Source organism: Flavobacterium ammoniigenes, from assembly GCF_020886055.1.
Classification (GTDB): domain Bacteria; phylum Bacteroidota; class Bacteroidia; order Flavobacteriales; family Flavobacteriaceae; genus Flavobacterium; species Flavobacterium ammoniigenes.
In genome coordinates, this window is record NZ_AP025184.1 from 2,076,169 (window position 1) to 2,133,839 (window position 57,671).

The following is a 57,671-nucleotide window of genomic DNA, read 5'->3' on the forward strand; positions in this document are numbered from 1 at the left end:
CGGCCCTATCTATACTCGTCCAGCCGATTATAAAGGATGGAAAGTACCTGAAGTCTTAACTAGTGGCAATTTTGCCAAAATTGATCAATGGCGAGAAGACAAAGCCTATGAGCATACAAAAAATCGCCGACCTGACTTATTAGAAGAGTAATTGAATATTTTTTGTGTTTTTTCTTTAATATTCAAAATTTATATTTAATTTCGCAGCCGCATTAGACCAACCTCTGGCGAGAACCGTGAATGTTGCTCTATATTAAACCATAATTAAAATTATCATGGCAGATTTAATGAAATTCGTTAAAGACGAATTCGTAACAAGAAAAGATTTCCCAGATTTCGGAGCTGGAGACACAATTACTGTTTTCTACGAAATTAAAGAGGGTGAAAAAACTAGAACTCAGTTTTTTAAAGGAGTAGTGATTCAAAGAAGAGGTTCTGGAAATACAGAAACTTTTACTATTCGTAAAATGTCTGGAGCAATTGGAGTAGAGCGTATCTTCCCAGTTAATTTACCAGCTTTGCAAAAAATTGAAATCAATAAGAAAGGTGCTGTACGTAGAGCTAGAATTTTCTACTTCAGAGAACTTACTGGTAAAAAAGCAAAAATTAAAGATAAAAGAAGATTCTAATATCCTCTTGAATTTATTAAAGTCCCACAATGTGGGACTTTTTTTTGACATAAAATGAGCTTAAAATTCTCAATTTAGGAATTTTATCACCCTAAAAATAACAATTTGCAAATAAGGTGTTTAATCCCTTTAAATATTCGTTTTTATCAACCAATGCGACTTATTTTTACATCTGATTTTCCTATATTTGCCCCGCTAAAAAAAACAACGCAAACGTTTTAGTAGCAAAACATTAAAAACATTCGATTTTAAATACAAAATAATGGCACAGAAATCCAAAATTTTTTACACGCTTACAGACGAAGCCCCTTTGTTAGCAACTTATTCTTTTTTACCTATCGTTCAAGCCTTCACAGGAACCTCCGATATTGAAATTGAAACAAGAGACATTTCCCTAGCAGGAAGAATTTTAGCTAATTTTCCAGAATATCTTTCAGATAATCAAAAAACTGGAGATGCTTTAGCTGAATTGGGTCAGCTAGCTACCACACCTGAAGCGAACATTATTAAATTACCTAACGTTTCTGCCTCAGTTCCTCAATTAAAAGCAGCCATTGCTGAATTACAATCGCATGGTTATGCTTTACCTGATTTCCCAGAAGATCCTCAAACAGAAGAAGAGAAAAGTGTCAAAGCAAAATACGCTAAAATATTAGGTTCGGCTGTAAATCCAGTTTTACGTGAAGGAAACTCTGATCGTAGAGCGCCAAAAGCAGTAAAAAATTACGCCAAAGCAAATCCGCATTCTATGGGAGCTTGGTCGTCAACCTCAAAAACTCATGTGGCTTCAATGGAAACTGGTGATTTTTACGGAAGTGAAAAATCAGTTACTGTTGCAGAGGCTACAGATGTAAAAATTGAATTCGTAGGAAAAGATGGAAGCACGTCTGTTTTAAAAGCGAGTACGCCATTAAAAGCAGGAGAAATTATTGATAGTTCTGTAATGAACTTAAATGCTTTAAAATCATTCGTTGCCAAAACCATCCAAGAAGCTAAAGAACAAGGTCTATTGCTTTCTGTTCACTTAAAAGCTACCATGATGAAAGTTTCTGATCCAATTATTTTTGGCGCTATCGTGGAAGTATACTTCAAAGACGTTTTTGAAAAATATGCTGCTTTATTTGCTGAATTGAATATCGATACCCGAAACGGTTTAGGTGATGTTTATGCAAAAATTGCAGGACACGCACAACAAGCCGAAGTAGAAGCTGCCATCAATCAAGCTATTGCAAACGGACCGGCTATTGCTATGGTAAACTCTGAAAAAGGGATTACCAACCTTCAAGTACCTTCGGATGTAATTGTAGATGCTTCAATGCCTGCTATGATTCGTACTTCAGGACAAATGTGGAACAAAGACGGAAAACAACAAGATACAGTGGCAATAATTCCAGACCGTTGTTATGCGGGAGTGTATACTGCTACTATCGATTTTTGTAAAGAAAATGGTGCTTTTGATCCAACTACAATGGGAAGTGTCCCTAACGTAGGTTTGATGGCTCAAAAAGCGGAAGAATATGGTTCTCATGATAAAACGTTTCAAATTGCCGCAGACGGACTTGTTCGCGTAGTGGATACCAATGGAACTGTTTTAATGGAACAAGCGGTGGAAGCAAAAGACATTTTTAGAATGTGTCAAGCCAAAGACGCTCCAATTCAAGACTGGGTTAAACTAGCGGTAAACAGAGCTCGTTTGTCTAATACTCCAGCTATTTTTTGGTTAGACGAAAATAGAGCTCACGACAGAGAATTAATTGTAAAAGTTCAAAAATACTTAAAAGACCACGATACTACAGGTTTGGATATTCAAATCTTATCTCCTATAGCTGCAACAAAAGCAACTTTAGAAAGAATCATTAAAGGATTAGACACTATTTCGGTAACCGGAAACGTATTGCGTGATTACCTAACCGATTTATTCCCAATTTTAGAAGTGGGTACTTCTGCTAAAATGTTATCTATCGTTCCATTAATGAATGGTGGCGGTTTGTTTGAAACCGGTGCAGGTGGATCTGCTCCAAAACACGTAGAACAGTTTACTGACGAAAGTTATTTACGTTGGGATTCACTTGGAGAGTTTTTAGCATTAGGTGCTTCTTTAGAACACTTAAGCCAAACTCTTAACAACCCAAAAGCATTAGTATTAGCAGAGACTTTAGATGTAGCCACAGAAAAATTCTTAGCTAACGATAAATCACCAGCACGTAAAGTTGGACAAATTGACAACCGTGGTTCTCATTTCTACCTAACAATGTACTGGGCTGAAGCTTTGGCTGCACAAGACAAAGATGCTGAACTAAAAGCAACTTTTACTCCAATTGCTAAAGCGTTGATTGAAAATGAAACTACCATCAATTCAGAATTAATTGGTTCACAAGGAAAACCACAAAATATTGGTGGTTACTACCAACCTAATCCAGAATTGACTACTAAAGCCATGAGACCAAGCGAAACATTCAATGCTATTTTAGCAAAAATCGCTTAATCAACTTTATTATATACACTTATAAAGGCAACTAATTTAGTTGCCTTTTTTTTAACGTTTAATTTCATTAAATGTTATTACTTTTAATGAAATTTGTATCGGATTCAAATGAAAAATCAAATGATGATTTCAAAAAAAATTAGCCTACTCTTTTTACTGCTATTATGCAGCTTTTCGCTGACTGCTCAGGAACGATTTACTTTAAGTGGAACTGTTAGCGATAGCAATAGTAATGAAACCTTAATTGGGGTCAACTTATACATCCCTGAATTAAAAACCGGAATAACTACAAATGAATATGGTTTTTACTCTATAACTGTTCCAAAAGGCTCCTACACTATTCGAATAAGTTACATGGGCTACAACTCGCTGGAAGAGAAAATTCAATTGCAACAGAATACTAAAACAAATTTCAAACTCTACTCAGCAGAGAATACATTGAAGGAAGTAATTGTTACCGACACTAAATCCAAAATAGACATTCGAAAACCAGAAATGAGTGTCAACAAACTCTCGATATCGGCAATCAAAAGAATGCCAGTAGTACTAGGAGAAGTCGATGTTTTAAAATCTATTTTATTACTTCCTGGTGTAACTAATGCGGGCGAAGGCGCTTCGGGATTCAATGTTCGCGGTGGTGGTGCAGATCAAAATTTAATCTTATTGGACGAGGCAACTATTTTTAATTCGTCGCACGTTTTTGGTTTTTTCTCTGTCTTTAATCCCGATGCAATCAAAGATTTAAAATTGTACAAAGGTGGCATTCCAGCACGTTTTGGAGGAAGAGCATCTTCAGTATTAGATATTTATCAAAAAGATGGGAACAGTAAAAAATTCAGTGCTAATGGAGGAATTGGATTAATATCAAGTCGTTTGTTACTTGAAGGTCCTTTGGTAAAAGACAAAGGTTCTTTCTTAATTGGCGGCCGAAGTTCGTATGCTCATTTATTCCTAAAACTCTCTGAAGATCAAAAAGATAACGCTGCTTATTTTTACGATTTAAACACAAAACTGAGTTACAAAATCAACCCCAATAATAATTTGTTTTTATCCGGGTACTTTGGTCGAGATGTTTTCAGCTTAGCCAATAGTTTTACCAATATTTACGGAAATTCAACATTAAACCTTAGATGGAACCACTTGTTTTCTAACAAACTTTTTTCAAATCTTTCGTTAATTTATTCCGATTATTATTACGGACTTGATTTGGATTTTGTAGGATTCAAATGGGATTCGGGAATTAAAAATTACAATATTAAATACGATTTCAAAAATTACATTTCAGATCGTTTTAAACTCAATTATGGTATTAATGCCATTTATTATGATTTCAATCCTGGAATCATTAAACCTTCCGACAGTAATTCAGGAATTAACTTTTCACAGCTGGACAAAAAATATGCTTTTGAACCCGCAATGTATATTAATGCCGATCAAGAAATTAGTTCAAGTCTTTCTATTTCATACGGATTGCGTTATAGTTTATTTTACCGTTTAGGCCAATCTGACCTAAATGTGTACGCCAATAACAACCCTGTTATATTCAATCCTGAGCTTCAGATTTATGAGAAAGCAAGTCCAATTGGCAAAACCACTTTCGATAAAAATAAGGTAATGAAAAGCTTCAATTACCTCGAACCCCGTTTTTCTGCGGCCTATCAATTGAACGACAATCAATCAGTCAAAGCGAGTTATAATCGTATGGTACAATACCTTCAATTGGTATCCAATACTTCTTCTCCAACACCACTAGATGTTTGGACGCCAAGCGATGCATTCATCAAACCCCAAATAGCGGATCAGGTGGCATTAGGCTATTTTACAAATTTCAACAATGATCTGTATTCATTGGAAGTAGAAACCTATTATAAAAAAGTACAAAACCGAATTGATTATATTGACGGTGCCGATTTGATCGCCAATAATGCGTTGGAACAAGTTATTTTAAATGGACAAATGAGATCCTATGGATTAGAAATAATGCTAAAGAAAAATGAAGGTCGCCTTAACGGTTGGATTTCCTACACACTCTCGCGTTCAGAACAACAAACTCCAGGAAGAACTAGTTCAGAAAGCGGAATAAATGATGGGCAGTGGTACAAATCGGCCTATGATAAATTACACAATTTAGCGGTAACCAGTTCGTATTTACTGAATGAAAAATGGTCCTTTGGAGCCAACTTTACCTTACAATCGGGTCAGCCCGTTACCTATCCAAATGGACAATATCAATATCTTGGAATAACAATTCCTAGTTATGGATTGCGAAATGAAAATCGATTACCCACCTACCATCATTTAGACATTTCTGCTACCTTAACCCCAAGAAAAAATGACAACAGAAACTGGAAAGGAGAATGGGTATTTAGTATTTATAATCTATATAATCGAAAGAATGCTGCGGCAATTAACTTTAGACAAAATAGTGAGACTGGAAATAATGAAGCGGTAAAAACCTCAATTTTCGGAATGGTACCAGCTGTAAGCTATAATTTTAAATTTTAAACGTCATGAGAAAATTATATTCATTACTAACTATAATTACTTGTTTATCGCTTTTAGGTTGTGAAGAAGTGATTCCATTAGATCTTCAATCAGGAACGCCGAAACTGGTAGTGGAAGCTGCTTTAACATGGAAAAAAGGAACTACCGGTAATATCCAAAAAATAAAATTAAGCACCACAACAGATTATTACAGTGATTCTCCAAATTATGTGAAAGGAGCGACAGTATTTGTTCAAAATAGTGCGAATCAAAGTTTTACTTTTGTTGAAGTACCCAACACAGGTGAATATAAGTGTTCGAATTTTATTCCCGTAATTGGCGACACCTACCGTTTGTCAATTCGATACAATGGAAACACCTATACCGCGCAAGAAGTACTGCAACCCGTTGCTACTATAATGAAAGTGGAACAAAATAATAATGGTGGTTTTGGTGGAAAAAACATTGAATTGAAAGCACATTATATCGACCCTTCGGATGTGAAAAATTACTACCTATACCGTTATACCTATTCTAGTCAAGTAATCTCCAATTTTTATACTGATGAAGATGTATTCTACAATGGAAATGAATTTTTCAGCATCTCTCAAAACGATAAAATTAAATCCGGTGATAAAGTAGAAATCAATCATTATGGTATTTCTAGAACCTATTTTAACTATATGTCAGTATTAGTGAGTATTGCCGGTAATGGTGGTGGCGGACCTTTTCAATCGCCTCCAGCAACTGTAAGAGGGAATATAATCAACACTACACAAGAAGAAAATTTTCCGTTGGGATACTTTTCATTAAGTGAATACGACTCAGTAAACTATACCGTTAAATAAAATCCGCTATTTGTAAAATTAAAACTAGTACACAATGTCTTCACATCACATCGTTCGAGACGACCAAGAGCCTGCTTTAATTATAGCCAATGGTGCCGCCTGCCAACCAGAATTATTGGGGCAGTTATTAGAATGGTCCCCCTTGGTTGTTGTATTGGATGCTGCCATGGAACGCGTGATGGAATTGGACATCAAAGTAGATGTTTTATTGGGTGATTTTGATGCTGATTTTGACCCCGAAAAATACCAAACAGAACAATACCCAATTGACATTATACATGCTCCAGATCAAAACAAAACCGACTTGGAAAAAGCATTTGACTATCTAATCGAACGCAATATTCCAGCCGTGAATGTGGTTTGGGCAACTGGAAAACGAGCCGATCATACTATTACCAACCTTACTACAATTACCAGCTATCGTGATCGTTTAAAAATTGTTCTCTTGGACGACCATTCCAAAGTATTTTTATTGCCCAAAAAATTCGAAAAATGGTATACTGCAAATACATCCATTTCTTTAATTCCTATCGGACAGGTAACTGGAATTCATTCTTCGAATTTATTTTATCCTTTACAAAACGACTCATTAAAATTAGGTTATCGAACGGGAAGCAGTAATCATGTAACGCATGACGGTATCGTAACCATCGAACATGCAGAAGGCGATTTACTTTTGATGGAATGTTTTGATTAAAGCATTCCAAAACAGTTTGCCTATCTTTGCAACGAAATGAAAAAAGAACAATCCGAAAATAGTCCTCAAAAACCTAATTTACATTCAAGAAATCTTGACAATTCGGGTTATCATTTTGACCAATTAATTCAATCTTGTCCGGAACTCAATGACTTTGTGTTTACAAATGAGTATCATACTCAGACAATTGATTTTGCAAATCCAGAAGCCGTAAAAACCTTGAACAAGGCCTTATTAACGAAGCATTTTGGAATAAAAAATTGGGACATTCCTAAAAACTACCTCTGTCCTCCTATTCCAGGTCGTGCTGATTACATTCACTATATCGCCGACTTGTTAGCTTCATGCAACAACGGAATCATACCGCATAGCGAAACTGTGCAAGGTTTGGATATTGGCATTGGTGCCAATTGCATTTATCCAATAATTGGAAATAGCTCCTACGACTGGAGTTTTGTTGGAACTGATATTGATGAATATGCGATTCAAAATTGCAAAAAAATCATTCAAAATAATCCCCAACTAATAGACGCCATTAGTTTGCAATTACAAACTGAAGCGCGTTTTATATTCAAAAATATCATTACATCCGAAGATCGATTTGCGTTTACCATTTGTAATCCGCCTTTCCATAAATCGGAAGAGGAAGACAACAAAGGAACTCTTCGAAAAATATCCAATTTAAACCAACAAAAAACTACAAAAGCGGTACTTAATTTTGGTGGTCAAAATGGCGAATTATGGTGCGATGGCGGCGAACTTAAATTCATAACTCAAATGATATATGAAAGTTCAAAATACCCATTAAATTGCCTTTGGTTTACTACATTGGTTTCCAAAAAAGAAAATCTTGCCTCTATATATAAAACCTTAAATAAAGTAAATGCTGCCGAAATAAAAACAGTCGATATGGCTCAAGGCCAAAAAACAAGTCGATTCGTAGCTTGGACCTTTATGACTGCTGACCAACAAAAAGCCTGGCAATTCTAGATAGAACAACTTTCCTTTCAATTACAATTTTGACTCATTTGTCCATTGGTGTCTTGATGTGAATTAAGTATCTTTACCAAATGAATTTCCAAGTAGTATCAGATTACCAACCCAAAGGCGACCAACCGCAAGCTATTGAAAAATTAGCGCGTGGAATTACTGATGGCGAACAATTCCAAACCTTATTAGGAGTTACGGGATCTGGTAAAACATTTACGGTGGCCAATGTTATTCAAGAAGTGCAACGACCTACTTTGGTTTTGGCACACAATAAAACTTTGGCGGCGCAATTGTATTCGGAATTCAAGCAATTTTTCCCCAACAATGCGGTAGAATATTTTGTTTCCTACTACGATTATTACCAACCTGAAGCATTTATGCCCGTAACAGGCGTCTTTATTGAAAAGGATTTATCCATCAATGAAGAGCTAGAAAAAATGCGTTTAAGCACGACCTCTTCCCTACTTTCTGGTCGAAGAGATATTTTGGTAGTAGCTTCGGTTTCCTGTTTGTACGGTATTGGAAATCCCGTAGAATTTCAAAAAAACGTGATAGCTTTAGAACGCGATCAAGCGATATCCAGAACCAAATTACTACACAGTTTAGTTCAGAGTTTATATTCCCGAACCGAAGCCGATTTCACTCCAGGAACCTTCCGAATTAAAGGCGACACGGTGGAAGTTTATCCAAGTTATGCGGATGACGCTTTTCGTATTCATTTCTTTGGGGACGAAATCGAAGAAATCGAGAGCTTTGATGTTAAAAATGCCCAAGTGTTAGAGAAGTTTGAAAAACTTACTATATATCCCGCAAACATGTTTGTGACTTCACCCGATGTGCTACAAAATGCCATTTGGGAAATCCAACAAGATTTGGTCAAACAAGTCGATTATTTTAAAGAAATTGGCAAGCATTTGGAAGCGAAACGCCTTGAAGAACGCACCAATTTTGATTTGGAAATGATCCGAGAATTGGGGTATTGCTCCGGCATCGAAAATTATTCTCGTTACCTTGACGGCCGAGCAGCTGGTACACGACCGTTTTGTTTACTGGACTATTTCCCAAAAGACTTTTTAATGGTGGTAGACGAAAGTCACGTTACCTTATCGCAAGTGCATGCTATGTATGGCGGTGACCGAAGTCGAAAAGAAAACTTAGTTGAATACGGTTTCCGTTTGCCTGCCGCTATGGACAACCGACCGTTGAAATTTGAAGAATTTGAAGCCATGCAAAATCAAGTGATTTATGTATCGGCGACTCCAGCTGACTATGAATTGCAAAAAACAGATGGCGTTGTTGTAGAACAAGTCATTCGACCAACGGGACTATTGGATCCCATTATTGAAGTGCGACCAAGTTTGAATCAGATCGATGATTTGATCGAAGAAATTCAACAACGCTGCGAATTAGACGAGCGTGTTTTAGTCACCACTTTGACGAAAAGAATGGCTGAAGAATTAGCCAAATATTTGACTAAAGTGTCTATTCGTTGTCGTTATATTCATTCGGATGTGGATACTTTGGAACGCATCGAAATCATGCAGGATTTACGAAAAGGATTGTTTGATGTATTGATTGGTGTCAACTTATTGCGGGAAGGTTTGGACTTACCTGAAGTGTCTTTGGTAACCATTTTAGATGCCGACAAAGAAGGTTTTTTGCGAAGTCATCGCTCGTTAACCCAAACCATTGGACGTGCCGCACGTAACCTAAATGGAAAAGCCATTATGTATGCGGATAAAATTACCGATAGCATGCAAAAAACTATTGATGAAACCAATTACCGAAGAACCAAACAGATTAATTTCAATATTGAAAATAATCAGGTTCCACAGGCTTTGAATAAAAAAATTGATTCGGCATTTACCAAAAACCCATTGGTGGAATACGAATTGGGACATACTTTAAATGTAGCTGCTGAGCCTGAAACCGCTTATTTAACCAAAGCAGAAATTGATAAATTAATTCGCGAAAAGCGCAAATCAATGGAAAAAGCAGCCAAAGATTTGGACTTTATGCAGGCAGCCAAATTACGTGACGAAATCAAAAAATTACAAGAACAAGCGTCTTAATTCTTTAGTTTATGGAACTGATTTTAAAAGCCTACGACCTTAAATTAAAACACACTTTTACCATTTCCAGAAAGTCCATTGATGTGCAACCCTGCGTGATTGTGACTTTAATTGATGGAGAATTCTCTGGTTTTGGTGAAGCCTCTTCGAATCCCTATTACAATATTACGGTACCCATGATGATCGCAGATTTGGAAAAAATCAGACCTATCATTGAAACTTCAGGAACTGAAACTCCCGAAGGGTTTTGGGCCAAAATTTATCCTTATTTAAAAGACAACTTGTTTGCTTTATGCGCTTTGGACAATGCATATAATGATTTATATGCACGCAAAAAAGGAAAGAAGTTGTATGAATTATGGAATTACACCACCGAAAATAATCCATTAACTGATTATACCATTGGCATTGCTCCTATTGAAAAAATGGTAGCTAAAATGGAAGAATTACCTTGGCCTATTTATAAAATTAAATTGGGAACCGAAGAAGATATTGCCATTGTCAAAACTCTTCGTCAACACAGTAATGCTATTTTTAGAATTGATGCCAATTGTGGTTGGGGAGTCGATGAAACGATTCAGAATTCGATCGCATTAAAAAAACTGGGGGTCGAATTTTTAGAACAACCTCTAAAGGCAGACGACTGGGAAGGACATAAAGAAGTTTATAAACATTCTGCTTTACCAATAATTGCAGATGAAAGTTGTATCAAAGAAGAAGATGTGGCAAAATGTTACCATCATTTTCACGGAGTTAATATCAAATTAGCAAAATGTGGTGGGCTCACACCTGGGAGACGCATGATTCAAGAAGCCAAACGCTTGGGGTTACGCACCATGGCAGGCTGCATGACCGAATCTACTGTGGGTATTTCTGCCATTGCACAACTACTACCTGAATTGGATTATGTCGATATGGATGGTCCCTTGTTACTGAGCGAAGATATTGCGCGAGGTGTCACTATGGAATTCGGTAAAATCAATTATGCGAATGGTAGCGGAACCGGAGTGGAATTATTATAAATTAATTATACAGGCTTAAAATATGATTCAACGTCTAGCTCTATTCTTTCTAGTATGTTTTGCATTTAGTACAACATTTGCACAACAAGCTATATTAAGTACCGCATCAAAACAAGTGGCAACTTTCACCATAAAAGCACCGCAACTTAACACCGATAAGAAGATCTGGATTTATTTACCAAAAAAATACGATTCGTCTAAAAAGAAATATCCTGTAATCTATATGCACGACGCACAAAATCTTTTCGATGCCAAAACTTCATATGTTGGCGAATGGAATATTGACGAAAAATTGGACAGTCTTAATGCTCAAGTAATTATTGTGGGAATTGAGCATGGGAACGAAAAACGTATTGATGAATTAACGCCATTTAAAAATGCAAAATATAGTGGCGGAAATGCCGACAATTACCTCCGATTTATTGTGGAAACACTAAAGCCGGAAATAGACACTAAATACAGAACAAAATCAGACACCGAAAATACAGGTATTATTGGAAGTTCTCTTGGCGGATTAGTTTCTTATTATGCGGTTTTAAAATACCCTGAAATTTTCGGAAAAGCAGGTGTTTTTTCACCTTCTTTTTGGTTCAACCGAAAAGAAATCAACGAATTGACACAAAAAAATCCTCCGCTAAAAGCTAAAATTTATTTTCTGTGCGGAGACTATGAAGGCGATGCAGATGTCATTCCTGACCTAAATACAATTCACAATTTGATAACAGCAAAAAGAGATGCCAATTTGAATTTATCCAAAATAAGAATTGTCAAAGGAGGACAACATAACGAAAAATTATGGAGAGATGGTTTTGTAAAAGCGTATCTTTGGCTTTTTTAATTGTGGATGCTTTTTAATTTACTGTATTTTAAACTAAAAGGCACCAATCAAAATATATTCAAAAATAGTACAATATGACCAATAACGATATCTTTAAAAAATTACGTGTCGCCTTGATGCTTCGTGATGACCAAATAGTGGAGATTTTAGAATTAGTAGATTTTAGAATTTCAAAATCAGAATTAGGGGCTTTCTTCCGTGATGAAAAACACGAAAACTATATGGAATGTGGTGACCAAGTGTTGCGTAATTTTTTAAACGGATTAGTCATTCATTTGAGAGGTACTAAAGAAAATCCAAAAAATCCAAATGATGTATTAGCTAAACACAAAGCTGAAATTCCGAAGAAAGATAACACTAAAGAAAGACCTGAATTTAAGGCCAGTCCGAGAGATCCTGAAAAAGCAAGAGGAGATCAAAAACCAAAATCGTATCCTGGAGCTAAGAAGCCGTTTAAGAAAGGTAATGCTAAAGCAACTCCAAAAGTACAAGTGGTAGAAAAAGTACAATTCAAAAACGGGAAGAATAAATAATGAAAAAGTTAATTTTTAGTATTGCTATTATTTCTTCTCTAAGTAGTTATAGCCAAAGTACAACCGACAAAAAGAAAGACAGTCTCCCTGAAGATGTTGCCGTATTCATAGATGCCCAACTTACCAATTCAGAAGTATTAAAATCGATTCAACCGAATGATATTGAATCGATGAATGTTATCAAAAAAGACACTGTTGTTAACTCTAGAAAATATAGAGGGCAAATTTTCATCAAAATGAAAAAGAAACAATAAATACACACTATATAAAACAAAAAATCCTGAGCTTTCACTCAGGATTTTTTATATCAAATAGTTTTCTAATTAAGAAAGTGCCGCTTGAACTTGGTCCGCTGCTTCTTGGAATTCAACAGCAGATAAAATTGGCATTCCTGAATTATCAATTAATTCTTTTGCAATAGCTGCGTTTGTACCTTGTAAACGAACAATGATTGGCACTTTAATCGCATCACCCATATTTTTGTAGGCATCAACAACTCCTTGCGCCACACGGTCACAACGAACAATTCCACCAAAAATATTGATTAGGATAGCTTTTACGTTTGGATCTTTTAAGATAATACGGAAAGCAGTCTCAACACGTTTTGCATCAGCAGTTCCTCCTACGTCAAGAAAGTTAGCTGGTTCAAAACCTGCATATTTAATTAAATCCATAGTCGCCATCGCTAATCCAGCTCCGTTTACCATACATCCAACAGTTCCGTCAAGGTCAACATAATTTAAGCCTACTTCTTTTGCTTCTACTTCGATTGGATTTTCCTCACGGATATCACGCATGTCAGCATACGTTTTTTGTCTGTATAAAGCGTTATCGTCAATATTTACTTTAGCATCCACTGCTAAAATTTTATCATCTGAAGTTTTTAAAACTGGATTAATTTCAAACATAGAGGCATCTGAACCGATATACGCATTGTATAACGAATCAATGAATTTTACCATTTCTTTGAAAGCATTTCCAGAAAGTCCTAAATTAAAAGCAATTCGTCTTGCTTGAAATCCTTGCAATCCAACAGCAGGATCAATTTCTTCTGTAAAAATTAAATGTGGTGTATGTTCAGCTACTTCTTCGATATCCATTCCACCTTCTGTAGAATACATAATCATATTACGACCTGTGGCTCTGTTCAATAAAACAGAAACATAAAATTCAGAGGTTTCGCTTTCACCTGGATAGTATACATCCTCAGCAATTAAAACTTTGTGTACTTTTTTACCTTCTGCAGAAGTTTGAGGAGTTACTAATTGCATTCCGATGATTTGCTCAGAAATCTCTTCTACTTGTTGTAAGTTTTTAGCCAACTTTACTCCACCACCTTTTCCACGTCCACCTGCGTGAACTTGTGCTTTAACAACGTACCAACCGGTTCCGGTTTCGGCAGTTAATTGTTTCGCTGCAGCAACAGCTTCTACTGGACTATTAGCTACAATTCCGCGTTGAATGCGAACTCCATAGCTAGATAGAATCTCTTTTCCTTGATATTCGTGTATGTTCATAATAAAGAATTTGTCTGCTTCTCTGAAATTATTTCAGAATAAAAGTGGTACAAAAATAGCAAAATAATATACATACAATATATTTTTTTCATTAAAAAAGTAGTTCTTCCTAATTATATTTGATGCTTTGTCGAAAAGAGTGATTTTTTAATAAAATTTAAATAATACCAACTAATTTGTTACAAAAAATAACATTCTGTTATATTTCTGTTTTTAGCTTTAAAATCAGCATTTTTACAGCAATATTACAGCGCCTTATTGTCAATACTTCAATCCAATCACTATTTAATAACAATATCTTCATTTAAAGAACCGTTTTCTACTATTTTGGTAAAAATCAACCCAAAAGAGGTTTTGAATTCGGTAAATAGTACGAAATATTTAATTTTGTAAAAAAATTATCAAGCATGAAAGTTAAAGAACAAGGCCTTTATTTACCAGAATTTGAGCACGACAATTGTGGTGCAGGATTTATCTGTAATTTGAATGGAATCAAGTCGAATGATATTATACACAAAGCACTTGACATCCTAATTAAATTAGAGCACCGTGGTGCGGTAAGTGCCGATGGAAGAACGGGAGATGGAGCTGGAATTTTATTTGATATTCCAGATGCGTTCTTTAAAAAAGTATGCCATTTCGAGCTACCAGAAGTTCGCGAATATGCAGTAGGTATGCTTTTTTTACCGAAAAGTCAGAATCAAGTTGATTTTTGTATCAAAACATTTGAAAAATGTGTACAAGATCAAAATTTACAAATATTAGGTTGGAGAGATGTTCCTGTTGATGTATCTAATTTAGGACAAGTAGCAGCAGAAAAAGAACCAACAATCAAACAAGTTTTTGTTGGTAAAAATGGATTGAAAATTACTGAACAAGAATTCAATGCTAAATTATTTGCTGCAAGAAAAATTTCGGAGCATGCGATCCGCAACTCTAAAACTTCGGAAAGCCACCGATACTATTTCACAAGTTTATCTACTACAACTATTATATACAAAGGTTTATTGATGCCGGAAGACATCAGTAGATACTATACTGATTTAACTGATACCGATTTAGTTACGAGATTGGCTTTGGTTCACCAACGTTTCTCAACTAACACTTTTCCATCTTGGGATTTGGCGCAACCATTTAGATACATGTGTCATAATGGGGAGATCAATACCTTGAGAGGAAATGTAAGCCGCATGCGTTCTCGTGAAGAATTGATGGAAAGTCCAATCTTCGGAGACGATATCAAAAAATTATTCCCTATTATCTTAGAAGGAAAATCTGATTCCGCCTCTATGGATATGGTAGTTGAATTGTTATTGATGACAGGACGTTCTTTACCCGAAGCGATGATGATGGTGGTTCCAGAAGCTTGGGAAAAACACCAAACCATGTCGAAAGAGAAAAAAGCATTCTACGAATACAATGCTTGTATCATGGAACCTTGGGATGGTCCTGCTTCTATTCCGTTTACTGACGGAAATGTAATTGGAGCTTTATTGGATAGAAATGGACTACGTCCTTCTCGTTATACGTTGACAAAAAGTGGATTCGTAATCATGTCATCTGAAATTGGTGTATTGGATATCGATCCAGAAGATGTAATTCAACACGGACGTTTAGAGCCAGGAAAAATGTTCTTGGTTGACATGAACGAAGGTCGAATCATTGAAGATGAAGAAGTTAAAAATGCAGTGGTGACCAAACGTCCTTACCAAAAATGGTTGGATGGTAATTTGGTTCAATTGGCACAAATACCTTACACAAACAACCCTATCCCAACCGAAACTATCGATTTCCATACGAGACAGCGTTTGTTTGGCTATACTATTGAAGATTTAAAAACCATCATTAACCCTATGGGAGCCAAAGGTGCTGAAGCGATCAGTTCTATGGGTAATGATACTCCACTAGCTGTTTTATCAGAACAACCGCAATTATTATACAACTATTTCAAACAATTATTTGCTCAGGTAACCAACCCTCCTTTGGATGGTATTCGTGAGGAAATCATTACTGATATTAGTTTGGCTGTAGGTGGTGATTTCAATATTTTTGATATTGACGAAAAACACAGTAAAAAAATCAAAATTCAAAATCCAGTTATCTCAAACGAGGATTTGGATAAAATAAGAAACATTGATCACGCCGATTTCAAATCGGTTACTATTTCTACTTTATACAAAATAGAAAAAGGAGTGAACGGTTTAGAGCGTTCATTAGAAAAATGTATTCAAGCTACTTTCAAAGCAGTTTCAGAAGGATGCAACATTGTAATCCTTTCAGATAGAGGCGTTACTGAAAAATTAGCGCCAATCCCAATGTTATTGGCTTGTTCTTATATTCACCATACTTTAAACAAATTAGGGGTTCGTTCTAAATTTGGTATCATCATCGAATCGGCTGAACCACGTGAACCACACCACTTTGCTTTATTATTTGGATACGGTGCTAGTGCGATCAATCCGTATATGGTGAATGAAATCATTCATGACCAAGTAAACGAAGGACATATTACAGGAGTAAAAGCAGATTACGCTATTACAAACTACAATAAAGCCATTGCCAAAGGAATCGTTAAGATTATGAATAAAATCGGTATCTCTACCTTGCATTCCTACAAAGCGGCTCAAATTTTTGAAATTCTAGGTCTAAACAAATCGTTTAGCACTAAATATTTCCCTTTCACTCCTTCTCGAATTGAAGGAATTGGATTGATGGAAGTGGAAAAAGAAATCAAGAAAAGACACCAAAAAGCGTTTCCTAATTCTAAAATTGCCAACTTATTACCTTTAGAAATCGGTGGTATTTACAGATGGAGACGATCAGGGGAGAAACATATGTTCAACCCAACTACAATTGCTAAATTGCAACAAGCAGTTCGTTTGAACAGTCCAGAAGCCTACCAACAATATTCTGATATGGTGAATAATCAAAGTAAAAACTTGATGACCATTAGAGGTTTATTCGAATTCAACAATTTAGATCCAATTTCTATTGACGAAGTAGAACCATGGACCGAAATCGTTAAGAAATTCAAAACAGGTGCGATGTCTTATGGATCGATCAGTTCTGAAGCACACGAGAATTTAGCGATTGCGATGAACCGTATTGGTGGTAAGAGTAACTCTGGTGAAGGGGGTGAAAACCCAAAACGTTTCCAAAAAGAATTAAATGGTGACTCTAAAAATAGTGCTATCAAACAAGTAGCATCAGGACGTTTTGGTGTGTCGATTAACTATTTGACCAATGCCAAAGAAATCCAAATTAAAATGGCTCAAGGAGCAAAACCTGGTGAAGGTGGACAGCTTCCTGGAGAAAAAGTAGTGCCTTGGATTGCAGAAACAAGAAATTCAACTCCTTATGTAGGATTAATTTCTCCTCCTCCACACCACGATATTTATTCTATTGAAGATTTATCACAATTAATCTTTGACTTGAAAAATGCCAACCGTGAGGCACGTGTGAACGTAAAATTAGTATCTGAAGTGGGTGTTGGAACTATTGCTGCTGGTGTTGCCAAAGCAAAAGCCGACGTGATCTTGATTTCAGGATACGATGGAGGAACGGGTGCTGCACCATTGACTTCATTACAACATACTGGTATTCCATGGGAATTGGGATTGGCAGAAGCACAACAAACTTTAATTCTAAATGACTTAAGAAGTCGTGTCGTTTTAGAGTGTGACGGACAATTAAAAACAGGTCGTGACGTAGCCGTGGCTGCTTTATTAGGAGCAGAAGAATTCGGATTTGCAACCGCTCCATTAGTAGCGTCAGGTTGTATCATGATGAGAGCATGTCACTTGAACACTTGTCCAGTAGGTATTGCTACACAAGATCCTGAATTGAGAAAAAATTTCAAAGGAACTCCAGAACATGTGATCAACTTCATGTATTTTATTGCAGAAGAATTAAGACAAATCATGGCTCAATTAGGTTTCAGAACTTTGAAAGAAATGGTAGGTCAATCACAAAAATTAAATGTGAACAAAGCAATCGATCACTACAAAGCAAATGGTTTGGATTTATCAGCGATTTTATATAAACCAGAAAAAGCAAACGTAGTTCCAAATCACAATACAACATCGCAAGATCACGCCTTAGAAAACGTATTGGATTTTGATATTATCAAAGCAGCTATTCCTTCTATTTATAGAAAAGAGAAAACTAGAGTTACTTTCAATATCAAAAATACAGACCGTTCAGTAGGTGCTATATTAAGTAACGAAATTTCTAAAATATACGGAGCACAAGGTTTACCAGACGATACGATCTTGGTGGACTTTACAGGTTCGGCTGGACAAAGTTTTGGAGCATTTGCTACGAATGGATTGTCTTTCAAAATCCACGGTAACTGTAATGATTACTTAGGTAAAGGACTTTCTGGTGGTAAATTAATCATCAAAGTGCCACCAACGGCTACCTTCAAACCAGAAGAGAACATTATCATTGGTAACGTTGCGCTTTACGGAGCGATAACTGGTGAAGCCTATATCAATGGTATGGCTGGAGAACGTTTTGCCGTTCGTAATTCGGGTGCAACAGCAGTTGTAGAAGGAATTGGGGATCATGGTTGTGAATACATGACTGGTGGAAATGTAGTAATTCTAGGTAAAACTGGAAGAAACTTCGCTGCAGGTATGAGTGGTGGTATTGCTTATGTATACGATCCGGAGAAGAAATTCGACGCCACAGTTTGTAATATGGAAATGGTTGCATTCGAAGAAAACGATGCAGAAGATATTACTAAATTGAGACGATTGATTAAAAATCATTCTATGTATACGAATAGTCCATTGGCTAAACGAATTTTAGCCGATTGGGAAAATCAACAAAAACACTTTATCAAAGTGATGCCAACCGATTACAAAAAAGCATTACAAAGATTGGCAGAAGAAAATAAAGTGGAAGAATTAATAGCACAATAGTCATGGGAAAGATAGGTGGATTTAAAGAATATAGTAGAGCAGACGAAAGTAATATCGCTGTAGCAGAACGTGTTTCTAATTACAATGAATTTACTGTTCCGTTATCGAAAGAAAAAATAAAAGAACAAGGTTCAAGATGTATGGATTGTGGTATTCCGTTCTGTCATAGTTCCTGTCCGTTAGGAAATTTAATTCCTGATTTTAACGACATGGTACACCAAGAAGAATGGGAAAGCGCATTGGCCATCTTACAATCAACCAATAACTTCCCAGAATTTACTGGAAGATTATGCCCAGCACCTTGCGAAAAATCATGTGTGTTAGGTATAATCAAAGAACCGGTTGCTATTGAAAATATTGAAAAAAATATTGTCGAAAGAGGATTTGCAGAAGGTTGGATCAAACCACAAATTCCTACTCAAAGAACTGGTAAAACCGTAGCTGTTGTAGGTTCTGGACCTGCTGGATTAGCGGCAGCACAACAATTAAATCGTGCCGGCCATACGGTAACGGTTTTTGAAAGAGACAATGCTATTGGAGGTTTATTACGTTACGGAATTCCAAACTTCAAATTAGAAAAAGGAATCATCGACAGACGTGTGGCTATCCTAGAAGCAGAAGGAATCACTTTCAAAACAAACGTTCACGTTGGAGTAAACTTCAGCATTGATGAATTGAAAGCTTTTGACTCGGTTGTACTTTGTGGTGGTGCTACTGAAAGAAGAGGATTACCAACCAAAGGTGCAGATGCTAAAGGTGTTGTTCAAGCCATGACATTCTTAACACAACAAACTAAAGTGGTTTGGGGAGAATCAGTTGCTGACCAAATTGTTGCTACCGGAAAAGATGTCATCGTTATTGGTGGTGGAGATACCGGTTCTGACTGTGTGGGTACGTCTAATCGACAAGGTGCCAAATCAGTAACTAACTTTGAGATTATGCCAAAACCACCAGTGGGAAGAAGCGAATCGACTCCTTGGCCTTACTGGCCGTTACAATTAAAAACATCGTCTTCACATGAAGAAGGTTGTAACAGAAACTGGCTAATCAATACCAAAGAATTCATTACTAACGATAAAGGCGAATTAACTGCTTTAAAAACAGTGGAAGTAGAATGGAAAATTGTTCCAGGTCAACGCCCAGAATTAATTGAAAAAGAAGGTTCTGAAAAAATCTGGCCTTGTGACTTAGCATTGTTAGCCCTAGGATTTACAGGCCCTGAAAAAACATTAAGCGAACAATTAGGTATTGAAACTGATGTTAGAACCAATTATAAAGCAAACAACTACCAAACCAATGTGCCTCATATTTTCACAGCCGGTGATATGAGAAGAGGACAATCATTAATAGTTTGGGCTATCTCTGAAGGCCGTGAGGCTGCCAGAGAAGTAGATTTGTTCTTAATGGGTTCAACAAACCTACCTACAAAAGGTAACGGAGATTTACCTACACTATAACTAAACAACAACACAACTCTCCAAAAATCCCTTGATTGATTTCAAGGGATTTTTTTTATATTTTTTCAATAAAATTGACTTAATGTTTTAAATTAAACATTTTGTTATATTTTGTTAAACTATCTTATTTAATTTGTTTGTACGATATAAGAACTATAAATTTGCCCAAAATTAGAATCCCATGCACGGAAAAGACTTATTACATTTAGCTGAACAATTTGGTAGCCCCTTATATGTTTATGATGCCGAAAAAATACAATCGCAATACAACAGATTGACTAAAGCGTTTTCTAAAGTTGAAACACTTCGAATCAATTATGCAATGAAAGCATTATCCAATGTAGCCATTTTGCAATTATTGAGAGATATGGGTTCTGGTTTGGATACAGTTTCCATTCAGGAAGTTTTATTAGGATTACACGCCGGTTATGAGCCTGAAAAAATATTTTTTACGCCTAACGGTGTTTCTTTAGAAGAAATAGAAGAAGTGGCTGCAATGGGTGTTCAAATCAACATTGACAACTTGTCTATCCTAGAACAATTTGGAACCAAATACCCAGACACACCAGTTTGTATTCGCATTAATCCTCATGTTATGGCGGGTGGAAACACCAACATTTCCGTAGGACATATTGATAGTAAATTTGGTATCTCAATTCACCAATTGCCACACTTAATTCGTATTGTAGAAAATACAAAAATGAACATTGTGGGTATTCACATGCATACCGGATCGGATATTTTAGATATTGAGGTATTCTTGTATGCTGCTGAAATCTTATTTGATGTGGCTAAAAATTTCAAAAACTTAGAATTTTTAGATTTTGGTAGTGGTTTCAAAGTACCTTATAAAAAAGACGATATTGAAACTGATATTGAAGAGTTAGGTAAAAAATTATCCAAACGTTTCAATGATTTCTGCACAGAATATGGTAAAGAATTGACCTTAATCTTCGAACCAGGAAAATTCTTGGTGAGTGAGGCCGGTTTCTTCTTGGCAAAAGTGAATGTGGTAAAACAAACTACTTCTACTGTTTTTGCAGGAGTGGACAGTGGATTCAATCACTTGATTCGTCCAATGCTTTACGGATCACAGCACCACATTGAAAACATCTCTAATCCAAAAGGAAAAGAGCGTTTTTACTCAGTTGTGGGTTACATTTGCGAGACAGATACTTTTGCTAACAACCGACGCATTGCTGAAATCAACGAGGGAGATATTCTGTGTTTCAAAAATGCAGGTGCTTATTGCTTCTCTATGTCATCGAATTACAATTCCAGATACAAACCTGCAGAGGTTTTATGGATGAATGGTGAAGGCCATTTAATTCGTGCCAAAGAATCGTTTGAAGATTTATTACGCAATCAAATTCCGTTGCCAGTCGCTGCAACTGTTTAATACATAAAAAAATCCCGTTCTATTGAACGGGATTTTTTATAGCTACGAATAATTTCTAAAACAATTCAACTAATACTTCAGACTCTGTTCCATTAGGAAATGGAATTTTTAATAGTTGTGAAAGCGTTGGTGCTATTTGAGTGATGTGTTTTTTGGAATGTGAATTCCCCTTGGGAACATGCCAACCGTAAAAAAGCATCGGTACATGCGTGTCATAACTATTAGCCGAACCATGCGTTGTTCCTGTCTCAATGTATTCTAAATAGCCTGCTTTGTCTAAAATAAAAAGATCTCCATTTTGTTTTGGATCATAACCTTTAGCAATAAAACTCAAGAAATAATCATCTCCGGTTGAAGCTAAAATTTCTTCCTCGGTATAGACGCGTTTCACTTGGTCTTGTGTCATCATAAAGTCTTTGAAACTTTGTTTTACTTTGGCCAATTCTAAACCTTTTTCTTTAAGAATTGATTTATTAAAGTACAAATTAGAATTTGAGTAATTAACTATTACATCTGCACCAAAAGTATCGTTAGAAAATTTTCGTAAAGCGGCATCTACACTTTTAGAAGGCACATTTTTAACATTGTATTTATTGTCTTTCAAATAGTTAGGATTCTCTGCTCCTGCATGATCGGCAGTTAAGAACAATACGTAATTGTCTTTTCCGACGGTTTGATCCAAATACGTCATGAACTTAGCCAAGGTCAAATCCAATCGCAAATAGGTGTCTTGCAATTCCATAGAACGCGGTCCAAAAGTATGTCCAACATAATCTGTAGAAGAAAAACTCACAGCCAAGAAATCAGTAATAGCGTCTTTCCCTAATTGTTCTTTATCAATTGCTCTTATCGCCAAATCAGCTAAAATGTCATTGCCAAAAGGCGTAGTACGCAATACATCTGCCCCCTTTTCATCGTATATTTTTTTCAAATTATATGGAAAAACAGGTCCTGTGGTTTTGTCAATTTTTCCTTCATACGGATTATCATCAACTAAACTTTCGTCGTAAGTCGCAACCGGCTTAAGCAAATCCCATCCCCCATTAATGTAATTCAAATAACGCTTTTCATTATTGAAATCCGTTACCCAAGAAGGTAAACTTGTGCCATAAAACGTACTCGAAATAAACGCTCCCGTTTTACTGTACCAATACGCCCCATTGGCAAAATGACCCGCTGGCAAAATTGCACCTCGGTCTTTAATACTCATCCCAATGACTTTCCCTTTAAAGTTGGTTGCCATACGCAATTCATCAGTGATCGTAGTACTTAATAAATTTTTAGGAGACATGGCTCCTTCTTTATCTGTTCCGTCTCCGATTGTTTTTACGCTGGCATCATCAGTGCAATACATTTCTTTTCCGGTGGAACGATTGAACCATTCGTTTCCAACAATTCCGTGTGTTGCAGGAGTTGTTCCAGTGTAAATAGAAGCATGTCCTGGCGCAGTATAAGTTGGCACATAATTGTAATGCATATTATGAAAAGTATAACCACCGTTCATAATTCTCTTAAAACCATTAGCAGAAAAATCATCTGAAAAACGATACAAATATTCCATCTTCATTTGGTCTACCACAATTCCAACTACTAATTTCGGACGCTGCTGAGCTTGAATAGTTAGAATACTAGACAAAGCAAAAAACAATATAATTTTTTTCATTTTATTCTATTTTATACCCTTCAAAAATAGGGATTAAATTGGATAATTATTTTCAACAATGGATTATTGAATACATTTAATTTAAAGATAACATAAATACCGAATTCTATTTTGGATTTTCTTCAAAATAGCGTTGTTCGATACGTTTGATGTCTTTGATGGAATTTTTGGCCCAAGCCAATCGTTTTACTAGAATTTCGTCTTCAGATAATTGCCAATTAATATCTGAATTGCGTAGTCTGTTGGTCAAATTCTGAATAATAATGGCTGCCGATACTGATATATTTAGACTTTCTGTAAATCCAACCATGGGAATCTTTAAGAAGCCATCAGCCTCTTTCATGATTTCTTCGGACAAACCGTCGATTTCGGTTCCGAAAAACAAGGCGCTAGGTTTTGAAATATCAAAATTTTCTAACAAACAATCATTTTCATGTGGTGTAGTCGCAATGATTTGATAGCCTTTGTTTCTAAGGGTTTGAATACAGGCCGAAGGAGAGTCAAATGTATTGATATCGACCCATTTTTGAGCACCCATCGCAATTTGTTTGTCAATGCTTTTTCCGTATCGCTGTTCTATTACGTTTAATTCTTGGATACCAAAAACCTCACAACTGCGCATTACGGCACTGGTATTATGCATTTGGAAAACATCTTCCACTGCTATGGTAAAATGATTGGTTCTATTTTTCAAAACATTCAAAAAGCGCTCTTTCCGATTGTCGGTCAAAATGTTTTCAAGAAAATTAAGGTAATCAATATCAATCATTGTCTCTTTTTTTGGAGGCAAAAATACTAAAAAGGTTTATATTTGCACTTTCGAAAAAACAACACCAAATGACTACTCTTAACGAATTGAATGCCATTTCTCCAATCGACGGGAGATACAGAAATAAAACGCTTTCTTTAGCTCCTTTTTTCTCAGAAGAAGCCTTAATCAAATACCGTGTATTAATTGAGATTGAATATTTCATCGCTTTATGTGAAGTGCCTTTACCTCAACTTGCAGCCGTAAATCCGAATGTATTCGAAAGTTTGCGTAACATCTATAAAAACTTTTCTACCGAAGATGCGCTTTGGATCAAAGAGACAGAGAAAGTAACGAATCACGATGTGAAAGCAGTAGAATATTTTATCAAAGATGCTTTTGAAAAATTAGGTTTGTCAGCTTACAAAGAGTTTATCCATTTTGGATTGACTTCTCAAGATATTAATAACACTGCTATTCCGCTTTCGACCAAAGAAGCCTTTGAAAAAGTATATATGCCTTCTTTGATTGGTGTGATTTCAAAATTAAAAGAACTAAGCACAGAGTGGAAAGACATTCCATTGTTAGCTCGTACTCATGGACAACCCGCTTCTCCTACTCGTTTAGGAAAAGAAATTGGCGTTTTTGTAGAACGTTTGGAAGAGCAAATGCGTTTGTTATTCAATATTCCGTTTGCCGCTAAATTTGGTGGAGCAACCGGAAATTACAACGCCCACCATGTGGCCTACCCACAAATTGATTGGAAACTATTCGGAACTACTTTTGTGGAAACCAATTTAGGTTTACACCATTCTTTCCCAACAACTCAAATTGAGCATTACGATCACTTCGCTGCCTTTTTTGATGCCTTGAAGAGAATCAATACCATTATCATTGACTTAGATCGCGATATTTGGACGTATGTTTCCATGGAATATTTCAAACAAAAAATCAAAGCAGGAGAAATTGGTTCTTCGGCTATGCCACATAAAGTAAACCCGATTGATTTTGAAAATTCAGAAGGAAATTTAGGGATTGCCAATGCTATTTTTGAACATTTATCCGCTAAGTTACCTATTTCAAGATTACAACGTGATTTAACTGATAGTACGGTTTTGAGAAATATTGGTGTACCAATGGGACACACCATTATTGCTTTTGAAGCTACCTTGAAAGGCTTGAACAAATTATTGTTGAACGAGCCTAAATTCCACGAAGATTTAGAGAAAAACTGGGCGGTTGTAGCTGAGGCTATCCAAACAATTTTACGTCGTGAGGCCTATCCAAATCCATATGAAGCATTGAAAGGTTTGACTAGAACCAATGAAGCGATTACCAAAGAATCGATTCATAGTTTCATTGCAACTTTGGATGTAAGTGACGCTATCAAAACCGAATTATTACAAATTACACCAAGTAACTTTGTAGGGATTTAAATTCTAAAATAAAGAACATAAAAAAGGCTTAAGAAATATCTTAAGCCTTTTTTTATTTGAATATGTACTCTAATTATCTTGAATAATTCGGAGCTTCTTTAGTAATCGTAACATTATGTGGATGACTTTCTGTAATTCCGCTTGAAGTAATACGAACAAAACGTCCAGTATCTTGTAGGGTTGGAATATCTTTAGCACCACAGTAACCCATTCCGGCACGAAGACCACCAATGAATTGTAACATACTTTCGTTTAATTCTCCTTTGTAAGGTACACGACCTACAATTCCTTCTGGAACTAATTTTTTTACATCGTCTTCCACATCTTGGAAATAACGGTCTTTCGAACCACCTTGCATGGCTTCAACAGACCCCATTCCGCGATACGACTTGAATTTTCTTCCTTCAAAAATAATGGTTTCCCCTGGAGATTCTTTAGTACCAGCTAAAAGCGAACCTAACATTACACAGTCAGCACCTGCAGCAATCGCTTTAGGGATATCTCCGGTATAACGAATTCCACCATCTGCAATTACGGGAACTCCGGTTCCTTTGATAGCCGCAGCTACTTCTAAAACAGCAGAGAATTGAGGAAAACCAACACCTGCCACAATACGAGTAGTACAAATCGAACCTGGTCCAATTCCTACTTTTACGCCATCAGCCCCATTTTCAACTAAATATTTAGCCGCTTCTGGTGTAGCAATATTTCCTACTATAACATCAATTTTAGGAAATTTAGCTTTTACTTCTTTCAACACATTTACCACACCTTGCGTATGTCCGTGAGCAGTATCTATGATAATTGCATCAACTCCCGCTTTTACCAAAGCTTCTGCTCGTTGTACCGCATCTCCTGTAACTCCAATAGCAGCAGCAACTCGCAAACGTCCATAAACGTCTTTGTTAGCAATAGGTTTCTGTGTTAATTTGGTAATATCTCTAAAAGTGATTAATCCTACTAATTCATTTTTAGCATTGATCACTGGTAATTTTTCGATTTTATTTCCTTGTAAAACTACTTCTGCTTGTTCTAATGAAGTTCCTTCAGCAACAGTAATAAGGTTTTGAGAAGTCATTACTTCAACAATCGGACGTGCACCATTTTTTTCAAAACGTAAATCACGATTGGTAACAATTCCTTTTAAGATTTTATTTTCGTCTACAATTGGTATTCCACCAATTCCAAATTCTTTCATCGCATTTTTAGCATCAGCAACCGTAGAAGTCAACGGTAAAGTAACTGGATCAATGATCATTCCTGACTCTGCACGCTTTACTTTACGTACTTTGGCAGCTTGTTGTTCAATTGTCATATTCTTATGAAGCACTCCAATTCCGCCTTCTTGCGCCATAGCAATTGCCATAGAACTTTCAGTTACCGTATCCATAGCAGCTGCTACGATAGGAACGTTTAAGGTAATGTTTCTTGAAAATTTAGATTGGATACTTACTTCGCGTGGAAGCACATTAGAATAATTAGGTACTAATAGAACGTCATCGTAAGTTAATCCTTCGCCGATAATCTTAGAATTGTGTGCGATCATTGCAATTTGAAGTTGTGGTTAAATTGCGTGCAAATATAGATAATCTTCCCTTATATTTCTAGTAATTTGAATAAAATCTCATTAATCATTCAAAATTACGTTCAATCCCAATTGAAAAGAAAGGCTATTTGCCTTAGAAATATCCGCATAAGACAAAAGATTATCTGCCAAAATATAAAAGTGTACTGGCCCCATTTTCGTTGACATCCCTAATCCCAAATTGGAGTACGAAAAAGAATCCAACGTATAGGTGGCTTTTACTTGAAAATCCTTTGAAAAGTTTCTTTTGAAAAACGCAGTAACTGCCATTAAGGGAGATTTTGGTGTGGTCATCATAAATAATTGTGCGCCAACTGTACTTTTATAAAAGGTAGTACGATCGGTTCCTTCACAATTGCAAACTCCATCTACGACTCTTTCCTCTTCAAAAGAATATTGAGCCGAAGCATTCAATTTTGTTGGTCGCCAAGTGGTGTATTTCGTATGTAAAGTATCAAATACAATAGCGTCTTTGAAATCTTGATAATTCGCTTGAGCAACATTTTCATTATTAAATTTGGGCACCAATCCTTTATAATTATAAAATCCTTTGTAACTGTAACTTTCTATATTCTTTTTATGATTGATATAACCTAAATCAATAATACTTGCAGTCAACTGCATATTTGATTGCGGATAATAAGTCAGTCCCAAATCAATTCCTAAACCTAAATTTCCTCCAAGCAAGATGCCTTTCTTAATATCAGTTCCAACATTACTATTGCTATTAGCATCATTGTATTGAGCAAATCCAGAAGTGTTTAACTGTAAATTGGAATAGACAATTTGTTCATAATAAGAGTCCGTTGAAGTATTGGTATAGATATAACCCGCATTTGAAATTGAACTTGCATCGAAAATACTGGAATATAATTTGGCTCTAGCCCCAATAATTAAATCGTCCTGAATCTTTTTATGAAATCCAACATGAAAAACAGACGAAAGAGCTGCTTTAATACTTATGTCAGCTAAATTAAACCGTTTTCCAATATAATCTTTGTTACCATAAATAGCTAGCACAGCAATATCTTGAGGAACATAACTTAAAAAATCGAATTCTTGGTACAGTCCAAAAGACAAATACCCTTTATCTTCATACCGACTCCCCAATTTAAAACCACCATTAAATAGCTCTAATTGTTGATTCAAACTCAATACATCGTTAGAAGTAGTTTGGGATAGAATATTTTTTAATTTGGTAGTAAAATCAACCCCATCATTAGCAAACAAATCGTAAGCAGAAAATCCACTAGAACCCACATTCATTGAAATGCCCGACAATAAAGGTACACCTGCATACCATTTGTATTTTATATCGGCACCCGGATTAGTCATCAACGATTGAGGAATGTCAGTAAAGTTATACAGCAACTGTTTGTTCTGGGCAGTCAAATTAGCTGCTATAAAAAAACAAACTAGGAATACTATTTTTTTCATTGAAGTACAAAATAAGCCGTTATACCTGAACGCATTTTAATAGATCCAGAACTGGTTTCTGTCAAAGGCGCTCCCGAAGCCATTCTAATGTTCATATCTATTCGAGTAGTATTTTTTAATGTGGTCAGTCGAATTCCTTGAAATACTTCCTTTTGAACAACCTTGTTTAGTGCTCCATAATAAGCAGGTACAGCAATAGAAATAACATCCAATTGAACTCCTGTTGCATTATATAATTTTACATCCAAAACATAAGCTCTTGTAATTGTATTAGTGATTTCAAAATCCAAATCAACTTTGGTCAAATTATTGACAAAAAATGAGTTGTTAAAAACATCAATGGTAGATCGATCTATAAATTGCGGTGTTTCTATTCCATTGGTCACAAACTCATGAGCTGGAATATCAAAATACAGCAAATTTGCAACATAAGTAGGTTCTAACTGAAGGTTTTTCGATTGTTCATAATCTAAATCACTGGAACATGAGCAATAGAAAAGCACCAAAAAGAATAACCCGAAAAATCGATATAGAAGAAGGCGTTTCATAAAATAGGGCATTGTGTTTGTATAGGAGCAAAACGGCATTCTAATTCATTTATTGTTATTAATAGAATTGGCCAAATACTTTTGACGCTTCATTATACGCACTTTCAAAACTCATCGGACTCAAATTAGTAGTGGCTTTTTGAGCCGTAAAATAGGAGAGTAATTTTTCTGTAGGCATATTTCCAGTCAAATGATTGGTCGCCATGGGGCATCCACCAAAACCTTGAATCGCACCATCAAATCGGAGGCAGCCAGCATGATAGGCAGCTTCAATTTTTTCAAACCATGAATCTGGAGTGGTGTGTAAATGTGCGCCAAATTCAATAGTTGGATAAGCCGGAATTAAATTGGAAAACAAATACGAAATCACTTCTGGAGTAGAACTTCCAATGGTGTCAGAAAGTGACACAATTTTAACTCCCATTCCTGCTAATTTTTCAGTCCACTCCCCCACAATTTCAGTGTTCCAAGGATCACCGTAGGGATTGCCAAAACCCATAGAAAGATAAGCTATTACTTGTTTATTTTTAGCATCAGCCAAATTTAAAATCTCTTGTAAACTGACTAAAGATTGCGAAATGGTTTTGTGGGTATTACGCATTTGAAAGTTTTCCGAAATAGAAAATGGGAAACCTAAATATTGAATTTCAGGGAAAGTACAAGCCGTTTCAGCACCTTGCGTATTGGCAATAATGGCCAGTAACTTACTTTTGGTTTGAGACAAATCCAATTGAGCTAAAACTTCGGCAGTATCTTGCATTTGGGGAATCGCTTTAGGCGAAACAAAACTTCCAAAATCAATGCTATCAAACCCCACTCGCAATAACGATTGGATATACGTCACTTTGTTAGCCGTCGGAATAAAAGTCTTTATTCCTTGCATAGCATCACGCGGACATTCAATGATTTTTACTGTTTTCATAGCGAATCAAAGGTAGTAAAAATCAAGAGTTAGAAAACAAAGAAAAATCTATTTATTTCTTAAAACTGCTTTGTTAATTGCTTTGACCAAGGCTGGACCTTCGTAAATAAATCCTGTGTATAATTGCACCAAACTAGCTCCTGCTGCTAGCTTTTCGAGAGCATCTTCGGCCGAATGAATACCTCCTACTCCAATAATTGGAAACGATTGATTACTTTTTTCAGCTAAAAATCGAATAACTTCTGTTGATCGTTTTTCCAAAGGTTTTCCAGACAAGCCACCTGTCTCAATTTTATTTTCAGAAACCAATCCATCACGTGACAAAGTTGTATTAGTGGCAATCACTCCTGCAATTTTGGTTTCGTTGACAATATCGATAATATCCAACAATTGTTCATCTGTTAAATCCGGTGCGATTTTTAATAAAATAGGTTTCTGTTTTGGCTTAGCCCAATTTTTATTTTGCAAGGTTTGCAACAATTCGGTTAACGGCTCTTTATCTTGTAAAGCACGTAAATTAGGGGTGTTTGGCGAACTCACATTGACCACAAAATAATCTACATAATCAAACAACGCCTCAAAACAAATTTCATAATCAGAAGTCGCTTCTTCGTTAGGTGTTACTTTGTTTTTTCCAATATTTCCACCAATCAAGACTCCATTATTTTTTTTCAAACGCAACACTGCTTCTTCCACTCCGCCGTTATTAAAACCCATTCGGTTAATAATCGCGCTATCTTCCTTCAAACGGAACAAACGTTTTTTTGGATTTCCATCCTGTGCTTTTGGCGTAATCGTACCAATTTCGATAAAGCCAAAACCGAAGTCGGACAACTCTTTATACAAAACCGCATTCTTATCAAAACCGGCAGCTAAACCTACTGGGTTTTTAAATTTCAATCCGAAAACTTCGGTTTCTAAACGTCGATCATTCACTTCGTATAAGGCACGAAAAAGTCCTGAAAAACCAGGTATTTTAGAAATGATACGAATCAATGAAAAGGTAAAATAGTGCACTTTTTCAGGGTCAAAACAAAAAAGTATCGGACGAATTAATAGCTTGTACATAGTTGTGATTTTGAGTGTTGCAAAAGTAAAGAATAGTTTTTAGTAACGAAACTTCTAGAGCCAATTTTAAAACAAGTTCCAATTTTGAATATTATTTGCTAAAATCCGCTAAAAACCACGCACAAACCTTGCTTATATTTTGTGTGTGTTTTTTCAATACCCTATATTTGCAATCCTAAAAATAGTTTACAATGATTAAGATTACTTTACCCGATGGGTCTGTGAAAGAATTTGCAGCTGGGATTACCCCAATGGACGTTGCAAAAAGCATTAGCGAAGGATTGGCTAGAAATGTTATTTCTGCATCATTCAATGGTACTACCGTTGAAACCGTTACGCCTTTGACCACAGATGGTAGTCTTGTTCTTTTTACTTGGAATGACGAAGGAGGAAAAAAAGCCTTTTGGCACTCTACTTCTCACGTGATGGCGCAGGTTTTAGAAGAAATGTATCCAGGAATCAAATTGACTCTTGGACCTGCAATCGCTAACGGATTTTATTATGATGTTGATTTCGAAGATCATAAAATTACAGATGCCGATTTCAAAAAAATTGAAGACCGCGTTTTAGAAATTTCAAGAGACAAACACGAATTCAAATTGCGTCCTGTGACTAAGGCAGAAGCGCTTGAAGTATACAAAGACAATGTCTACAAAACCGAATTAATTTCGAACCTAGAAGACGGAACGATTACTTTTTGTGATCACTCTACTTTCACTGATTTATGTCGTGGAGGTCATATTCCAAACACTGGAATTATCAAGGCCATGAAAGTGATGAGCGTTGCTGGTGCGTATTGGAGAGGTGATGAAAAAAACAAACAGTTAACTCGAGTGTACGGAATTTCATTCCCAAAGCAAAAAGATTTGACTGAATACCTAGAATTATTGGAAGAGGCCAAACGTCGTGACCACAGAAAACTAGGAAAAGAATTGGAATTGTTTGCTTTTTCATCTAAAGTGGGGCAAGGTTTGCCTTTATGGTTGCCTAAAGGCGCTGCTTTGCGTGATCGTTTAGAACAATTTTTGAAAAGAGCACAGAAAAAAGCAGGTTACGAACAAGTAGTTACACCCCATATTGGTCAAAAAGAATTGTACGTAACTTCAGGGCACTATGCGAAGTATGGTGCTGATAGTTTTCAACCCATCAACACGCCAGCCGAAGGTGAAGAGTTTTTGTTGAAACCTATGAACTGTCCTCACCACTGTGAGATTTACAATGTGCGTCCTTGGTCGTACAAAGATTTACCAAAGCGTTATGCTGAATTTGGAACCGTATACCGTTACGAACAAAGTGGCGAATTACACGGTTTAACTCGTGTTAGAGGATTTACTCAAGACGATGCACACATTTTCTGTACGCCAGAACAATTGGACGAAGAATTCAAAAAAGTAATTGATTTGGTATTATATGTTTTCGGTTCCTTAGGATTTGAAAACTTTACCGCTCAAATTTCATTACGCGATCAAGAAAATAGAGACAAGTACATTGGTTCTGACGAAAATTGGGAAAAAGCCGAAAATGCTATTATCAATGCTGCTAGAGACAAAGGATTGAATACCGTTGTTGAATATGGCGAAGCTGCTTTCTATGGTCCAAAGCTGGATTTCATGGTAAAAGATGCTTTAGGAAGACAATGGCAATTAGGAACTATTCAAGTCGATTACAACTTGCCAGAGCGTTTTGATTTGACCTACAAAGGATCTGATGATCAATTACATAGACCGGTAATGATTCACCGTGCACCATTTGGTTCAATGGAACGTTTTATTGCTATTTTATTAGAGCATACTGCCGGTAATTTCCCATTGTGGTTAATGCCTGAGCAAGCTATTATCTTGTCATTGAGCGAGAAATATGAAATATATGCCAAAAAAGTTTTAGATTTGCTAGAAAATCACGAAATTCGCGCCCTAATTGACAATCGAAACGAAACAATCGGCAAGAAAATTAGAGATGCTGAAATGCAAAAAACGCCTTTCATGCTGATTGTAGGTGAAGAAGAAGAAAAAAACGGTACAATTTCAATTCGACGTCACGGTCAAGAAGGAAAAGGAAACATAACAGTTACCATAGAGGAATTTGCCGCTATTGTTACTGAAGAGATCAACAAAACATTAAAAGTATTTACAGTTTAACTTAAATTTTAAAGCCATAGCAATAAGAAGCAACAGAGGTTACCAACCTCGAGTAGAAAAGAAAGATGCACACCGAATTAATAATTTTATTCGTGTACCAGAAGTACGTCTTGTAGGTGAAAATATTGAGCCTGGAGTTTTTAAAACTGCAGATGCTTTGAAATTAGCTGACGAATTTGAATTGGATTTGGTTGAAATTTCACCAAATGCAGAACCACCCGTTTGTAAAATCATGGACTACAAAAAGTTTGTCTATGAGCAAAAGAAACGTGAAAAGGTTTTGAAAGCTAAATCAACACAAGTGGTGATTAAAGAAATTCGTTTTGGTCCTCAAACAGATGAGCACGATTACGAGTTTAAAAGAAAGAACGCTGAAAAATTCTTGAAAGAAGGATCTAAATTGAAAGCTTTTGTTTTCTTTAAAGGGCGTTCAATCATTTATAAAGATCAAGGTCAAATCTTATTATTGCGTTTGGCAACTGATTTAGAAGAATTTGGTAAAGTTGAAGCGATGCCAGTTCTTGAAGGAAAGAGAATGATTATGTTCATTGCTCCTAAGAAAAAGAAATAATCCACATTTAGGATAAATAAATATTGAGATTGCTTCGCAAGCTCGCAAAGACAGTAAGTAAGATAAATTAAAAACACTAGGAAAAAATGCCTAAAATGAAAACCAAATCTAGCGCCAAGAAACGATTTAAAGTTACTGGTTCTGGAAAGATTAAAAGAAAGCATGCTTTTAAAAGTCACATCTTGACTAAAAAATCTAAAAAACGTAAATTAGCTTTGACACACTCAGCGTTAGTTCACCAATCAGATGAAAAAAGCATCAAACAACAATTAAGAATTATATAATGAGTAACTAGTAACTAGCAGTTAGTAATTAGCTTTTTTGCAACTCACTAATCACTATTTACTAATCACTAAAGAATTCTTTAGGTTACAAACAATTTAATAACCTTGGAGTATGGCCTTAAGTTCCCTTGATTAAATTCGGGACGCCTGCTACAAAAAAACAGTAAAATTATGCCAAGATCGGTAAATTCAGTTGCTAAAAGAGCAAGAAGAAAAAAAATAATGAAGCAAGCCAAAGGTTTCTTTGGTAGACGTAAAAACGTTTGGACAGTTGCTAAGAACGCGGTAGAGAAAGCAATGTGCTACGCTTACCGTGACAGAAAAGTGAATAAAAGAAATTTCCGTGCTTTATGGATTCAACGTATCAACGCTGGAGCTCGTTTAGAAGGAATGTCTTATTCTCAATTCATGGGTAAAGTAAAAGCTAACAATATCGAATTGAACCGTAAGGTTCTTGCTGATTTAGCGATGAACCACCCAGAAGCATTCAAAGCAATACTTAATAAAGTAAAATAAACGTTTTATCAACTCAATTTAGATTACTTACTTATATAGAAAACCTCAATCGAAAGATTGGGGTTTTTTGTTGCCCTTTAGTGATGAACGACTAATAATTGTATCTTTAAACCGCAATACTATTTAGAATAGCACATGAAAAAAATATTCCTTTTTGTATTCCTACTTCTTTCTTTCATTGGCTTTTGCCAAATTAAATTAGTTTCTTGGAATGTCGAAAATTTAGGCAAATCCAAGTCTAATGAAGAAATAGCCTTTATGGCAAATCTACTAAACCAATATGATTTAGTCGCCTTACAAGAAGTTGTAGCGGGTAATGGAGGCGCTCAGGCAGTTGCCCGACTTGCAGATGCACTTAATAGAAAAGGAAGTCATTGGGATTATACCATCAGTGATCCCACTTCAAGTTCACCCAGTAAAACAGAACGCTATGCCTTTCTTTGGAAAACAGCATCTGTCAAAATAATTGGAAAAGCCTGGCTTGAAAAAATATATGCAACCCAAATAGAGCGCGAACCTTACTTATGTACTTTTGAGTATGGCAATAAACAATTCACCGCCATTTCCTTTCATGCGATTACCAAAAGTAAGCAACCTGAAAGAGAGATTAAATACTTTCAATTCTTCCCAACAACATATCCAAAATCCAATTTGATCATTATGGGTGATTTCAATTGTCCGCAATCGCATTCTGTTTTTAATCCATTGCGAAAAATGGGATTTGCATCAGCATTGGTCAACCAAAAAACCTCTTTGAAACGCAGTATAAAAAACGGCCAATATCTTGCCTCTGAATTTGACAATATCTTTTTCCTAAAATCAAATATTAAGAAATTAAGTTCAGGTGTCGTTTTGTTTTACCAAAACTTTCCTTCTCTGCGACATGCCAGAACCATTTCAGACCACTGCCCTATTTGGATGGAATTTAGTTTGAATTAAAAATAGTTTCACTTCATTTGGCCGTGAACCAAAAAAAAATCCGCTTAAAAGCGGACTTATATTTTTTTATTTAAAAGGGAACATCACTATCGTCGTCTTCCTCATTCAAATTACTTCCAAAGGCTTCATTAGCCGAAGGCAAGTTCTTTGTAATAAACGGATTATCGTCACTATTCATGCTTGATGGTAAATCATCGTAACTTCCTGAGTAATCATCTAAATTATCAAATTTACCTAAATGACCGATGAATTTCAAACGAACGTTTTCGATACTACCATTACGGTGCTTGGCAATCATGATTTCGGCCTGACCAGCTGTTGGCGATGCTTCATCATCATCCCATTCGTCAATTTTATAATATTCCGGACGGTACAAGAACGAAACAATATCGGCATCTTGCTCAATCGCACCCGATTCACGTAAGTCGGACAATAATGGACGCTTACTAGAACCACGAGTTTCTACCGCACGCGATAATTGCGAAAGCGCAATAACCGGAACATTCAACTCTTTAGCCAAGGCTTTCAAATTTCGAGAAATCGTCGAGATTTCTTGCTCTCTATTTCCGCCACCTTTTCCGTTTCCACCAGCAGTCATCAATTGCAAATAGTCGACAATGATGATTCTAATTCCGTGTTGAGATACTAAACGTCTTGCTTTAGCTCTTAAATCAAAAATAGAAAGAGATGGGGTATCGTCAATATATAAAGGTGCTTTTTCTAAGTTTTTCACTTTGGTACTCAATTGTTCCCATTCGTGTTTTTCTAATTTTCCGGTACGTAACTTTTCGGAAGACAAACCTGTTTCAGAGGAAATCAAACGAGTAATTAATTGCACTGAAGCCATCTCCAAAGAGAATAAAGCTACCGGCATTCCATAATCAATAGCCATATTTCGTGCCATTGACAATACAAATGCAGTTTTTCCCATCGCAGGTCTTGCTGCAATGATAATTAAATCACTCGGCTGCCAACCTGAGGTAATCTTATCTAATTTTTCAAAACCAGTCGCTACTCCACTCAATCCTTCTTGACCTGCTATTTCTTCAATTCGTTTTTTAGCTTGCAACACTAAACTTTGTGCAGTTTCAGAACTTCGTTTAATATTCCCTTGTGTTACTTCGTATAATTTCGATTCGGCTTTGTCTAACAAATCGAATACATCAGTAGTTTCGTCATACGAATCTTCTATAATTTCTGATGAAATACGAATCAAACTACGTTGAATGAATTTTTGCAGAATAATTCTAGAGTGAAACTCAATGTGCGCCGAAGAGGAAATTTTTTGGGTCAACTGAATCAAATAGAAATCGCCACCAGCAATGTCTAATTTTCCGTTTTTCTTAAGTTGAGCCGAAACCGTTAATAAATCGATTGGTTGTGTTTCGGTAAACAATTGAACAATAGCTTCAAAAATATATTTGTGTGCGTCTTTGTAAAAGGCATCGGCTTGCAAGATATCAATAACCTCATCTACTCCTTTTTTATCAATCATCATGGCGCCTAACACCGCCTCTTCTAAGTCCAATACCTGTGGAGGTAATTTTCCTTTTTCGAGATTAATGATAGTCGCTTTGTCTACTTTAACTGGCGCTATATTTCTAAAATTTTCCATGTAGCGAAAATAAGAAAAATTAAAAAAAAGTCAGCAAGGACTTATTACATAATAATGTTGATAACTAACTATTTTTTGTTTATAAGTCAAAAAAAATCCGAAACTGTAAGGTTTCGGATTTAGTATGAATTTGTAAGATAATTAGTCTTTAAAATGTCCCATCGCAAGGTATTTCTCGTATCGTTGGGCTAACAATTCTTCTGTTGATAAGTCTTTCAACTCATTGTATCCTTTCATAATGTATTGTTCCACCGTTTTAAAAGTACTTTCTCTATCGTAGTGAGCGCCTCCTAATGGTTCTGGAATAATGTCATCAATTAATTTTTGCTTTTTCATGTCGGAAGAAGTCAATTTCAAAGCTTCTGCAGCTTGTTCTTTGTATTCCCAGCTTTTCCAAAGGATAGACGAGCAAGACTCTGGCGAGATAACAGAATACCAAGTATTCTCTAACATATACACCTTATCTCCTACACCAATTCCTAAAGCGCCACCAGAAGCTCCCTCCCCAACAATAACAGTAATAACAGGTACTTTCAAACGAACCATTTCAAAGATGTTTCTAGCAATGGCTTCACCTTGTCCACGCTCCTCCGCTTCTAGACCTGGATAAGCTCCCGGAGTGTCTACTAAAGTGACAATTGGAATGCCAAATTTCTCCGCCATTTTCATTAAACGCAAGGCTTTTCTATATCCTTCTGGATTCGCCATACCAAAGTTACGGTATTGACGTGTTTTGGTGTTGTATCCTTTTTGTTGGCCAATGATCATAAACGATTGACCGGCAATTTTTCCTAATCCACCCACCATCGCTTTGTCATCTTTAAAACCACGGTCACCGTGTAATTCTAAAAAAGTATCTCCACAAAGCGCGTTGATATGATCTAAAGTATAAGGTCTATTTGGGTGTCTTGACAATTGAACACGTTGCCAAGCAGTTAGGTTTTTGTATATATTACGTTTGGTTTCTTCTAACTTTTTATTGATCTGTTTGCAGGTATTGGTTACATCAACATCTGATTCTTTACCAATAACAACACATTTTTCTAACTGATCTTCTAATTCTTTGATAGGAAGTTCAAAATCTAAATATTCCATGGAGTTGTAGTGTTATTTATTTTCTCGATTAGAACTGCAAATATAAAATTTAAAATCGTTTGACAGTCCTAAATTTTGATTTAAGTGCAAAAAATTGCCTTGTTTTTAGTTATTCTTTGGCTTTATAATAGTGTTTAATCACCCCGTTTAAAATGACAGTAATAACAATAATTAAGGCGCCAATATAAAATTCTGTACTCATCTTTTCTTTCCCACCAATAATAAAATAAGCGAGTACTATTCCGTACACCGGCTCTAAATTAGTAGTTAACATCACCGTATAAGGGGTCAATTTTCGCATTACTCCTACTGACGCTGTAAAAGCATAAGCGGTACAGACTGAAGCTAAAATAAAAAGCCAAACCCAATTAGTAACCGATAGCACAAAAAAGTCTTTTGTAAATTTTCCTTGGACAATAAAATAAAGCGATATGAAGAAAAATCCGGAAAGAAATTCATAAAAAGTGATTACTGATGGATCTTGTTTTGCTATTAATTTCCCATTCATTAAAGTAAATAAAACCCCTAAAATAATGGAGGCCAAAGCAAAAAATACGCCGTTAATATAACCGCTTTCAACTTGAAGGATTAGTGACAAACCCGCTATGATAATTAAACCAAAGAATACTTCGTACCAAAGTACTTTTCGCCCATAAAAAATAGGCTCTAGCAAAGACGCAAAAAAAGCACCTAATGAAAATACCGAAAGTGTAATCGAGACATTCGAAATATGAATCGCTTGAAAAAAGAAAATCCAGTGCAACGCAATCAACAATCCAACAAATACTAATTGGAATAAATCACGAACGGAAATGCGAAAAGACTTTTTCTTGGCCACTAAAAACAATCCAATAAAACCACTAGCGATGAGCATTCGATACCAAACCAAATCATCTGCAGGAATCGTAATTAATGCGCCTAAAATGGCCGTAAATCCCCAAATAAATACAATTAAATGCAGATTGAGATAGCTTTTAATATTATCGTTTTGCATGTCGTAATAAATAATACGCTAGAATTCCAAAAAGTAAATTAGGAGTCCAAACTGCAATGAGTGGAGAAAAGCTAGTTTTTTCGGCGAAGACACCAAAAATTTTATCTAAAAACACAAAAGAAAAGGCCACGGCAATTCCGATAGCTAAATTCATTCCCATTCCGCCTCTACGTTTCATGGCCGAAACCGAAACAGCAATAATCGTTAAAATAAATGCCGAAATTGGAATACTGAATTTTTTATAAAAGACAACCAAATAAATATTGATATTGGAAGAACCTCTTTTCTTTTCTTTGTTGATAAAATCATACAGCTTACCCAAAGGAAGTGTTTCAGCTATATAGACCACCGGAGCTAAATCTTCCAAATCAAATTTGAATTTCATTTTTTTCTCAGGTACTTTTTCAATCTTATCGCCCATAGGACCGACAGTTCGTTTGGTATATTCAAAAAGTGTATAATTTTTTTCTTTCGGATTCCATTGAATTCGAGCCGCGGTAATCTTGTAGGTTAACTTTTCTTTTTCGAAGTTTTCCAACGAAAAATTATAAGCCGTTTTGGTTTCGGTATTAAAACTGTTTACATAAATAAATTCAGTATCGCTAATTTGTCTGTAGACATCTGTATTATCGCCTTGCATCAGTTGTTGACCACCTGTTCGTAAATAGGTATACCTGAAATTATTGAATCCTTCACTCGCTATTGGAACCAAATAAAACCCCATTAACAAAACCACTACTGAAATGATAGAAGCGCCAATTATAAAAGGACGCATAAAGCGGGTGAATGAAATCCCCGAGCTTAGAATGGCAATGATTTCTGTATTATTGGCCAATTTTGAAGTAAACCAAATCACCGATAAAAATAGAAATATCGGAAAAAGCATGTTGGTAAAATAAATGGTAAAATTGAAATAATAGACCAATATTTTATTTAAAGGCACCTGATTTTTAATCATCATATTCACCTTTTCAGAAACGTCAACAACAATTCCGATGGGAACAAATAACAAAAGCATCACGGTAAAAGTGACCAAGTAGCGCTTTAAGATGTATTTATCTAGTATTGTTAATTTGTTCATGAGAAAAAATTATAATCGTTGGCTCATATTTTTCACCATCATTTCTTTCCAAGGTCTAAAATCACCCGCTAAGATATGTTTTCTAGCTTCACGAACCAACCACATATAAAATCCTAAATTGTGAATGGTAGCAATTTGTTTTCCAAGAAATTCATTGGCAGCAAAAAGGTGACGCAAATAGGCTTTGGTATATTCCGTATCAACGAAGGTTATTCCCATTTCGTCGATAGGTGAAAAATCAGCTTCCCACTTTTTATTTTTGATATTGATCGTTCCATTAGCTGTAAACAACATTCCGTTTCTAGCGTTACGAGTTGGCATGACACAATCAAACATGTCAATTCCAAGGGCGATATTTTCTAAAATATTAATTGGTGTTCCCACTCCCATCAAATAACGGGGTTTGTCTTCAGGAAGTATTTCACAAACTACTTCCGTCATGGCATACATTTCTTCAGCAGGTTCTCCAACGGATAGTCCACCAATAGCATTTCCTTGCTGACCAGAATTAGCAATATATTCAGCCGATTGTCTTCGTAAATCTTTGTAGGTACTTCCTTGAACAATTGGGAAAAAAGTTTGTTCGTATCCGTATTTAAATGGTAAGTTATCCAAATGATTGATACATCGATCCAACCAGCGGTGGGTCATGTGCATCGAACGTTTAGCATAATTATAATCGCATGGATAAGGTGTACATTCATCAAAAGCCATGATGATATCGGCTCCAATAGTACGTTGAATTTCCATCACATTTTCAGGCGTGAAAAAATGATAGGATCCGTCAATATGCGATTTGAATTTAACGCCTTCTTCTTTAATCTTTCGATTAGCCGAAAGCGAATACACTTGGTATCCACCTGAATCGGTCAAAATATTACGATCCCAATTCATGAATTTATGCAAGCCTCCCGCTTTTTCTAAAATCTCGGTTTGCGGACGTAAATACAAATGATAGGTGTTTCCTAAAATAATATCTGGGTTGATGTCATTTTTCAATTCGCGTTGGTGTACTCCTTTTACCGAAGCTACTGTCCCAACAGGCATAAAAATAGGGGTTTCAATCACACCGTGATCGGTAGTTATACTTCCGGCTCTCGCTTTCGATTGGGAATCTTTTTGTAATAAATCAAACTTCATATTGGCTTTTTTCAGTCGGCAAAGATAGGCTAATTTGAATCCTTTTTAAAAAATTTTCCCAAATTGAATTTATAAAACCATTCAAACACTTATTTTTGCGCTATGGCAAGAAAAAATACAGACAAAGTTGTCTTTCATCAAATAAAAGTCCTTGATGCTGGTGCAAAAGGCGTATCGGTAGCAAAAGCCCCCGACGGTAAAGTAATTTTTATCCCAAATGTAGTTCCTGGAGACGTAGTTGATGTGCAAACTTTCAAGAAACGCAAGGCGTTTTACGAAGGAAAAGCAGTGAAATTTCACGAATTTTCAGAACATCGAATCGAACCGATTTGCGAACATTTTGGAGTTTGTGGCGGTTGTAAATGGCAAAACATGAAGTACAGCCAACAATTGTTTTACAAACAAAACGAAGTAAAAAACCATTTGCAACGCATCGGAAAAATTGAACTTCCTGAATTCGAACCGATATTGGGTTCTGAAAAACAATTTTTCTACAGAAACAAAATGGAGTTTTCGTTTTCGAATAGCCGTTGGTTAACCGAAAAAGAAATCGAAAGTACCGAAGATTTAGGTAATAGAAATGCATTAGGATTTCACATTCCAAAAATGTGGGATAAAATCTTGGACATCAACAAATGCCATTTACAAGAAGATCCTTCAAATGCAATTCGTAATGAAATTAGAGCTTTCGCCAATGCCAATGGATTGACTTTCTTCAACCCAAGAGCACACGAAGGTCTATTGCGTACGTTAATGTTGCGTACCGCTTCGACTGGAGAAATCATGGTATTGATTCAGTTTTTTGAAGACGATAAAGCCAATAGAGAATTGATTTTAGATCACATCTACGACAAATTTCCTCAAATTACTTCCCTACAATTTGTGGTTAACAATAAGGCGAACGATACTTTATACGATACTAACATTCAACTATACAAAGGTCGCGATTACATTTTGGAAGAAATGGAAGGGTTGAAATTTAGTATCAACGCCAAATCTTTTTACCAAACTAATTCGGATCAAGCCTACGAATTGTACAAAATAACCCGCGATTTTGCTGGACTTACAGGAGCTGAAACCGTATACGATTTATACACAGGAACAGGAACAATCGCGCAGTTTGTATCCAAAAAAGCTAAAAAAGTAATTGGTGTAGAAAGCGTTCCTGAAGCCATTTCAGATGCGAAAACCAATGCTAAACGCAACGAGATTACTAATTGCGAATTCTTTGTTGGAGATATGAAGGTCGTTTTTAACGAAAGTTTCATAGCGCAACACGGTAAACCGGATGTAATTATAACCGACCCACCAAGAGATGGAATGCACAAAGATGTAATTGAACAAATTCTAAAAATTGAACCTCAAAAAGTAGTCTATGTGAGTTGTAACTCGGCTACACAGGCACGAGATTTGGCATTAATGGATGAAAAATACAAGGTAACTCGAGTGCGCCCAGTGGATATGTTTCCGCAAACGCATCATGTTGAAAATGTTGTACTTTTGGAGAAACGCTAAACCAATGAAAAAAGGTATTCTTTTAGTTGTAGTCCTAGTATCCGTCTTATTCTCTAGTTGTGAGAAAGATGATATATGTGATGCTAATACAATTACCACTCCCCGATTGGTTCTTAGTTTTTATGACATCAACAACCCAAGCATTTTAAAGAATGTGAACCAGTTAAAAGTAGTGGGAGAAGGAATGACAGAAGGGATTGTGTTTAGCCCAACAGCTATTGGTGATTCAAAATATGTCACTAATGCGAGTACCATTTCTCTTCCATTAAAAGTAGATCAAGATGTGAGCACGTATACTTTAATTTTCAATTCAGGGAATTCAAATCCAGCTCTGGTTTTTACCGATAAAATCCAAATCAATTATAGCCGTATCAACTCATTTGTTTCCAGAGCTTGTGGCTTTAAAACCAACTTCAGTTTACGCCCTATTAATCCCATAACGCACACCGCTGTTCCATCAACAAGCGGGAAATGGATCCAATATATTTCAGTAGAAAAAACAACCATAGACAATGAAAATGAAACACATCTTAAACTTTTCTTTTAGTCTTTGTTTTTTGCTGATGTTGACATTGGCACAAGCTCAAGAAAAACCAACTGTAAAATCCGATTCTTTGCAAATTGCGGATAGTATTCCTGTAAAAAAAGACCGTTACGGACTTCGAGTTGGAGTTGATCTTTTCAAATTTACGCGAGGTTTTTATGATAAAAACTACAAAGGGATTGAACTTACAGCTGATTTTAGATGGAATAAAAAATACTATTTAGCTGCCGAACTTGGAAACGAAAATAAAACCACTGAAGACGACCGCTTAACTTCAAACAGCAAAGGGTCGTATCTAAAAGCCGGATTTGATTATAATATGTATGAAAATTGGCTGGACATGGAAAACATTATTTCAATTGGTTTACGTTATGGTTTTAGCAGCTTTAGTCAAGAATTAAATAGCTACAAAATTTACAATCCTAATCCCTATTGGGGAGAATTAGCTGCTATTCCTGCCAACCAAGAATTCAATGGATTAAGCGCCAGTTGGATTGAAGTGGTTACTGGGATGAAAGCCAAAATGTTCAACAATGTTTTTGTTGGGTTTAGTGTGCAGTTAAAAACCTTGGTAACCAATAAAAAACCAGAAGGTTTTGATAATTTATATATCCCTGGTTTCAACAGAACGTACAATGGAAGTTTTGGTATTGGTTTTAATTATAGTGTGACCTATTTTATTCCACTGTATAAAAAGAAAGTGATTATAAAATAATCGAATTAAAGTAGAATATTCAGCTTGAATGTGATTTGATAGTTGCTATACAAAGCTCTTTTAAAACGTCTAAGTCAATATCAATTAATCGATTAACATAAATACAGGCTTTACCCATTTTAAATTTTCCTAATTTATTTAATAAGTCCAAATTGTTTTGGTTGGGAGTATATACATAAAGTGAAAATTCTTTTTTTCTTGGCGAAAAACCAATTAGTAAACAATCTCCTTCGTGTCCACTAGCATATTTGTAATGATAGCTCCCAAAACCAATAATTGTTGGTCCCCACATTTTGGGTTCAAACCCTGACCATTTTTTCATTAATTCAATTAGTTGTAAACTATCTTGTTTCTTTTCTTCGCTGTCAACAAATGAATTTATGAAATCAACTACCTCGATTTCTGTCACTTTAGTCTTGTTTTCTTTCCCCATAAAGAACTGATTAAAATAGTGCCTTTTTCGAAAGCGAATACATTACAATTCTTTTATCCCTTTTATAAACAGCCAAGACATGAATAATTTTTCACCGTCCCTGGTTTTTACTGCTTGGAATTTTGGCGATAAAATAGTTCCCACAACAAAAGCGGTAAAAGGAACAAACAAACCAGTCAGGTTCGTGTATTTGAAAATCAAAAATCGAAAAGAGATAAACAAGATAGCAAAACAACCCAATTGGTATAAAAACGCTCTTAATTGTAATTTAGTCATAGTTGAATGATTTATTCTTTATCGGCAACTTGAAACTTGGTGCGTTTGCTGCCTTCATACATTTCGTATTTCACTAAACGGGCTTCTAAACTGGCATTGAACAATTTGATCTTGCGGGACGGTTTCAATCCTACAAACTTCAAGGCTTCTAAATTAGCCGTTATAAACCAAGCATTCGTTCCTGGATAACCCTTTTTTAAAGTATCTCCAATATTTTTATAAAACTCTTCCATATGAATATCCAATCGTTCATCATACGGCGGATTGAAAACCATATGCAGTTTTCCTTGCGATTGCTTTTCGGTATCAAAAAAGTTATCTTCAGCAATGGTTACATAATCTTCCAAGTTGGCATTGCGAATATTATCTTTGGCTTTACTCACAGCACTTGGCGCCTTGTCGTACCCTTTAATGGTGTAATGAAATTCTCTTACTTTCTTCATCAAACTGTTGACGATTTGGTCAAACAAATCATTGTCCCAATCGTTCCATTTTTCGAAAGCAAATTCTTTACGATTGATATTGGCTGGAATAGCACACGCAATCATAGCGGCTTCTGCCAAAAAAGTACCGGAGCCACACATAGGATCTAAGAAATCACTTTGTCCTTCCCAACCCGAAAGCAATAAAATTCCGGCAGCCAAAACTTCGTTAATGGGAGCAATATTCGTAGCGGTTCGGTACCCACGTTGGTGCAATGAATTTCCCGAAGTATCCAAAGCAACTGAGACTTGGTCTTTGCCAATGTGAATATTGATGCGCAAATCAGGGTAGGCTTTATCGATGCTTGGACGTTGTCCTGTTCGTTCTCTAAATTGATCTACAATAGCATCCTTACATTTTTGAGAAACAAATTCAGAATGGTTAAAGTGATCTGAATGAACCGTAGCATCAATTACAAAAGTCTGATTGGCATTTAAATATTTTGACCAGTTGATTCCTGCAATTCCTTTATACAAAGCATTTTCATTATTGGCTCTAAAAGTATAAATCGGTTTTAAAATTTTCAAAGCCGTACGCAACGACAAATTGGCTTTGTACATAAATCCTTTGTCACCTTTAAAACTGACCATTCGAATGCCTTGCTCTACATCTTGTGCGCCTAAATCTCTTAATTCTTTGGCTAGTATCTCTTCAAAACCAAAAAAGGTTTTGGCAATCATTTTAAAATTTTCTTCCATTTTTTCTTTTCAATTCAACTGCTATTGCTATGTTTTGGATGTAGCAGTACCTAAAAAATCTATTACCCAAATTATGAATCCAAATAATAGGATTATTTTGTGCAAAAATACACTAAATTTGCTCACTTGAATTAATAGAAAAAGAATAAATGTCTGAAGATGCTAAACCAGCTACATTAGCTACGCAAAAGCCCACTCAAAACTGGTTTGCTTCCTGGTTTGATACTCCTTATTACCATATTTTATACAAAGAACGCAATTACCGTGAAGCGCAAATTTTCATGGATAATTTGACACATTACCTTAATCTTCCTGAGAAAGCCAAAGTCTTGGACTTAGCTTGTGGAAAAGGACGTCATGCGATCTATTTGAACCAATTGGGTTTTGAGGTAATTGGTGCTGATTTGTCTGAAAACAGTATTGCCGAAGCTAGTAAAAATAGCAACAGTAGTTTGCAGTTTCAAGTGCATGATATGCGCGAAAAATTCGACGATCAATTTGACGCTATTTTCAATTTGTTTACCAGTTTTGGTTATTTCGAAAATGATGCCGACAATTTGAAAACACTGATTGCCATCAAAGAAAGCTTAACCGAACATGGTTTTGCAGTGATCGATTTTATGAACGTCAATCAAGTCATTGCTAATTTAGTTCCTGAAGAAACTAAAACCGTTGAAGGAATAGATTTCCATATTCAACGTTATGTAAAAGACGGTCATATTTACAAAGAAATTAGTTTTGAAGACAAAGGAGAATCCTACCATTTTACCGAAAAAGTACAAGCTTTGACTTTGCAAGATTTTCAAACCATGATGGAAGAAGCGGGTATCTATTTATTGGATATCTTTGGGGATTATAAATTGAAAAAATTCCATAAAACGGAAAGCGAACGATTAATCATGATTTTTAAATAATGAATTATCTTTTACCCCTACTTTCGGTATTGATCGGTTACATTTTTGCTTTGGTAATCCAACCCAAAGACAAAGTGAAACTCAAATTACTTTTGGCATTTAGCGGTTCCTTTTTACTGTCGCTGACAGTAATTCATTTGCTTCCCGAAATCTATGAAAGTAATAATAGCCGAATTGGATTATTTATTATGGTGGGGATTTTGTTCCAAATTATCTTGGAATATTTCTCACAAGGCGCTGAACACGGTCATGTTCACGGACATTCCAAAATGGAACACATTCCATGGTTGTTGTTTATCAGTTTGTGTATTCATGCTTTGGCAGAAGGATTTCCAGTGGGTCATCATCATGATTTGGCTATGGGAATTGCCATTCACCACCTACCGATCGCGATTATTTTAACAACCTTTTTTATCAATGCTAATCTGAATAAAAAAGCGATATTTCTGTTCATGATTACTTTTGCTATCATGACACCATTAGGAACAATTCTATCGGATTATTTGCCATTATTAAATGTCTATTATAACGAAATTACCGCCATAGTTATTGGAATTTTATTTCATATCTCCTCAACAATTATCTTTGAAAGTAGCGAAGGACATAAGTTCAATATCGCCAAAATATCAATGATCGTATTGGGATTTGCCTTGGCATATTTTATATAACTTAAAACAAAACAACATGGGACTATTTTCTGCATTACTAGGAAACGCTGGAGCCGTAGATCAAGAAAGTTTAATCAAAGAATACGGCAAACTTCTTATTGAGGGAGAATCAATCGAATTGGGTTTCAAATTAATTCGAGATACCTTTATATTTACTTCAAAACGATTAATCTTGGTTGAAAAACAAGGGTTAACAGGAAGTAAAATTGAGTACAAATCCATAATCTACAAAAGTATTTCTAGATTCAGCATCGAAACAGCTGGAACATTCGACTTAGAAGCCGAACTCAAAATTTGGGTTTCAAGCGAAGTCAATCCAAGTATAGTAAAACAATTTAATAAGTCAGTAAATGTATACGATGTTCAAAATGTCTTAGCATTTCATGTTTTAAAATAAATCTCTAATTTATTTATGACTTTTACCAAAACCACCGAACAATCCTCAAAATACGAGCATTTAGAAAAAATGTCAGTAGCCGAATTATTGACTAACATCAATAACGAAGACAAAACGGTTCCATTGGCTGTTGAAAAAGCGTTGCCACAAATTGAAATAGTAGTTGCTCAAATTGTAGCCAAAATGAAATTAGGAGGTCGTTTATTCTATATAGGCGCCGGAACTTCTGGACGATTGGGAATTGTAGATGCGTCAGAATGCCCGCCTACTTTTGGTGTTCCTTTTGACTTGGTCAACGGAATCATTGCTGGAGGTGATACAGCGATTCGACGTGCGGTTGAAAATGCCGAAGACAATGCAACTCAAGCTTGGATTGATTTACAAGAACAGAATATAAACGCTAATGATGTGGTTATCGGAATTGCTGCTTCGGGGACAACACCTTACGTTATTGGAGGTTTGCAAGCTTGTAATGAAAATAATATAATTACTGGAAGTATTTCTTGCAATGCAGGAAGTCCGCTTTCGCAAACAGCCCAATTTCCAATCGAAGTGATTGTTGGTCCTGAGTTTGTTACTGGAAGTTCCCGAATGAAAGCGGGAACAGCTCAGAAATTAGTATTGAATATGATTTCTACCGCGACCATGATTCAGCTAGGAAAAGTCAAAGGCAATAAAATGGTGGACATGCAATTGAGCAATGCTAAATTAGTTGATCGTGGTGTGAAAATGATCATGAGCGAAATTCCTGTTTCGTACGAAGAAGGAAGTCAGTTATTAAGCCAAATGGGCAGTGTGCGAAAAGCAGTAGACTTTTTCAACGCTCAAAAAAAATAAATTATGGCAACCAACAAAGACCTTTTGGCGAAAGCCTTTAAATACCTATCCGGAGCTTTGCCTTTATTATTCATGGGGCCAGCTGTGATTCATAATGCATTTATGAATCAAAAAAACAATTGGCATTATTTGGTATTGGCTATTGGAATCGGATTAAGTGTTTTTGGGGTATATTGCCTGTTTGTTGGATTGAAAACGATAATGAAAAGTTTATTCAACGACTAATGGAAAACTTAATCAACATCCAAAAAACTTTTGAAAAAGTAGTTACTATTAATGGCCGAATCAATCACCGTGAATTTGAAGATTGTATTTTCAAAAACTGTGACTTTTCAAATTCTGATTTGAGTAACAATACCTTTATGGATTGCGAATTCATTGACTGTAATTTGTCTATGGTTAGTTTTGTTGGAACAAGTTTAAAAACTGTTCATTTTAAAAATTGCAAATTATTAGGGATCCATTTTAATGCGTGTACCGATTTTTTATTCCAAGTGAGTTTTCAAGACTGTACTTTGGATTATGCTTCTTTTGCCAATAAAAAAATGCCAAAAACTAATTTCGCTTCTTGTTCCATGAAAGAAACAGGTTTCATTGGTACCCAATTAAATAATACGGTTTTTGACAATTGCAATTTAGACAATGCTATTTTTAACGATACACAATTGGCTGGTGCCGACTTTAGGACTGCATACAACTACAAAATTGATCCCGAATACAATCCGATGAAAAAAGCAAAATTTTCAGCTCAAGGTATCGTGGGACTTTTGGACAAATACGATATTAAAATAGATTAAATGAAAAATACCATCGCACTACTTTGCTTGTTATTACTTGCTTCTTGCTATTCTACCGAACACAATTGCAAAGACTTCAAAACTGGAAAATTCAAATTTGAACATGAAATTAATGGTGTCAAAAAAGTAACTTTTTTTGAACGCAATGACAGTATTGAAATCGAAACTTTTGAAGGAAAAACAGATACGGCAACAGTTCGTTGGATTAGTGATTGCGAATATGTAATCCAAAAGAAACATCCGAAAACCAACCAAGAAAAAAGTGCAATTAGCATGAAGATTTTGACCACTTCAAAAAATTCCTATACCTTTGAATTCGGAATGGTTGGTGTAGACAGCAAACAGCGCGGAACTGTAACCAAGATTGGAGAAATCAACACCAAATAAACACAACACTTAACTCAATAAAATGGAAGTATTTTTAAATCCAGACGCTTGGATTGCGCTAGTAACCTTAACGTTTTTAGAAATTGTTTTAGGAATTGACAATATCATTTTTATTTCAATTGCCACCGGTAAATTACCCGCTGAAAAACGCAAAAAAGCAACCAAGTTAGGAATGTTCCTTGCCATGTTCATGCGTATCGCGCTTTTGTTTGGAATCAATTTGTTAATCCAAATGAAAGAACCTTGGTTCCATATTGATTTGAGTTGGTTCTCTGCTGGAATTACAGGTCAAAGTATCATTTTATTGCTAGGTGGTTTGTTCTTAATTTACAAAAGCACGAATGAAATCCGTGAAAAAGTAGATGAGAAAGGACATGAAGAAAAAGAAATGAAAGAAGCAGCCACTAAATCATTTCAGAATGTCATTTTACAAATCATAATGATTGATTTGGTTTTCTCTTTTGACAGTATCTTAACTGCAGTGGGTATGACTAATGGTGTTGAAGGAGCCATTTATATCATGATTACCGCCGTAATTATTTCAGTTTTTATCATGATGCAATTTGCAGTTCCGGTAGGTAATTTTGTGAATAAACATCCATCGATTCAAATTTTAGGACTAGCTTTCTTGATCCTAATTGGGATGATGCTATTAACTGAAAGTGCCCATTTATCCAATGCTTTAATTTTTGGAAGTCACGTAACACCGCTACCAAAAGGTTATTTGTATTTTGCCATTACCTTCTCTTTAGTAGTAGAGATGATCAACATGAAAATCAAGAAAAAATAATTTCTTTATAACCATAAAAAAAGCTCCTTTTCAGGAGCTTTTTTTTATTCTAAACTTAGCGTTATTTGACCATCATCATTAGTATCGGTAGGAATTTCCTCCAATTCTATTTCATCTGAAGCAATAACTTCTTCCACCTCTTCTTCTGGCTCTTCAAAAGGTAACGATTCTAATAAATTGACTTGTTTTAACTTATCTGTTGTCAATTGATTTCCAATTGCTTTAATCCCTTTGATAGCAATGAATTGTTCCAAATCAATAGTTTGATTCTCTTTTTGAACCCCTTTCACTTTAGTAAAAACAATTTCGGCTACCGGTCGCCAATCAGTCGAAACAATTTCCAACTGCGACTTCTCGTGTTCCGTAATAAAGAGTTCTTCTTTATTTTCATTCTCTACTAAGAAACGTTTAACAAAATAGCGTTCTTTTTCTCCATCATAATAAATCGTCGAAATGGGTTTCTTTGGATTCCATTTTTCCAAGACGATCATATCTTCGTCAAAATGTGTGGTCAACTCTGGAATAATCGTTTTCAGCTTTCCTGTTTGATTGATCACTAATAAACGATCGTTCGGTTTGAATTCCCCTAATAATTCGCCACGACCATCTACATTCAATCGCTGTACCGTATCGTCAAACCATACTTTTCTTGGACGCAAAGTCGAAATTCCTTTCTCCTTTAATTCAATTTTTTTGATTGGGTATTTCGAAACGGTATTTCCTCTGGAAGCACGACCTTTAATTGCAATGTCAGAAAAATCAACATCCCATTTCAACTTCTTAACACTACCCACCTGACGCAATAAAATAGTCACAACTTCAGCTTCTCCATTTGGATTGGCTGAAAAATACAAGACCATCGAACCTGCATTTTCTTGTGTTAAATCATAGAATTTATCACGAGTTACTCCCGAAACATTGAAACGCTTAATAAAGGTAGATCCATTCTTACCATCGCGATAGATCATATTGTAAATGGTACGTTTGTCGTTTTTGTCAAAGACCGCAATATGAATAATGTCTTTGCCAATGAATTTCTTTTCGTCCACTTTAGTGATCATCATTTTTCCATCGCGAAGAAAAACAATCACATCATCAATATCCGAACAATCGGCAACATATTCGTCTTTTTTAAGTCCAGTTCCTAAGAAACCTTCCTCTCGGTTGACATATAATTTGGTATTACGCAACACCACTTTAGTGGCCTCAATGGTATCAAAACTACGCAACTCGGTTTGGCGTTCACGTCCTTTACCGTATTTGTCTTTTAGTTTTTGGAAAAAGTCAATGGTAAAATCAATGATGTTGTCCAAATGGTGTTTTACTTCTTCCATTTCGGCTTCCAACTTCGCGATAGCATCATCCGCTTTATCCGAGTCGAAACGCGTAATACGGATCATTGGAATTTGCGTTAATTTTTGCAAATCATCATCATTGGTTTCCCGTACAAATGATTTTTTAAACGGCTCAAATCGGTCGTACATGTATTTGTACAATGATTCTCTGTCTCCGTACAATTTGAAATCAATGTACATTTCTTCGCGAATGAAGATTTTCTCCAAAGTAGCAAAATGCCATTTATTTTCCAATTCGTCCAATTGGATTTCCAATTCCCGTTTCAACAAATCTACCGTGCGATGCGTAGAGATTTTTAACATTTCGGAAACACCAATAAACAACGGTTTGTTATCTTCAATTACACAACCCAAAGGTGCTACCGAAGATTCGCAAGCGGTAAATGCATACAATGCGTCTATCATTTTATCTGGCGAAACTCCTGGCGGAAGGTGAATCAAGATTTCTACCTCAGCTGCGGTATTGTCTTCAATTTTCTTGATTTTGATTTTCCCCTTTTCATTGGCTTTCAAAATACTATCAATCAAAGTCGAAGTATTCGTTGAAAACGGAATTTGAGTAATCACCAAAGTTTGTTTGTCTAATTGAGCAATTTTGGCACGAACACGAACACGTCCGCCACGCAAACCATCATTGTAATTAGACACATCGGCTATACCTGCCGTAGGGAAATCGGGATATAAGGTAAATGATTTGCCCTTCAAAACTTTGATTGAGCAATCAATTAATTCATTGAAATTATGAGGTAAAATTTTGGTCGAAAGACCTACCGCGATTCCTTCTGCACCTTGCGCAAGCAATAACGGGAATTTTACAGGAAGATTAATAGGTTCAGCTCTACGACCATCGTAAGACATGCCCCATTGGGTAATTTTAGGCGAATATAAAATATCGTGTCCTAACTTACTGATTCGGGCTTCGATATAACGAGAAGCGGCAGCACTATCTCCCGTGAGAATGTTACCCCAGTTTCCTTGCATATCGATGATCAAATCTTTTTGACCAATTTGCACCATGGCATCACCAATACTTGCATCACCGTGAGGGTGGTACTGCATAGTATGTCCAACAATATTAGCCACTTTGTTATAACGTCCATCATCCAACTCTTTCATGGAATGCATGATACGACGTTGCACCGGTTTAAATCCGTCTTCAATAGCCGGAACAGCACGTTCCAAAATCACATACGAAGCATAGTCCAAAAACCAGTCTTTGTACATTCCGGTTACTTTGGTAATCGTGTCTTCGGGGTTTTCATTATTTTCATAAAAATGGTTCCCACCAAAAGCAACGATGTCGTCAAAACCTTCTTCGTTTTCGTTGGCTGTTACCTCCAAAGATTCGTTGTTCTCGTCTTCGTTAGGAATGATGTTATCTTCTTCTTCTTCGTCTTTCATTTATGCTGAATTATTTTCAGTATTCTTTTATTTTTCTACTACGTCCAATTCCACCTTCAAATTATTGATGATGAACGTTTGACGATCCGGTGTATTTTTACCCATATAAAACTCCAATAGAGTTTCAATTGAAGTCGCTTTATCAAGCATAACAGGATCCAAGCGAATATCGGCACCAATAAAGTGCTTGAACTCGTCTGGCGAAATTTCTCCCAATCCTTTGAATCGGGTAATTTCTGGTTTTGGTTTTAATTTTTCAATGGCGTTCACACGCTCTTCGTCGCTATAACAATAAATGGTTTCTTTCTTGTTACGCACACGGAACAGAGGCGTTTGCAAAATATACAAATGGCCGTCTTTGATTAATTCTGGGAAAAATTGCAAGAAAAACGTAATCAACAACAAACGAATGTGCATTCCATCGACATCAGCATCGGTAGCGATGACAATATTGTTGTAACGCAAATCTTCCATGGATTCTTCGATATCCAAAGCGGCTTGCAATAAATTAAATTCTTCGTTTTCGTACACAATTTTCTTGGTCATTCCATACGAATTCAAAGGCTTACCACGCAAACTAAAAACCGCTTGTGTATTCACATCACGTGATTTCGTTATCGAACCTGAAGCCGAGTCTCCCTCAGTAATAAACAAGGTGCTTTCTAAATAACGTGGGTTTTTAATATCGGGCAAATGCACACGACAGTCACGCAATTTCTTATTGTGTAAACTCGATTTTTTAGCACGGTCTTTGGCTAATTTTCGAATGCCTGATAATTCTTTACGCTCTCTTTCAGCTTGCAATATCTTACGCAATAACAAATCGGCAACTTCCGGATTTTTATGCAAGAAGTTGTCTAGTTTGGTCGTAATAAAATCGTGAACGAAAGTTCTCACGGTTGGCCCATTTGGACCAATATCAGTCGAACCTAATTTAGTTTTAGTCTGACTTTCAAAAACAGGCTCTTCAACTTTGATCGATACTGCCGAAACAATTGATTTTCGGATATCAGAAGCCTCAAAACCTTTGTTATAATAATCTCTTATGGTTTTTACCACTGCTTCTCTAAAGGCATTCAAATGCGTTCCTCCTTGAGTGGTATTTTGTCCGTTAACAAACGAGTGGTATTCTTCCGAATATTGTGATTTACTGTGCGTTAAGGCAATTTCAATATCCTCTCCAATCAAATGAATGATAGGATAAACCGAATCTTCTTCGGTAATGGTTTCTTCTAACAAATCCTTCAATCCGTTATCCGAATAGTATTTTTCGCCGTTGTAGTAAATGGTTAAACCTGTGTTGAGGTAACAATAGTTCTTCAACATTTTTACCACATACTCGTTACGGTATTTGTAGTTTTTAAAAATCTGCTCATCCGCAATAAAAGCTACTTTCGTTCCTTTACGTTTGGTGGATTCTTGTACTTCTTCTTCCAAAACCAAATTTCCTGCCGAGAACTCTGCTGCCTTTTGTTGGTTATCACGAACAGATTCCACACGAAAATAATTGGATAAGGCATTCACCGCTTTGGTACCTACCCCATTCAACCCTACCGATTTCTTGAAAGCTTTGGAATCGTATTTCCCTCCAGTATTCATTTTGGAAACCACATCAACTACTTTACCCAATGGAATTCCACGACCGTAATCGCGAACGGTAACCATTTTGTCTTTGATAGTAACCTCTATTGTTTTCCCAGCACCCATGACAAACTCATCGATGCAATTGTCAAGTACTTCCTTGAGCAAGATGTAAATACCATCGTCTGGCGAAGAACCGTCGCCCAGTTTTCCAATGTACATTCCGGGACGCATACGGATGTGTTCCTTCCAGTCGAGCGAACGAATATTATCTTCGTTGTATTGATTTTGTTCGGACATTTTAAAAAGTATCGATTTGGTGCTAATGTAAGCTAATTTGACAAAATGTAAAAGAGCCCCAAGTCAAAGTTATTAAGAATGATATTGACAAAAAAAGTGCGATTGACGAGGTGCGATTTACGAATTGGGGATAAAAAAACCGCTAAATTACTTTAGCGGTTTTTTTTTGTTTCTAATCCTATTTTGAATGAATTACACATTAAATCTAAAGTGCATTACATCGCCGTCTTTTACAACGTATTCTTTTCCTTCTACTTTGAATTTACCTGCTTCTTTACATTTTGCTTCCGAACCATAGTGAATGAAATCTTCGTATGAAATAACCTCAGCACGAATAAATCCTTTTTCAAAATCGGTATGAATCACTCCGGCAGCTTGTGGCGCCGTAGCTCCAATGTTAATGGTCCAAGCACGTACTTCTTTCACACCTGCCGTAAAATAGGTTTGTTGTTTCAATAATTTGTAGGCTGCGCGAATTAAAACCGAAGCTCCTGGCTCTGTCAATCCCATATCTTCTAAGAAAACTTGACGCTCTTCGTAGCTTTCTAATTCGTTAATATCAGCTTCAGCTCCTACAGAAAGGATAATTACTTCCGCATCCTCGTCTTTTACTAATTCACGAACTTGATCCACGTATTTATTTCCGTTTACCGCTGAATTTTCATCTACATTACATACATACAAAACCGGTTTGTTGGTAATCAATTGGAAACTTTCCATCAATACTTCCTCATCTTGACTAGCAGGAACAACGGTTCTTGCCGATTTTGCTTGTAATAAGGCTTCGCGAATTCTATTTAACAACGATTGCTCAGCTTGCGCTTCTTTATTTCCTGTTTTAGCCGCACGATTTACTTTTTCCAAACGTTTTTCAACGGTTTCTAAATCTTTCAACTGCAATTCGATATCGATCGTTTCTTTGTCACGAATTGGGTTTACATTCCCATCAACGTGTACAATATTATCATTGTCAAAACAACGCAATACATGAATGATCGCGTTACATTCTCTAATATTTCCTAAGAATTGATTTCCTAAACCTTCACCTTTGCTGGCTCCTTTTACCAATCCGGCAATATCAACAATATCTACCGTTGCCATTTGCACACGTTCTGGTTTAACTAGTTCTTCTAGCTTTGCCATTCTTGAATCGGGTACATTGACCACACCAATATTGGGTTCAATAGTACAAAATGGAAAATTCGCACTTTGCGCTTTGGCGTTAGACAAACAATTAAACAACGTTGATTTCCCTACATTTGGTAATCCTACAATTCCTGCTTTCATGATAATTTTATTTTCGAAAAGTGGTCAATCACCACCAAAATTTGCAATTCCTTTAATAAAGTGTGCAAATATAGAATTAAAAAAAGGTTCGTTAAACAAAAACGTTGAATTCTTGCATTCTTTGTAAAATTCGCACCTATATCCGATAAACGTTAATTAATTCTTAAATAATTAGTACATTGCACCCGATTTAAACCAAATAAAAACCAAACCAAATTTATTTATGAAAAAGTACAGCTTACTTTTATTGTTATTTAATTTGACTTGTCTTTTTGCTCAGGAAAAAACAACTTCTGAAGCACAAGAATTAAAAGAAGTTCAAATTGTAGGTTCAAGAAATACAAAACGAACAGTAGTAAATTCTGCTGTACCTATTGACGTAATCAACGTTAAAGACGTGACCACTCAAAGTGGAAAATTAGAAATCAACGAATTATTACAATACGTTGCTCCTTCATTTAATGCCAACAAACAATCGGGTTCTGATGGAGCCGATCACGTAGATCCTGCTTCTTTAAGAGGTATGGGACCTGACCAAACTTTAGTTTTAATTAATGGTAAAAGAAGACACCAATCGTCTTTGATCAATTTATTTGGAACAAAAGGTCGTGGAAATA

Annotated in this window: 52 protein-coding genes (2 of these 52 only partly in view); 33 read left to right on the top strand and 19 right to left on the bottom strand. The window is 35.9% G+C overall.

Translation table 11 applies throughout. The annotated features are described in order from the left end of the window. The 12 genes from trmD to LPC21_RS09505 all read left to right on the top strand — a co-directional run. Positions 1-151, top strand: the final stretch of a protein-coding gene (gene trmD / locus LPC21_RS09450) for a tRNA (guanosine(37)-N1)-methyltransferase TrmD (RefSeq protein ID WP_229316926.1). Its footprint begins 527 nt before the window's first position; only the last 151 of its 678 coding nucleotides appear in the window; the start codon falls outside the window, past its left edge; it ends in the stop codon at positions 149-151. 124 nt (positions 152-275) lie between these two features. Beyond that, positions 276-629, top strand: a complete 354-nt coding sequence (gene rplS, locus LPC21_RS09455) for a 50S ribosomal protein L19 (RefSeq protein WP_229316928.1) — start codon at positions 276-278, stop codon at positions 627-629. A 262-nt stretch (positions 630-891) separates the two neighbouring features. Continuing rightward, a complete protein-coding gene (locus LPC21_RS09460) occupies positions 892-3,114 on the top strand; it encodes an NADP-dependent isocitrate dehydrogenase (protein WP_229316930.1) in 2,223 nt (740 codons plus the stop codon). A 123-nt stretch (positions 3,115-3,237) separates the two neighbouring features. Beyond that, on the top strand, positions 3,238-5,619 hold the full coding sequence (locus LPC21_RS09465) for a TonB-dependent receptor (RefSeq protein WP_229318585.1): 2,382 nt from the start codon (positions 3,238-3,240) through the stop codon (positions 5,617-5,619). Positions 5,620-5,624: 5 nt separating this feature from the next. Next, a complete protein-coding gene (locus LPC21_RS09470; protein ID WP_229316932.1) occupies positions 5,625-6,446 on the top strand; it encodes a DUF4249 domain-containing protein in 822 nt (273 codons plus the stop codon). A gap of 34 nt (positions 6,447-6,480) precedes the next feature. After that, positions 6,481-7,143 (top strand): thiamine diphosphokinase, encoded by a 663-nt coding sequence (locus LPC21_RS09475; protein ID WP_229316934.1) that lies wholly within the window; start codon positions 6,481-6,483, stop codon positions 7,141-7,143. Between the two features lie 36 nt (positions 7,144-7,179). Further along, on the top strand, positions 7,180-8,133 hold the full coding sequence (gene rlmF, locus LPC21_RS09480; protein ID WP_229316936.1) for a 23S rRNA (adenine(1618)-N(6))-methyltransferase RlmF: 954 nt from the start codon (positions 7,180-7,182) through the stop codon (positions 8,131-8,133). An 80-nt stretch (positions 8,134-8,213) separates the two neighbouring features. After that, positions 8,214-10,205, top strand: a complete 1,992-nt coding sequence (uvrB, locus tag LPC21_RS09485) for an excinuclease ABC subunit UvrB (RefSeq protein ID WP_229316938.1) — start codon at positions 8,214-8,216, stop codon at positions 10,203-10,205. An 11-nt stretch (positions 10,206-10,216) separates the two neighbouring features. Continuing rightward, positions 10,217-11,227: a dipeptide epimerase gene (locus tag LPC21_RS09490; protein ID WP_229316939.1), complete on the top strand. Its 1,011-nt coding sequence runs from the start codon at positions 10,217-10,219 to the stop codon at positions 11,225-11,227. A 22-nt stretch (positions 11,228-11,249) separates the two neighbouring features. Next, positions 11,250-12,065 carry an alpha/beta hydrolase gene (locus LPC21_RS09495; protein WP_229316941.1) on the top strand — a complete coding sequence of 272 codons (816 nt, stop codon included), beginning with the start codon at positions 11,250-11,252 and terminating at the stop codon, positions 12,063-12,065. A 74-nt stretch (positions 12,066-12,139) separates the two neighbouring features. Next, a complete protein-coding gene (locus LPC21_RS09500; protein WP_229316943.1) occupies positions 12,140-12,598 on the top strand; it encodes a DUF1456 family protein in 459 nt (152 codons plus the stop codon). Continuing rightward, positions 12,598-12,852 (top strand): hypothetical protein, encoded by a 255-nt coding sequence (locus LPC21_RS09505; protein WP_229316945.1) that lies wholly within the window; start codon positions 12,598-12,600, stop codon positions 12,850-12,852. Before LPC21_RS09500 ends, LPC21_RS09505 begins: the two co-directional genes overlap by 1 nt. A gap of 69 nt (positions 12,853-12,921) precedes the next feature. On the opposite strand, the gene sucC is transcribed toward LPC21_RS09505, so the two are convergent. Beyond that, positions 12,922-14,115 (bottom strand): ADP-forming succinate--CoA ligase subunit beta, encoded by a 1,194-nt coding sequence (gene sucC / locus LPC21_RS09510; protein WP_229316947.1) that lies wholly within the window; start codon positions 14,113-14,115, stop codon positions 12,922-12,924. 407 nt (positions 14,116-14,522) lie between these two features. On the opposite strand from sucC, the gene gltB reads away from it, so the two are divergent. The 3 genes from gltB (at position 14,523) to lysA (ending at position 21,896) form a co-directional block, all read left to right on the top strand. After that, positions 14,523-19,040, top strand: coding sequence for a glutamate synthase large subunit (gene gltB / locus LPC21_RS09515; protein WP_229316949.1), 4,518 nt, complete (start codon positions 14,523-14,525; stop codon positions 19,038-19,040). 2 nt (positions 19,041-19,042) lie between these two features. Further along, on the top strand, positions 19,043-20,497 hold the full coding sequence (locus LPC21_RS09520) for a glutamate synthase subunit beta (RefSeq protein WP_229316951.1): 1,455 nt from the start codon (positions 19,043-19,045) through the stop codon (positions 20,495-20,497). 181 nt (positions 20,498-20,678) lie between these two features. Next, entirely contained in the window at positions 20,679-21,896 is a 1,218-nt protein-coding gene (lysA, locus tag LPC21_RS09525; RefSeq protein ID WP_229316953.1) for a diaminopimelate decarboxylase, read from the top strand. A 55-nt stretch (positions 21,897-21,951) separates the two neighbouring features. On the opposite strand, the gene pafA is transcribed toward lysA, so the two are convergent. Together pafA and LPC21_RS09535 are read right to left on the bottom strand one after the other, a co-directional pair. Continuing rightward, positions 21,952-23,559: an alkaline phosphatase PafA gene (pafA, locus tag LPC21_RS09530; protein WP_229316955.1), complete on the bottom strand. Its 1,608-nt coding sequence runs from the start codon at positions 23,557-23,559 to the stop codon at positions 21,952-21,954. A 106-nt stretch (positions 23,560-23,665) separates the two neighbouring features. After that, positions 23,666-24,328 (bottom strand): TrmH family RNA methyltransferase, encoded by a 663-nt coding sequence (locus LPC21_RS09535; protein WP_229316956.1) that lies wholly within the window; start codon positions 24,326-24,328, stop codon positions 23,666-23,668. 68 nt (positions 24,329-24,396) lie between these two features. Here LPC21_RS09535 and purB point away from each other — a divergent pair, with 68 nt between their 5' ends. Next, positions 24,397-25,743 (top strand): adenylosuccinate lyase, encoded by a 1,347-nt coding sequence (purB, locus tag LPC21_RS09540; RefSeq protein ID WP_229316957.1) that lies wholly within the window; start codon positions 24,397-24,399, stop codon positions 25,741-25,743. 73 nt (positions 25,744-25,816) lie between these two features. Here purB and guaB read toward each other — a convergent pair whose 3' ends face one another. The 5 genes from guaB to LPC21_RS09565 form a co-directional block, all read right to left on the bottom strand. Next, positions 25,817-27,289, bottom strand: coding sequence for an IMP dehydrogenase (gene guaB / locus LPC21_RS09545; protein ID WP_229316958.1), 1,473 nt, complete (start codon positions 27,287-27,289; stop codon positions 25,817-25,819). An 81-nt stretch (positions 27,290-27,370) separates the two neighbouring features. Beyond that, positions 27,371-28,765, bottom strand: coding sequence for a DUF5723 family protein (locus tag LPC21_RS09550; RefSeq protein ID WP_229316959.1), 1,395 nt, complete (start codon positions 28,763-28,765; stop codon positions 27,371-27,373). Further along, complete coding sequence (locus tag LPC21_RS09555) at positions 28,762-29,313, bottom strand: hypothetical protein (protein ID WP_229316960.1); 552 nt, start codon at positions 29,311-29,313, stop codon at positions 28,762-28,764. Before LPC21_RS09555 ends, LPC21_RS09550 begins: the two co-directional genes overlap by 4 nt. A 58-nt stretch (positions 29,314-29,371) precedes the next feature. Then, entirely contained in the window at positions 29,372-30,235 is an 864-nt protein-coding gene (locus LPC21_RS09560) for a beta/alpha barrel domain-containing protein (protein WP_229316961.1), read from the bottom strand. Positions 30,236-30,283: 48 nt separating this feature from the next. Beyond that, positions 30,284-31,303 (bottom strand): quinone-dependent dihydroorotate dehydrogenase, encoded by a 1,020-nt coding sequence (locus LPC21_RS09565; RefSeq protein ID WP_229316962.1) that lies wholly within the window; start codon positions 31,301-31,303, stop codon positions 30,284-30,286. A gap of 191 nt (positions 31,304-31,494) precedes the next feature. On the opposite strand from LPC21_RS09565, the gene thrS reads away from it, so the two are divergent. The 5 genes from thrS (at position 31,495) to LPC21_RS09590 (ending at position 35,751) form a co-directional block, all read left to right on the top strand. After that, the gene (gene thrS, locus LPC21_RS09570; RefSeq protein WP_229316963.1) at positions 31,495-33,441 is read left to right on the top strand and encodes a threonine--tRNA ligase; all 1,947 of its coding nucleotides are present in this window, start codon (positions 31,495-31,497) and stop codon (positions 33,439-33,441) included. Between the two features lie 16 nt (positions 33,442-33,457). Next, on the top strand, positions 33,458-34,012 hold the full coding sequence (gene infC, locus LPC21_RS09575) for a translation initiation factor IF-3 (RefSeq protein WP_409070959.1): 555 nt from the start codon (positions 33,458-33,460) through the stop codon (positions 34,010-34,012). A gap of 86 nt (positions 34,013-34,098) precedes the next feature. Next, positions 34,099-34,296, top strand: a complete 198-nt coding sequence (gene rpmI / locus LPC21_RS09580) for a 50S ribosomal protein L35 (RefSeq protein ID WP_229316965.1) — start codon at positions 34,099-34,101, stop codon at positions 34,294-34,296. Between the two features lie 171 nt (positions 34,297-34,467). Further along, positions 34,468-34,812 carry a 50S ribosomal protein L20 gene (gene rplT, locus LPC21_RS09585; protein ID WP_024982755.1) on the top strand — a complete coding sequence of 115 codons (345 nt, stop codon included), beginning with the start codon at positions 34,468-34,470 and terminating at the stop codon, positions 34,810-34,812. 135 nt (positions 34,813-34,947) lie between these two features. Continuing rightward, on the top strand, positions 34,948-35,751 hold the full coding sequence (locus LPC21_RS09590) for an endonuclease/exonuclease/phosphatase family protein (protein WP_229316966.1): 804 nt from the start codon (positions 34,948-34,950) through the stop codon (positions 35,749-35,751). 70 nt (positions 35,752-35,821) lie between these two features. On the opposite strand, the gene dnaB is transcribed toward LPC21_RS09590, so the two are convergent. The 5 genes from dnaB to tgt all read right to left on the bottom strand — a co-directional run bounded on the left by dnaB (position 35,822) and on the right by tgt (position 41,676). Beyond that, a complete protein-coding gene (dnaB, locus tag LPC21_RS09595; protein ID WP_229316967.1) occupies positions 35,822-37,366 on the bottom strand; it encodes a replicative DNA helicase in 1,545 nt (514 codons plus the stop codon). A gap of 141 nt (positions 37,367-37,507) precedes the next feature. Next, on the bottom strand, positions 37,508-38,461 hold the full coding sequence (locus LPC21_RS09600; RefSeq protein ID WP_229316969.1) for an acetyl-CoA carboxylase carboxyltransferase subunit alpha: 954 nt from the start codon (positions 38,459-38,461) through the stop codon (positions 37,508-37,510). A 109-nt stretch (positions 38,462-38,570) separates the two neighbouring features. Then, entirely contained in the window at positions 38,571-39,455 is an 885-nt protein-coding gene (locus LPC21_RS09605) for a DMT family transporter (RefSeq protein ID WP_229316970.1), read from the bottom strand. Next, the gene (locus LPC21_RS09610) at positions 39,442-40,536 is read right to left on the bottom strand and encodes an LptF/LptG family permease (RefSeq protein ID WP_229316971.1); all 1,095 of its coding nucleotides are present in this window, start codon (positions 40,534-40,536) and stop codon (positions 39,442-39,444) included. Before LPC21_RS09610 ends, LPC21_RS09605 begins: the two co-directional genes overlap by 14 nt. A gap of 9 nt (positions 40,537-40,545) precedes the next feature. Next, positions 40,546-41,676, bottom strand: a complete 1,131-nt coding sequence (gene tgt, locus LPC21_RS09615; RefSeq protein ID WP_229316973.1) for a tRNA guanosine(34) transglycosylase Tgt — start codon at positions 41,674-41,676, stop codon at positions 40,546-40,548. Between the two features lie 102 nt (positions 41,677-41,778). Here tgt and rlmD point away from each other — a divergent pair, with 102 nt between their 5' ends. From rlmD to LPC21_RS09630, 3 genes are read left to right on the top strand one after another with little or no spacing between them, the layout of a single operon-like run. Continuing rightward, the gene (gene rlmD, locus LPC21_RS09620) at positions 41,779-43,191 is read left to right on the top strand and encodes a 23S rRNA (uracil(1939)-C(5))-methyltransferase RlmD (protein ID WP_229316974.1); all 1,413 of its coding nucleotides are present in this window, start codon (positions 41,779-41,781) and stop codon (positions 43,189-43,191) included. Between the two features lie 4 nt (positions 43,192-43,195). Continuing rightward, positions 43,196-43,738 carry a DUF6452 family protein gene (locus tag LPC21_RS09625; protein WP_229316975.1) on the top strand — a complete coding sequence of 181 codons (543 nt, stop codon included), beginning with the start codon at positions 43,196-43,198 and terminating at the stop codon, positions 43,736-43,738. Further along, entirely contained in the window at positions 43,710-44,450 is a 741-nt protein-coding gene (locus tag LPC21_RS09630; RefSeq protein ID WP_229316976.1) for a DUF6048 family protein, read from the top strand. Before LPC21_RS09625 ends, LPC21_RS09630 begins: the two co-directional genes overlap by 29 nt. A 19-nt stretch (positions 44,451-44,469) precedes the next feature. Here LPC21_RS09630 and LPC21_RS09635 read toward each other — a convergent pair whose 3' ends face one another. From LPC21_RS09635 to LPC21_RS09645, 3 genes are read right to left on the bottom strand one after another with little or no spacing between them, the layout of a single operon-like run. Next, the gene (locus LPC21_RS09635; protein ID WP_229316980.1) at positions 44,470-44,883 is read right to left on the bottom strand and encodes a DUF1801 domain-containing protein; all 414 of its coding nucleotides are present in this window, start codon (positions 44,881-44,883) and stop codon (positions 44,470-44,472) included. 42 nt (positions 44,884-44,925) lie between these two features. After that, positions 44,926-45,159, bottom strand: a complete 234-nt coding sequence (locus tag LPC21_RS09640; RefSeq protein WP_229316981.1) for a hypothetical protein — start codon at positions 45,157-45,159, stop codon at positions 44,926-44,928. Between the two features lie 11 nt (positions 45,160-45,170). Next, complete coding sequence (locus tag LPC21_RS09645) at positions 45,171-46,340, bottom strand: THUMP domain-containing class I SAM-dependent RNA methyltransferase (RefSeq protein WP_229316982.1); 1,170 nt, start codon at positions 46,338-46,340, stop codon at positions 45,171-45,173. 149 nt (positions 46,341-46,489) lie between these two features. Here LPC21_RS09645 and LPC21_RS09650 point away from each other — a divergent pair, with 149 nt between their 5' ends. From LPC21_RS09650 to LPC21_RS09685, 8 genes are read left to right on the top strand one after another with little or no spacing between them, the layout of a single operon-like run. Continuing rightward, the gene (locus tag LPC21_RS09650; protein ID WP_229316983.1) at positions 46,490-47,254 is read left to right on the top strand and encodes a class I SAM-dependent DNA methyltransferase; all 765 of its coding nucleotides are present in this window, start codon (positions 46,490-46,492) and stop codon (positions 47,252-47,254) included. Beyond that, positions 47,254-47,922 (top strand): ZIP family metal transporter, encoded by a 669-nt coding sequence (locus LPC21_RS09655; RefSeq protein ID WP_229316984.1) that lies wholly within the window; start codon positions 47,254-47,256, stop codon positions 47,920-47,922. The genes LPC21_RS09650 and LPC21_RS09655 overlap by 1 nt, the downstream gene beginning before the upstream one ends. 16 nt (positions 47,923-47,938) lie before the next feature. Then, positions 47,939-48,319 (top strand): PH domain-containing protein, encoded by a 381-nt coding sequence (locus LPC21_RS09660; protein ID WP_229316985.1) that lies wholly within the window; start codon positions 47,939-47,941, stop codon positions 48,317-48,319. 15 nt (positions 48,320-48,334) lie between these two features. Continuing rightward, complete coding sequence (gene murQ, locus LPC21_RS09665; protein ID WP_229316986.1) at positions 48,335-49,156, top strand: N-acetylmuramic acid 6-phosphate etherase; 822 nt, start codon at positions 48,335-48,337, stop codon at positions 49,154-49,156. A gap of 3 nt (positions 49,157-49,159) precedes the next feature. Then, positions 49,160-49,381, top strand: a complete 222-nt coding sequence (locus LPC21_RS09670; protein ID WP_229316987.1) for a DUF6095 family protein — start codon at positions 49,160-49,162, stop codon at positions 49,379-49,381. Further along, positions 49,381-49,953, top strand: a complete 573-nt coding sequence (locus LPC21_RS09675; protein ID WP_229316988.1) for a pentapeptide repeat-containing protein — start codon at positions 49,381-49,383, stop codon at positions 49,951-49,953. The genes LPC21_RS09670 and LPC21_RS09675 overlap by 1 nt, the downstream gene beginning before the upstream one ends. Further along, the gene (locus LPC21_RS09680; protein ID WP_229316990.1) at positions 49,954-50,340 is read left to right on the top strand and encodes a DNA topoisomerase IV; all 387 of its coding nucleotides are present in this window, start codon (positions 49,954-49,956) and stop codon (positions 50,338-50,340) included. A gap of 22 nt (positions 50,341-50,362) precedes the next feature. After that, positions 50,363-51,130 (top strand): TerC family protein, encoded by a 768-nt coding sequence (locus tag LPC21_RS09685; RefSeq protein WP_229316991.1) that lies wholly within the window; start codon positions 50,363-50,365, stop codon positions 51,128-51,130. Between the two features lie 44 nt (positions 51,131-51,174). Here the strand turns inward: LPC21_RS09685 and LPC21_RS09690 are convergent, their stop codons facing one another. The 3 genes from LPC21_RS09690 to ychF all read right to left on the bottom strand — a co-directional run bounded on the left by LPC21_RS09690 (position 51,175) and on the right by ychF (position 57,054). After that, positions 51,175-53,886 carry a DNA gyrase/topoisomerase IV subunit A gene (locus LPC21_RS09690; RefSeq protein WP_229316992.1) on the bottom strand — a complete coding sequence of 904 codons (2,712 nt, stop codon included), beginning with the start codon at positions 53,884-53,886 and terminating at the stop codon, positions 51,175-51,177. Positions 53,887-53,913: 27 nt separating this feature from the next. Then, positions 53,914-55,767: a DNA topoisomerase IV subunit B gene (locus LPC21_RS09695; protein WP_229316995.1), complete on the bottom strand. Its 1,854-nt coding sequence runs from the start codon at positions 55,765-55,767 to the stop codon at positions 53,914-53,916. A 192-nt stretch (positions 55,768-55,959) separates the two neighbouring features. Further along, positions 55,960-57,054: a redox-regulated ATPase YchF gene (ychF, locus tag LPC21_RS09700; protein WP_229317002.1), complete on the bottom strand. Its 1,095-nt coding sequence runs from the start codon at positions 57,052-57,054 to the stop codon at positions 55,960-55,962. A gap of 223 nt (positions 57,055-57,277) precedes the next feature. Here ychF and LPC21_RS09705 point away from each other — a divergent pair, with 223 nt between their 5' ends. Further along, positions 57,278-57,671 carry the 5' portion of a TonB-dependent receptor plug domain-containing protein gene (locus tag LPC21_RS09705; RefSeq protein ID WP_229317003.1) on the top strand. 2,078 nt of this gene lie beyond the right edge of the window, so only the first 394 of its 2,472 coding nucleotides appear in the window; its start codon is at positions 57,278-57,280; the stop codon falls past the right edge of the window.

Excerpts from the sequence above, each read along its gene's own strand:
- rplS (WP_229316928.1), top strand. The coding sequence starts at position 276 with ATGGCAGATTTAATGAAATTCGTTAAAGACGAATTCGTAACAAGAAAA.
- LPC21_RS09460 (WP_229316930.1), top strand. The coding sequence starts at position 892 with ATGGCACAGAAATCCAAAATTTTTTACACGCTTACAGACGAAGCCCCT.
- LPC21_RS09465 (WP_229318585.1), top strand. The coding sequence starts at position 3,238 with ATGATTTCAAAAAAAATTAGCCTACTCTTTTTACTGCTATTATGCAGC.
- LPC21_RS09470 (WP_229316932.1), top strand. The coding sequence starts at position 5,625 with ATGAGAAAATTATATTCATTACTAACTATAATTACTTGTTTATCGCTT.
- LPC21_RS09475 (WP_229316934.1), top strand. The coding sequence starts at position 6,481 with ATGTCTTCACATCACATCGTTCGAGACGACCAAGAGCCTGCTTTAATT.
- rlmF (WP_229316936.1), top strand. The coding sequence starts at position 7,180 with ATGAAAAAAGAACAATCCGAAAATAGTCCTCAAAAACCTAATTTACAT.
- uvrB (WP_229316938.1), top strand. The coding sequence starts at position 8,214 with ATGAATTTCCAAGTAGTATCAGATTACCAACCCAAAGGCGACCAACCG.
- LPC21_RS09490 (WP_229316939.1), top strand. The coding sequence starts at position 10,217 with ATGGAACTGATTTTAAAAGCCTACGACCTTAAATTAAAACACACTTTT.
- LPC21_RS09495 (WP_229316941.1), top strand. The coding sequence starts at position 11,250 with ATGATTCAACGTCTAGCTCTATTCTTTCTAGTATGTTTTGCATTTAGT.
- LPC21_RS09500 (WP_229316943.1), top strand. The coding sequence starts at position 12,140 with ATGACCAATAACGATATCTTTAAAAAATTACGTGTCGCCTTGATGCTT.
- LPC21_RS09505 (WP_229316945.1), top strand. The coding sequence starts at position 12,598 with ATGAAAAAGTTAATTTTTAGTATTGCTATTATTTCTTCTCTAAGTAGT.
- sucC (WP_229316947.1), bottom strand. The coding sequence starts at position 14,115 with ATGAACATACACGAATATCAAGGAAAAGAGATTCTATCTAGCTATGGA.
- gltB (WP_229316949.1), top strand. The coding sequence starts at position 14,523 with ATGAAAGTTAAAGAACAAGGCCTTTATTTACCAGAATTTGAGCACGAC.
- LPC21_RS09520 (WP_229316951.1), top strand. The coding sequence starts at position 19,043 with ATGGGAAAGATAGGTGGATTTAAAGAATATAGTAGAGCAGACGAAAGT.
- lysA (WP_229316953.1), top strand. The coding sequence starts at position 20,679 with ATGCACGGAAAAGACTTATTACATTTAGCTGAACAATTTGGTAGCCCC.
- pafA (WP_229316955.1), bottom strand. The coding sequence starts at position 23,559 with ATGAAAAAAATTATATTGTTTTTTGCTTTGTCTAGTATTCTAACTATT.
- LPC21_RS09535 (WP_229316956.1), bottom strand. The coding sequence starts at position 24,328 with ATGATTGATATTGATTACCTTAATTTTCTTGAAAACATTTTGACCGAC.
- purB (WP_229316957.1), top strand. The coding sequence starts at position 24,397 with ATGACTACTCTTAACGAATTGAATGCCATTTCTCCAATCGACGGGAGA.
- guaB (WP_229316958.1), bottom strand. The coding sequence starts at position 27,289 with ATGATCGCACACAATTCTAAGATTATCGGCGAAGGATTAACTTACGAT.
- LPC21_RS09550 (WP_229316959.1), bottom strand. The coding sequence starts at position 28,765 with ATGAAAAAAATAGTATTCCTAGTTTGTTTTTTTATAGCAGCTAATTTG.
- LPC21_RS09555 (WP_229316960.1), bottom strand. The coding sequence starts at position 29,313 with ATGAAACGCCTTCTTCTATATCGATTTTTCGGGTTATTCTTTTTGGTG.
- LPC21_RS09560 (WP_229316961.1), bottom strand. The coding sequence starts at position 30,235 with ATGAAAACAGTAAAAATCATTGAATGTCCGCGTGATGCTATGCAAGGA.
- LPC21_RS09565 (WP_229316962.1), bottom strand. The coding sequence starts at position 31,303 with ATGTACAAGCTATTAATTCGTCCGATACTTTTTTGTTTTGACCCTGAA.
- thrS (WP_229316963.1), top strand. The coding sequence starts at position 31,495 with ATGATTAAGATTACTTTACCCGATGGGTCTGTGAAAGAATTTGCAGCT.
- rpmI (WP_229316965.1), top strand. The coding sequence starts at position 34,099 with ATGCCTAAAATGAAAACCAAATCTAGCGCCAAGAAACGATTTAAAGTT.
- rplT (WP_024982755.1), top strand. The coding sequence starts at position 34,468 with ATGCCAAGATCGGTAAATTCAGTTGCTAAAAGAGCAAGAAGAAAAAAA.
- LPC21_RS09590 (WP_229316966.1), top strand. The coding sequence starts at position 34,948 with ATGAAAAAAATATTCCTTTTTGTATTCCTACTTCTTTCTTTCATTGGC.
- dnaB (WP_229316967.1), bottom strand. The coding sequence starts at position 37,366 with ATGGAAAATTTTAGAAATATAGCGCCAGTTAAAGTAGACAAAGCGACT.
- LPC21_RS09600 (WP_229316969.1), bottom strand. The coding sequence starts at position 38,461 with ATGGAATATTTAGATTTTGAACTTCCTATCAAAGAATTAGAAGATCAG.
- LPC21_RS09605 (WP_229316970.1), bottom strand. The coding sequence starts at position 39,455 with ATGCAAAACGATAATATTAAAAGCTATCTCAATCTGCATTTAATTGTA.
- LPC21_RS09610 (WP_229316971.1), bottom strand. The coding sequence starts at position 40,536 with ATGAACAAATTAACAATACTAGATAAATACATCTTAAAGCGCTACTTG.
- tgt (WP_229316973.1), bottom strand. The coding sequence starts at position 41,676 with ATGAAGTTTGATTTATTACAAAAAGATTCCCAATCGAAAGCGAGAGCC.
- rlmD (WP_229316974.1), top strand. The coding sequence starts at position 41,779 with ATGGCAAGAAAAAATACAGACAAAGTTGTCTTTCATCAAATAAAAGTC.
- LPC21_RS09625 (WP_229316975.1), top strand. The coding sequence starts at position 43,196 with ATGAAAAAAGGTATTCTTTTAGTTGTAGTCCTAGTATCCGTCTTATTC.
- LPC21_RS09630 (WP_229316976.1), top strand. The coding sequence starts at position 43,710 with ATGAAACACATCTTAAACTTTTCTTTTAGTCTTTGTTTTTTGCTGATG.
- LPC21_RS09635 (WP_229316980.1), bottom strand. The coding sequence starts at position 44,883 with ATGGGGAAAGAAAACAAGACTAAAGTGACAGAAATCGAGGTAGTTGAT.
- LPC21_RS09640 (WP_229316981.1), bottom strand. The coding sequence starts at position 45,159 with ATGACTAAATTACAATTAAGAGCGTTTTTATACCAATTGGGTTGTTTT.
- LPC21_RS09645 (WP_229316982.1), bottom strand. The coding sequence starts at position 46,340 with ATGGAAGAAAATTTTAAAATGATTGCCAAAACCTTTTTTGGTTTTGAA.
- LPC21_RS09650 (WP_229316983.1), top strand. The coding sequence starts at position 46,490 with ATGTCTGAAGATGCTAAACCAGCTACATTAGCTACGCAAAAGCCCACT.
- LPC21_RS09655 (WP_229316984.1), top strand. The coding sequence starts at position 47,254 with ATGAATTATCTTTTACCCCTACTTTCGGTATTGATCGGTTACATTTTT.
- LPC21_RS09660 (WP_229316985.1), top strand. The coding sequence starts at position 47,939 with ATGGGACTATTTTCTGCATTACTAGGAAACGCTGGAGCCGTAGATCAA.
- murQ (WP_229316986.1), top strand. The coding sequence starts at position 48,335 with ATGACTTTTACCAAAACCACCGAACAATCCTCAAAATACGAGCATTTA.
- LPC21_RS09670 (WP_229316987.1), top strand. The coding sequence starts at position 49,160 with ATGGCAACCAACAAAGACCTTTTGGCGAAAGCCTTTAAATACCTATCC.
- LPC21_RS09675 (WP_229316988.1), top strand. The coding sequence starts at position 49,381 with ATGGAAAACTTAATCAACATCCAAAAAACTTTTGAAAAAGTAGTTACT.
- LPC21_RS09680 (WP_229316990.1), top strand. The coding sequence starts at position 49,954 with ATGAAAAATACCATCGCACTACTTTGCTTGTTATTACTTGCTTCTTGC.
- LPC21_RS09685 (WP_229316991.1), top strand. The coding sequence starts at position 50,363 with ATGGAAGTATTTTTAAATCCAGACGCTTGGATTGCGCTAGTAACCTTA.
- LPC21_RS09690 (WP_229316992.1), bottom strand. The coding sequence starts at position 53,886 with ATGAAAGACGAAGAAGAAGAAGATAACATCATTCCTAACGAAGACGAG.
- LPC21_RS09695 (WP_229316995.1), bottom strand. The coding sequence starts at position 55,767 with ATGTCCGAACAAAATCAATACAACGAAGATAATATTCGTTCGCTCGAC.
- ychF (WP_229317002.1), bottom strand. The coding sequence starts at position 57,054 with ATGAAAGCAGGAATTGTAGGATTACCAAATGTAGGGAAATCAACGTTG.